The organism is Xanthomonas vasicola, assembly GCF_000772705.2.
GTDB lineage: Bacteria > Pseudomonadota > Gammaproteobacteria > Xanthomonadales > Xanthomonadaceae > Xanthomonas > Xanthomonas vasicola.
On the sequence record NZ_JSBW02000039.1, the window covers coordinates 172,749 to 217,280 of the forward strand.

36 protein-coding genes, 1 other RNA gene and 2 pseudogenes (1 of these 39 cut by a window edge) are annotated in these 44,532 nt (G+C 62.1%); 26 read left to right on the plus strand and 13 right to left on the minus strand.

Annotation, left to right across the window (positions count from 1 at the left end; genetic code table 11):
- On the plus strand, positions 1 to 540 hold the 3' portion of the coding sequence (locus tag NX05_RS10195; protein ID WP_017112239.1) for a glycine zipper 2TM domain-containing protein. Its footprint begins 57 nt before the window's first position; only the last 540 of its 597 coding nucleotides appear in the window; its start codon lies off the left edge, out of view; its stop codon occupies positions 538 to 540.
- A 301-nt stretch (positions 541 to 841) separates the two neighbouring features.
- On the opposite strand, the gene NX05_RS10200 is transcribed toward NX05_RS10195, so the two are convergent.
- Both NX05_RS10200 and NX05_RS10205 read right to left on the minus strand, forming a co-directional pair.
- Entirely contained in the window at positions 842 to 1,723 is an 882-nt protein-coding gene (locus NX05_RS10200; protein ID WP_039433298.1) for a PhzF family phenazine biosynthesis protein, read from the minus strand.
- Between the two features lie 31 nt (positions 1,724 to 1,754).
- Complete coding sequence (locus NX05_RS10205) at positions 1,755 to 2,633, minus strand: PhzF family phenazine biosynthesis protein (protein WP_039433299.1); 879 nt, start codon at positions 2,631 to 2,633, stop codon at positions 1,755 to 1,757.
- Between the two features lie 180 nt (positions 2,634 to 2,813).
- On the opposite strand from NX05_RS10205, the gene NX05_RS10210 reads away from it, so the two are divergent.
- The 5 genes from NX05_RS10210 (at position 2,814) to NX05_RS10230 (ending at position 9,715) form a co-directional block, all read left to right on the plus strand.
- Positions 2,814 to 5,423, plus strand: coding sequence for a bifunctional aspartate kinase/diaminopimelate decarboxylase (locus NX05_RS10210; RefSeq protein WP_039433300.1), 2,610 nt, complete (start codon positions 2,814 to 2,816; stop codon positions 5,421 to 5,423).
- The gene (locus tag NX05_RS10215; RefSeq protein ID WP_010369379.1) at positions 5,407 to 5,865 is read left to right on the plus strand and encodes a hypothetical protein; all 459 of its coding nucleotides are present in this window, start codon (positions 5,407 to 5,409) and stop codon (positions 5,863 to 5,865) included. The genes NX05_RS10210 and NX05_RS10215 overlap by 17 nt, the downstream gene beginning before the upstream one ends.
- Entirely contained in the window at positions 5,862 to 7,217 is a 1,356-nt protein-coding gene (gene murL, locus NX05_RS10220; RefSeq protein ID WP_039433301.1) for a UDP-N-acetyl-alpha-D-muramoyl-L-alanyl-L-glutamate epimerase, read from the plus strand. The genes NX05_RS10215 and murL overlap by 4 nt, the downstream gene beginning before the upstream one ends.
- Positions 7,198 to 8,604 (plus strand): UDP-N-acetylmuramoyl-L-alanine--D-glutamate ligase, encoded by a 1,407-nt coding sequence (gene murD, locus NX05_RS10225; RefSeq protein WP_039433302.1) that lies wholly within the window; start codon positions 7,198 to 7,200, stop codon positions 8,602 to 8,604. The genes murL and murD overlap by 20 nt, the downstream gene beginning before the upstream one ends.
- A 310-nt stretch (positions 8,605 to 8,914) precedes the next feature.
- Positions 8,915 to 9,715, plus strand: coding sequence for a dienelactone hydrolase family protein (locus NX05_RS10230; protein ID WP_039433303.1), 801 nt, complete (start codon positions 8,915 to 8,917; stop codon positions 9,713 to 9,715).
- Positions 9,716 to 10,012: 297 nt separating this feature from the next.
- Here the strand turns inward: NX05_RS10230 and NX05_RS10235 are convergent, their stop codons facing one another.
- Positions 10,013 to 11,011: a polyprenyl synthetase family protein gene (locus NX05_RS10235; RefSeq protein ID WP_039433305.1), complete on the minus strand. Its 999-nt coding sequence runs from the start codon at positions 11,009 to 11,011 to the stop codon at positions 10,013 to 10,015.
- A 273-nt stretch (positions 11,012 to 11,284) separates the two neighbouring features.
- Here NX05_RS10235 and NX05_RS10240 point away from each other — a divergent pair, with 273 nt between their 5' ends.
- The gene (locus NX05_RS10240) at positions 11,285 to 11,830 is read left to right on the plus strand and encodes a single-stranded DNA-binding protein (protein WP_039433306.1); all 546 of its coding nucleotides are present in this window, start codon (positions 11,285 to 11,287) and stop codon (positions 11,828 to 11,830) included.
- 274 nt (positions 11,831 to 12,104) lie between these two features.
- Here the strand turns inward: NX05_RS10240 and NX05_RS10245 are convergent, their stop codons facing one another.
- Positions 12,105 to 13,589, minus strand: a complete 1,485-nt coding sequence (locus NX05_RS10245; RefSeq protein WP_039433307.1) for a sensor domain-containing diguanylate cyclase — start codon at positions 13,587 to 13,589, stop codon at positions 12,105 to 12,107.
- Positions 13,590 to 13,877: 288 nt separating this feature from the next.
- Here NX05_RS10245 and NX05_RS10250 point away from each other — a divergent pair, with 288 nt between their 5' ends.
- From NX05_RS10250 to NX05_RS10280, 8 genes are all read left to right on the plus strand, one after another.
- Positions 13,878 to 14,885: a zinc-dependent alcohol dehydrogenase family protein gene (locus NX05_RS10250; RefSeq protein WP_039433308.1), complete on the plus strand. Its 1,008-nt coding sequence runs from the start codon at positions 13,878 to 13,880 to the stop codon at positions 14,883 to 14,885.
- A gap of 245 nt (positions 14,886 to 15,130) precedes the next feature.
- Positions 15,131 to 15,206, plus strand: a non-coding RNA gene (locus NX05_RS22320) — sX9 sRNA.
- Positions 15,207 to 15,458: 252 nt separating this feature from the next.
- Positions 15,459 to 16,109 carry an aldehyde dehydrogenase iron-sulfur subunit PaoA gene (gene paoA / locus NX05_RS10255; RefSeq protein ID WP_039433309.1) on the plus strand — a complete coding sequence of 217 codons (651 nt, stop codon included), beginning with the start codon at positions 15,459 to 15,461 and terminating at the stop codon, positions 16,107 to 16,109.
- The gene (locus tag NX05_RS10260; protein WP_039433310.1) at positions 16,106 to 17,056 is read left to right on the plus strand and encodes an FAD binding domain-containing protein; all 951 of its coding nucleotides are present in this window, start codon (positions 16,106 to 16,108) and stop codon (positions 17,054 to 17,056) included. The genes paoA and NX05_RS10260 overlap by 4 nt, the downstream gene beginning before the upstream one ends.
- 1 nt (position 17,057) lies before the next feature.
- Positions 17,058 to 19,265, plus strand: a complete 2,208-nt coding sequence (gene paoC, locus NX05_RS10265) for an aldehyde oxidoreductase molybdenum-binding subunit PaoC (RefSeq protein ID WP_039433311.1) — start codon at positions 17,058 to 17,060, stop codon at positions 19,263 to 19,265.
- The gene (locus NX05_RS10270; protein ID WP_039433312.1) at positions 19,262 to 20,275 is read left to right on the plus strand and encodes an XdhC family protein; all 1,014 of its coding nucleotides are present in this window, start codon (positions 19,262 to 19,264) and stop codon (positions 20,273 to 20,275) included. Before paoC ends, NX05_RS10270 begins: the two co-directional genes overlap by 4 nt.
- Positions 20,276 to 20,681: 406 nt before the next feature.
- Positions 20,682 to 21,290, plus strand: coding sequence for a nucleotidyltransferase family protein (locus tag NX05_RS10275; protein ID WP_039433313.1), 609 nt, complete (start codon positions 20,682 to 20,684; stop codon positions 21,288 to 21,290).
- Between the two features lie 952 nt (positions 21,291 to 22,242).
- A complete protein-coding gene (locus NX05_RS10280) occupies positions 22,243 to 23,493 on the plus strand; it encodes a DUF819 family protein (RefSeq protein WP_017112234.1) in 1,251 nt (416 codons plus the stop codon).
- Between the two features lie 368 nt (positions 23,494 to 23,861).
- Here the strand turns inward: NX05_RS10280 and NX05_RS10285 are convergent, their stop codons facing one another.
- Positions 23,862 to 25,049: a Tle-like phospholipase domain-containing protein gene (locus tag NX05_RS10285; protein WP_039433314.1), complete on the minus strand. Its 1,188-nt coding sequence runs from the start codon at positions 25,047 to 25,049 to the stop codon at positions 23,862 to 23,864.
- Between the two features lie 36 nt (positions 25,050 to 25,085).
- On the minus strand, positions 25,086 to 25,895 hold the full coding sequence (locus tag NX05_RS10290; RefSeq protein ID WP_010369436.1) for an ankyrin repeat domain-containing protein: 810 nt from the start codon (positions 25,893 to 25,895) through the stop codon (positions 25,086 to 25,088).
- A 189-nt stretch (positions 25,896 to 26,084) separates the two neighbouring features.
- Between NX05_RS10290 and NX05_RS10295 the strand changes: the two genes are divergently transcribed.
- Complete coding sequence (locus NX05_RS10295; protein ID WP_039433316.1) at positions 26,085 to 26,789, plus strand: HAD family hydrolase; 705 nt, start codon at positions 26,085 to 26,087, stop codon at positions 26,787 to 26,789.
- Between the two features lie 862 nt (positions 26,790 to 27,651).
- On the opposite strand, the gene NX05_RS10300 is transcribed toward NX05_RS10295, so the two are convergent.
- Both NX05_RS10300 and NX05_RS10305 read right to left on the minus strand, forming a co-directional pair.
- Positions 27,652 to 27,876 (minus strand): YbdD/YjiX family protein, encoded by a 225-nt coding sequence (locus NX05_RS10300; protein ID WP_010369449.1) that lies wholly within the window; start codon positions 27,874 to 27,876, stop codon positions 27,652 to 27,654.
- Entirely contained in the window at positions 27,876 to 29,948 is a 2,073-nt protein-coding gene (locus NX05_RS10305) for a carbon starvation CstA family protein (protein WP_039433318.1), read from the minus strand. Before NX05_RS10305 ends, NX05_RS10300 begins: the two co-directional genes overlap by 1 nt.
- A 231-nt stretch (positions 29,949 to 30,179) precedes the next feature.
- On the opposite strand from NX05_RS10305, the gene NX05_RS10310 reads away from it, so the two are divergent.
- Together NX05_RS10310 and NX05_RS10315 are read left to right on the plus strand one after the other, a co-directional pair.
- Complete coding sequence (locus NX05_RS10310) at positions 30,180 to 31,037, plus strand: pirin family protein (protein WP_039433320.1); 858 nt, start codon at positions 30,180 to 30,182, stop codon at positions 31,035 to 31,037.
- 31 nt (positions 31,038 to 31,068) lie between these two features.
- Positions 31,069 to 31,503 (plus strand): OsmC family protein, encoded by a 435-nt coding sequence (locus NX05_RS10315; RefSeq protein WP_039433322.1) that lies wholly within the window; start codon positions 31,069 to 31,071, stop codon positions 31,501 to 31,503.
- A gap of 409 nt (positions 31,504 to 31,912) precedes the next feature.
- Here NX05_RS10315 and NX05_RS10320 read toward each other — a convergent pair whose 3' ends face one another.
- The 4 genes and pseudogenes from NX05_RS10320 to nfi all read right to left on the minus strand — a co-directional run.
- Positions 31,913 to 32,374 carry a hypothetical protein gene (locus tag NX05_RS10320; RefSeq protein ID WP_039433324.1) on the minus strand — a complete coding sequence of 154 codons (462 nt, stop codon included), beginning with the start codon at positions 32,372 to 32,374 and terminating at the stop codon, positions 31,913 to 31,915.
- A 248-nt stretch (positions 32,375 to 32,622) separates the two neighbouring features.
- Complete coding sequence (locus NX05_RS10325; protein WP_039433326.1) at positions 32,623 to 33,513, minus strand: pirin family protein; 891 nt, start codon at positions 33,511 to 33,513, stop codon at positions 32,623 to 32,625.
- Between the two features lie 176 nt (positions 33,514 to 33,689).
- The gene (locus NX05_RS23735) at positions 33,690 to 34,244 is read right to left on the minus strand and encodes a hypothetical protein (RefSeq protein WP_146092215.1); all 555 of its coding nucleotides are present in this window, start codon (positions 34,242 to 34,244) and stop codon (positions 33,690 to 33,692) included.
- Positions 34,245 to 34,647: 403 nt separating this feature from the next.
- Positions 34,648 to 35,325: pseudogene (gene nfi, locus NX05_RS10330) on the minus strand (deoxyribonuclease V); the annotation flags it as partial.
- A 102-nt stretch (positions 35,326 to 35,427) separates the two neighbouring features.
- On the opposite strand from nfi, the gene gpmA reads away from it, so the two are divergent.
- The 8 genes and pseudogenes from gpmA to NX05_RS10365 form a co-directional block, all read left to right on the plus strand.
- Positions 35,428 to 36,177, plus strand: coding sequence for a 2,3-diphosphoglycerate-dependent phosphoglycerate mutase (gene gpmA / locus NX05_RS10335; protein WP_008572455.1), 750 nt, complete (start codon positions 35,428 to 35,430; stop codon positions 36,175 to 36,177).
- Positions 36,178 to 36,331: 154 nt separating this feature from the next.
- On the plus strand, positions 36,332 to 36,646 hold the full coding sequence (locus tag NX05_RS10340; RefSeq protein WP_039433336.1) for a hypothetical protein: 315 nt from the start codon (positions 36,332 to 36,334) through the stop codon (positions 36,644 to 36,646).
- A 285-nt stretch (positions 36,647 to 36,931) separates the two neighbouring features.
- Complete coding sequence (locus NX05_RS10345) at positions 36,932 to 39,034, plus strand: M13 family metallopeptidase (protein WP_039433328.1); 2,103 nt, start codon at positions 36,932 to 36,934, stop codon at positions 39,032 to 39,034.
- A 355-nt stretch (positions 39,035 to 39,389) separates the two neighbouring features.
- Entirely contained in the window at positions 39,390 to 39,902 is a 513-nt protein-coding gene (locus NX05_RS23740; RefSeq protein ID WP_126709080.1) for a hypothetical protein, read from the plus strand.
- 92 nt (positions 39,903 to 39,994) lie between these two features.
- A complete protein-coding gene (locus NX05_RS22335; protein WP_261380925.1) occupies positions 39,995 to 41,395 on the plus strand; it encodes an efflux RND transporter periplasmic adaptor subunit in 1,401 nt (466 codons plus the stop codon).
- A complete protein-coding gene (locus NX05_RS22340; RefSeq protein WP_010375500.1) occupies positions 41,392 to 42,072 on the plus strand; it encodes an ABC transporter ATP-binding protein in 681 nt (226 codons plus the stop codon). The genes NX05_RS22335 and NX05_RS22340 overlap by 4 nt, the downstream gene beginning before the upstream one ends.
- Positions 42,069 to 43,304 carry an ABC transporter permease gene (locus NX05_RS10360; RefSeq protein ID WP_227479790.1) on the plus strand — a complete coding sequence of 412 codons (1,236 nt, stop codon included), beginning with the start codon at positions 42,069 to 42,071 and terminating at the stop codon, positions 43,302 to 43,304. The genes NX05_RS22340 and NX05_RS10360 overlap by 4 nt, the downstream gene beginning before the upstream one ends.
- 130 nt (positions 43,305 to 43,434) lie before the next feature.
- Positions 43,435 to 43,959: pseudogene (locus NX05_RS10365) on the plus strand (IS1595 family transposase); the annotation flags it as partial.
- A gap of 39 nt (positions 43,960 to 43,998) precedes the next feature.
- Here NX05_RS10365 and NX05_RS10370 read toward each other — a convergent pair.
- The coding region (locus tag NX05_RS10370; RefSeq protein WP_053012851.1) for an IS3 family transposase at positions 43,999 to 44,532 on the minus strand (534 nt) is incomplete at its 5' end.

The following is a 44,532-nucleotide window of genomic DNA, read 5'->3' on the forward strand; positions in this document are numbered from 1 at the left end:
ACGGCACAGCGCTATGACAGCGGCTACAGCAATTACGGCCGCAGCGGCTACGAGGATGGTCGTTACGAATATGCGCGCGTCGTGCGCGTGGATCCGATCATCGTTGCCGATTCTTACAACGAACGCACCAGCGAACGTTGCTACGACCGTCCCGCTAACGGTTACTACACCAGCAACGACGGCTACTACCGCGATGGCTACGGCCAGTCCGGTGTGTCCAATCGCGGTGTCGCCAGTGTTATCGGCGGTATCGCGGGCGCAGTGCTCGGCAGCCAGGTCGGCGGCGGCAATGGGCGTCTGGTAGGTACCGCCGTGGGCACCATGGCCGGCGTCGCAGCGGGCCGCTCGATCTACGAGGCCAACAACCGCACTTACCAGGGCAACGTCAGGGTCTGTGAGCCGGTGTCCTACCGCCGCGAACGCGACCGCGTGGATGGCTACGATGTGACGTACGAATACGCTGGCCGTACGTATCACACGCATAGCGATTACAACCCGGGCGACCGTATCCGTGTGCGCGTGGACGTACGTCCTGACTGATCAGTGCGCGACCCATGTGGTGCCGCTGGCTGATTGCGACATCGGGTTGCACAAGAACGCTGCGGGCAACCGCAGCGTTTTTGTTTTTGCGGCGAGGGTCGCAGGCTGCAGTAGTGCGCTGTCAGTGGTGCTTGGGCGTTGATCGAAGCGATGCACCGGTCTGCATCGCAGGCGTCTGAACGCTGACCACCGGTTGGACGCGCCGCGCTCGTAACCAGCATTTAGCAGCACTGGCTGGCACGGCGCGGTTCTGCCTTGAATCCCGCGCATTGAGTCCGGCGCGGCAGTCTTGTTGCCCGCTCTACGCCCAATCCAACGTGCCGCGAATCACCGTCTGCACCTGACCACCCGACCACACATCGCCGTCGGTATCGATGCGCAGTTCCAGCAAGGCGTCGAAGCCGATTTCGCGGCCCTGGCTGACCACGTGGCGGCGATCGGTGCCGGGCAGTGTGCGTTTGCTGTCCAGCCACGCGGCAAGCACCGCATTGGCCGCGCCGGACGCTGCATCTTCGAAGCGCCGGCCATTGCCGACGAAGGCGCGCACCGCCAGATCGTAGGCGCCCGGAGCGGCGGCGCGGGCATAGGCAAAGACGCCCATGCTGCCGGTGGATTCGGCCAAAGCAGCGATGGCGTCCCAGTCCGGTTGCAGGCCGCGCAACGCGGTTTCGCTGGCCAGTTCCACCACCCACCAGGTGCGGCCGCCGTCCATCAACGCAGGCGGCAACGTGCCCAACGGCCAGCCGTGCAGCGCATCGCGCAGGCGCGGGTCGTCGGCGTGCACCTGCTCGGCTACGCGCGCGCGCGGTGTGCGGATTGCGATGCTGCGGTGGCCATTGCGCTGCTCCACACGCAGCGGCAACTGACCGGCGATACCGTCCTGCACCAGCACGCCCTCTACCGGTGCAGCCAAGCCAGCTTCAAGCACGGCATGGGCGGTGCCCACGCTGGGGTGGCCGGCAAACGGCACCTCTTTTTGCGGTGAAAACATGCGCAGCCGGTAGCTGGTGTGTGCATCTGCGGCGGGAAACACGAAGGTGGTTTCTGGCAACTTGGTCCAGCGTGCAATGGCCTGCATCGCTGCATCGTCCATGCCCTGCGCATCCAGGACTACTGCAAGCGGATTGCCGCTGCCGGGGCGGGCGGAAAACACATCCAGTTGCAGGAAACGGCGAGTGGTCATAGGCGTCGATCCGCAGTCAGGGCGCGGCAGCTTACCAATCGATGCGGCCGTCGATCACCTGAAGCGTCGTTCCGCCAATCCAAACTTCGTCCTGATCGTCCACCTCCACATGGACGCGGCCATCGCGGCCGACCTCGCGGCCCTGGCTGGCGACATAGCGCAATCCGGCCCCGGGCAAACGTCCTTCGCCATGCAGGCGTGCGGCGATGCAGGCATTGGCGCTACCGGTGACCGGATCTTCCGGAATGCCATCGCCGGGGCAGAAGGCGCGAACTACAAGGTCTGCTTCGCCATCGTGCAAGGGCGCATAGATGGCCAGCCCGCAGGCGGCGCTGGCCTGGCTGAGGCGGGCGATGGCGGCAAGGTCCGGGGTTGCCTGCCGCACCGCCTGTGCGTCGGCCAGCTCCAGTAACCACCAGTTCGGGCCGTTGTTCCAAAGCGCAGCTGGCTGCAGAGCCACGCGCAGCTCAGCGCAGGCCGCATGCAATGCGTCGGCGTATGTATCGCCCGTATCGATGGCGCGTGCGCGTGGCGCGCGCAGCCGCACCAACAGGGCGCCGTGCCGGTCGACCACCTCCACCGGCAGCACGCCGGCCGCGCATTGTTGGCGAAGCTGGCCGTCGGGTGTGTAAGCGGTTACGCCGTGGGTCACTGCTGCCCACGCCGCGCCGACGCTGGGGTGACCGGCGAACGGTAGCTCGGCGCGCGGGGTGAAGATGCGGATGTGGTAATCCGCATCGGGCACGCTGACCGGCAGGAAGAAGATCGTCTCGGACAGGTTCAGCCACGCGGCAATCTGCTGCATCTGCTCGGACGACAGTGTCTCTGCATTGAAGACCACGCCCAGCGGGTTGCCGCTGCCGGCCTGGCCAGCGAAAACATCCAGTTGCAGATAGCGGTGCTTGCTCATGGCGGGAAATCTCGTCGAAAGAGGGTGCGCCGATAGTTGCAGTGCAAACCGATGCGGCAGTGGAGGTGGCGCCGCGCGCCCTGTGATCGCACGCGGGGTCATGCGAGCGGCATTGGCAGTAGAATCGGAAGTTCCGCTCGGTGTACCGGGCATCTTCCCCCATCCTAAACACCTATCTCAATGTCAGCTCCCCACTCTACCGATCGTTGGATCGTCCTCAAGTTCGGCGGCACCTCGGTGTCGCGTCGTCATCGCTGGGACACGATTGGAAAACTGGCGAGCAAACGGGCCAGCGAAACCGGCGGCCGCGTGCTGGTGGTGGTGTCCGCATTGTCGGGCGTGACCAACGAACTTACCGCCATTGCCGATGGTGCCGCCGACAGCGCACAGCGCGTGGCCGCACTGGAACAACGCCATCGTGAGTTTCTGGCCGAGCTCGAACTGGACGCCGATGCGGTGCTGGGCGAGCGACTGGCCGCACTGTACGCATTGCTGAGCGACGCGCGCGCTGCAGCGCGCACGCTGGAGTGGCAGGCCGAGGTGTTGGGGCAGGGCGAGTTGCTGTCGTCCACCATCGGTGCGGCGTATCTGCATGCCAGCGGCCTGGACATGGGCTGGCTGGATGCGCGCCAGTGGCTGTCGGCGCTGCCGCCGCAGCCCAATCAGAGCGAATGGTCCAAGCGCTTGTCGGTGTCGTGCCAATGGCAGTCCGATGCTGATTGGCGCGCACGTTTCGCTGCGCAGCCCACGCGCTTGTTGATCACCCAGGGCTTCATTTCGCGGCACGCCGATGGTGGTACCGCGATTCTGGGCCGCGGTGGTTCGGACACCTCGGCGGCCTACTTCGGTGCGTTGCTTGGCGCCAGCCGGGTAGAAATCTGGACCGACGTGCCCGGCATGTTCAGCGCCAACCCGAAAGAGGTGCCGGACGCGCGCTTGCTGACGCGGCTGGACTATTACGAAGCGCAGGAAATCGCCACCACCGGCGCCAAGGTGCTGCATCCACGCTCGATCAAACCGTGCCGCGATTCCGGCGTACCGATGGCGATTCTGGACACCGAGCGCCCCGATCTGCCGGGCACCAGCATCGACGGCAATGCCGAGCCGGTGTTGGGCGTCAAGGCGATCAGCCGCCGCAACGGCATCGTGCTGGTGTCGATGGAAGGCATCGGCATGTGGCAGCAGGTCGGCTTCCTGGCCGATGTGTTTACGCTGTTCAAGAAGCATGGCCTGTCGGTGGATTTGATCGGTTCTGCCGAGACTAACGTCACCGTGTCGCTGGATCCTTCGGAAAACCTGGTCAACACCGATGTACTGGCGGCGTTGTCGGCCGATCTGTCGCAGATCTGCAAGGTCAAGATCATTGTTCCGTGCGCGGCCATCACCCTGGTCGGGCGCGGCATGCGCTCACTGCTACACAAGCTCTCCGACGTGTGGGCCACGTTCGGGCAGGAGCGCGTGCACATGATTTCGCAGTCGTCCAACGACTTGAATCTGACCTTCGTCATCGACGAATCCGATGCGGATGGCTTGCTGCCGATCCTGCATGCGGAACTCATCGATAGCGGTGCGATGCCGGTCAGCGAGGGCGACGTGTTCGGCCCACGCTGGCGCGAGATCATCGGCTCGGTACGCCCGCGCCCCACGCCGTGGTGGCATGCCGAGCGCACGCATCTGTTGTCGCTCTCCAAGGCCGGGACGCCGCGCTATGCGTACCACCTGCCCACAGTGCGCGAGCGTGCGCACGCATTGGCGCAGATCGCCGCAGTGGATCAACGCTATTACGCAATCAAGGCCAACGCGCATCCGGCCATTTTGATTGCGCTGGAACAGGCCGGCTTCGGGCTGGAATGCGTCTCGCATGGCGAATTGCGCCGCGTGTTTCAGGCGCTGCCCGAGCTGTCGCCGCGGCGCGTGCTCTTCACGCCGAGCTTTGCACCCAAGGCCGAATACGAAGCGGCATTTGCGCTGGGCGTGACCGTTACCGTAGATAACGTCGAAGCGCTACGCAACTGGCCCGAGCTCTTCCGTGGCCGCAATATCTGGCTGCGCATCGACCTGGGTCACGGCGACGGTCATCACGAGAAGGTCAACACCGGTGGCAAGGCCTCCAAGTTCGGGTTGTCGTCCACACGCGTGGATGAATTTGTCGAAGTGGCGCGCACGCTCGAAGTCACCATCACCGGCGTGCATGCGCACCTGGGCAGTGGCGTGGAGACCGGCGAACACTGGCGGATGATGTATGACGAACTGGCCGGCTTTGCACGCCGCATCGGCACGGTGGAGACCATCGACATTGGTGGCGGCTTGCCGATCCCGTACAGCGCCGAAGACGAGCCGTTTGATCTGGATGTGTGGGCCAAGGGCCTGGCCGAGGTCAAGGCCGTGCATCCGGGCTATCGCCTGGCAATCGAGCCGGGCCGCTATCTGGTGGCCGAAGCCGGTGTGCTGATCGCCAGCGTCACCCAGGTGATCGAAAAGGATGGCGTGGAGCGCGTGGGCCTGGATGCGGGCATGAACACCTTGATGCGCCCGGCGTTGTACGACGCCTGGCACGACATCGAAAACCTCAGCCGGCTGGATGCGCCGGCCGATGGCACGTTCGATATCGTCGGGCCGATCTGCGAATCGTCGGACGTGTTCGGCAAGCGCCGCCGCCTGCCCTCGGCCACCGCGCCCGGCGATGTGGTACTGGTGGCTGACACCGGCGCTTACGGCTACTCGATGGCCAGCACCTACAATCAGCGCGAATTGCCACGCGAAGAGGTGATCGATGCGCCCGCTGGCTGAGTTCGTTGTACTCAGCACGCTGGCCGGTGGCGTGGCGATGGTGTTTTCCACTGCCATCGACATCGCCGGGCAACCGATGCCGTGGACCGACAGTTTGAAGTGGGTGCTGCCCGCGTTGGTTGCTGCCGGCATCGGCGCGTGGAGCGCAGCGTTCTGGCAGCGTCGGCGCCGCGAGCGCGCACCAGCGCCACGTGCCGGCGGCATGGCATTACGCACGGTGGTGTTGAGTGCGCTTGGCTATCTGCCGGCGTTGCTGCTGTATCTGCTGGTCGCGTTGGCAATCACTGGCGATGGGCAGGTGATTCGCTCTGACGTGATGCTGCTGTTGTTCGTGATCGGTTGCCTGCCGCTGCTGTGGGCCGCGGTGCCGTTTTCCATGATTGAATATGTCCTGTGCCGACGTTATCTACGTCGTGTGCGTGTTCCTGCAGGTAGTCCATGAGCGCTTTCGACAAACACCAGATTTCCACCTTCCGTTTCGTGCGTTGTGCACTCGACGCACAGACCGGCCTGGCGACGCTGGTGTATGCCTTCGATCAAGGCCCGGAGCTGGTCGAGACCGTTGCCGTACCGGGCGCGCCATTTGCGCTGGACGCGGCGAACGCGACTGCCATGCAGCAGGCGTTGCAGCTGCTGCATCTCATTGCTGGGGTGAGTTATTTCAAGGCCGCGGTGCCGCCAAACATCGCCATCGATAGTTACAGCATCGATGCCGAGACTGCCGCGCTGGTAGAAAGCGTGTACCTGCACGGCCTGGGCGAATTTGCGTACCGCAATTGCTTGAATCTGCACGGCAAGATCCGCTTTCCGGTCGCTGCGCTGGCGGCTGCCGCTGCGCCGGCATTGGGGCTGCGCGAGCATGCGCTGGTGGCGATCGGTGGCGGTAAGGATTCGCTGGTTAGTATCGAAGCGCTGCGGCATGCCGGTATCGATCAGACCGTCAGCTGGATCGGCGGCTCGCAACTGATTCGTGCCTGCGCCGAGCGCACCGGTTTGCCGGTGCTCAACATCGGCCGCGTGCTGGCGCCGGAATTGTTCGAGCTCAATCGCCAGGGCGCCTGGAACGGGCATATCCCGGTGACTGCGGTGAACTCGGCCATTTTGGTGCTGGCAGCGCTGCTCAATGGCGTGGACCAGGTGGTGTTCTCCAACGAACGCTCGGCCAGCTATGGCAGCCAGATCCCCGGCACCGGCGAGGTCAATCACCAGTGGTCCAAGGGCTGGGCCTTCGAACAGGCCTTCGGCGATTACGTGCAGCGGCATGTGGCGGCCGATCTGCGCTACTACTCGTTGCTGCGGCCGCTCTCCGAATTGGCGGTGGCGCGGCAATTCGCCAGGACCGATCACTACGACGCGCATTTTTCCAGCTGCAATCGCAACTTCCACATCATGGGCGAACGCCCGGTGCATCGCTGGTGCGGCGTGTGCCCGAAGTGCCATTTTGTGTTTCTGGCGCTGGCACCGTTCATGCCCAAGACGCGGCTGGTCAACATCTTCGGGCGCAATCTGCTCGACGATGCGACGCAGGCCGGCGGTTACGATGCGTTGCTGGAATTTCAGGACCACAAGCCGTTCGAATGCGTGGGCGAAGGCCGCGAATCGCGCGCGGCGATGGCAGTGCTTGCTAGCCGCGCCGAGTGGAAGGAAGACGCATTGGTAAAGCGCTTTATCCGCGACATCCAGCCGCAGCTCGACCCCAGTGACCTGCAGGTCGAGCCACTGATGGCCATCGATGGCGAGCACCGGATTCCGTCGGCGCTGTGGGAGCGCGTGCGTGCGAATTTCGCAGCTTGAAGGCAAGGTGGTTGCATTGTGGGGCTGGGGGCGCGAAGGACGCGCGGCGTATCGCGCGGTGCGCGCGCAGCTGCCCACCCAACCGCTGACGGTGTTCTGCAACGCTGAAGAGGCGCGCGAACTCGAAACGCTCGCAGATGCAACCTTGCAAGTGGAAACCGATGCCAGCGCGCAGGCGTTAGGGCGTTTCGCAATCGTGGTGAAGTCGCCCGGTATCAGCCCGTATCGCGCCGAGGCACTGGCCGCCGCCGCGCAGGGCACGCAATTCATTGGCGGCACCGCGCTGTGGTTTGCCGAGCACGCGCAGCCGGACTGCAGCGTGCCCGGTGCCATCTGCATCACCGGTACCAAGGGCAAGAGCACCACCACTGCGTTACTGGGGCACTTGCTGCGCACGGCCGGGCATCGCACCGCGTTGGTCGGCAATATCGGCCAGCCCTTGCTGGAAGTGCTGGCACCGCAGCCGCCACCGGCGTATTGGGCAATCGAGTTGTCCAGCTATCAAACCGCTGATGTCGGACGCAGCGGCGCGCGCCCCGAGCTGGCGCTGGTGCTGAATCTCTTTCCCGAGCATCTGGACTGGCACGGCGATGAGGCGCGCTATGTGCGCGACAAGCTGTCGCTGGTAACAGAAGGCCGACCGCGGATCGCCTTGCTCAACGCTGCCGACCCGCTGCTCGCCAGTTTGCAGCTGCCCGACAGCCAGGTGCTGTGGTTCAACCATCCCGAGGGCTGGCACCTGCGTGGCGATGTGGTCTATCGCGGCGAACACACCATTTTCGATACTGCCAACGTGCCGCTGCCGGGCGAGCACAATCGCCGCAACCTGTGCGCGGTGCTCGCGGCGGTGGAAGCGCTGGGGTTGGATGCCGCTGCATTGGCGCCGGCCGCGCTGGGTTTTCGTCCGTTGCCCAACCGCTTGCAGTTACTCGGCAGCGTGGACGGCATCAGCTACGTCAACGACTCGATCAGCACCACGCCGCATGCCTCGCTGGCCGCGCTGGCGTGCTTTTCGGAGCGTCGCGTTGCGTTGCTGGTCGGCGGGCATGACCGTGGCCTGGACTGGCACAATTTCGCCCGGCATATGGCGCAGCAGGCGCCGCTGGAGATCGTCACCATGGGCGCCAATGGCCCGCGTATCCATGCGTTGCTGGCACCGCTCGCTGACGCCGGGCGCTTCGGCTTGCATGCTGCAACCGATCTGCAACACGCCATGCAGCTGGCGCGCGATGCGCTGGGCGAGCAGGGCGGCGTGGTGCTGCTCTCGCCAGGTGCGCCCAGCTTCGGCGTCTACAGCGACTACGTTGCACGCGGCCGGCACTTTGCGCAGCTGGCAGGATTCGATACGGCGGCAATCAGCGCGATTCCCGGATTGGGCGTGCACTAAGTCGCCTATCGGACCGACTTCGCTCATCGCCAGAAGTGCGGAGTCGGTGTTCGGGACCGGTAAGTACCACTCGCTGTAGTTGTGCAGCGCTTTCCACGTGTACCTAAACACTGCTGGCGACGTTGTGTGGCCTGCTTCACCTCCGACGCCGCTGCGTTGATGCGCTTGAAATCGGCACGCTCAGCGGCTGGGGAGGTGCCCGGTACGCTTCGACCAACTAACTGCGGCGCAGTTTCCAAAAGTGGCGATGATGACCCCTCCTGCGCGGCGGCAGCGCCTACACTCGCCCCACCATCCTGGGAGCAAGCGCATGCACAAGCAATGGACATGGCGTGGCGTTGGATTGATCGGTGTTCTGGCCTCGCTGGCCTTCCCCGCAGCGGCGACGATGCAGGCCAAACCGCTGGAATGGAAGATCGGCAAGGACACCTACAGTGGCGTGCTGGTGTACGACGATGCCGGCGACGCCAAACGCCCGGGCCTGGTGATGGTGCCCAACTGGCGTGGGGTCAACGACTCGGCGGTGACCAAGGCCAAGCAGCTGGCCGGCGACGATTACGTGGTGCTGGTGGCCGACGTGTACGGCAAGGGCAAGCGCCCCGCCAACGACAGCGAGGCTGGGCAGTTCGCCGGCGCGCTGAAGAAGGATCCACCGGAGTTACGCGCACGCGCGCTGAAGGCGATTGACGTGCTCAAGGCGCAGGCCGGCAAGGCACCGCTGGACACAACGCGCATCGGTGCGGTGGGCTTCTGCTTCGGTGGTACCACGGTGCTGGAAATGGTGCGTGCAGGCACGCAGTTGGCCGGTGTGGTCAGCCTGCATGGCGGCATCGCTACCCCAAGCCCGGCCGCTGCCGGCTCGGCCAAAACGCCGTTGCTGGTACTCAACGGTGCCGACGACAAGAGCGTGAGTAAAGCGGATATCGCCGCGTTCGAAACCGAGATGGATGCAGCCGGCGCGGACTGGCAATTCGTCAACTTCAGCGGCGCGGTGCATTGCTTTGCCGAGGCCGATGCCAACAGCCCGCCGGGCTGCCTGTACAACCCGCGTGCGGCCAAGCGTGCGTATCGCATGCTGGGCGATTTCTTCGATGAGCGGTTTGCTAAGTAGCCGGGATTGGGGATTTGGGATTTGGGATTGGCAAGAACGCGGTCCCGTCCTTCAGCGAATCAAACCCCTGAGTTTTTGCTCGGAGGTTTGCGCTGACTCATCATTAGTCGGGATTGGTGATTCGCAAAAGCGCGGTTCCGTCTTTCAACGCATCGACCCCGGCGTTTGTGCTTCGGGGTTGCGCTGACCAATCATTCGACTAACCGATGCCGGGATTCGTAAAACCGCGGCCAAGCCGCGTTTGCGAATCCCCAATCTCAAAGCCCCAATCCCGTCCGGCGCGCTCAGCGCGCCGGATCAGTGCGTGCGCTCGACCGCGTAGCGCGCCAAACCGCGTAGAGCCGCCACTGCAGGGCCATGTGGCAGAGTGTCTAGTGCCAGTTCCGCAGCCGCAGCATATTCGGCTGCGCGCTGACGGCTGTAGTCCAGCCCACCGGTGGCGTGGATGGCGGCCAGCACCTCCGGCATTGCCGCTGCATCACCTTGTTCGACGATCTGCCGCAGGCGCTCGCGGGTGGTCGCATCCGAATGCGCCATCGCGTGGATCAACGGCAGCGTCGCCTTGCCTTCGGCCAGGTCGTCGCCCAGGTTCTTGCCCAGGTCCGCTGCTTCGGCCGCGTAATCGAGTACGTCGTCGGCGATTTGGAAGGCGAAGCCCAACTGCATGCCGTAGTCGTACAGCTGCTGCTGCACCTCGACCGTGGCGCCCGATGCCAGCGCACCCAGACGCGTTCCCGCAGCGAACAGCACCGCGGTCTTGCGCTCGATGACGCGCAGGTAGGCGGCTTCGTCGGTGTCCGGATTATGCACGTGCAGCAGCTGCAGCACTTCGCCTTCGGCGATGCGGTTGGTGGTGTCGGCCAGGATCTGCATGACTTCCATGCGATCCAGTTCGACCATCAACTGGAAGCTGCGCGAGTACAAAAAATCGCCGACCAGCACGCTGGGCGCGTTGCCCCACAGCGCGTTGGCGGTGCTGCGTCCGCGGCGCAGGTCTGATTCGTCCACCACGTCGTCGTGCAGCAGCGTGGAGGTGTGGATGAATTCGATGATCGCCGCGAGCTGGTGGTGCTCCGGCCCGGAGCCGCCAGCGGCATGGCCGGCCAGCATCACCAGCATCGGGCGCAGACGTTTGCCACCGGCGGAGATGATGTGATCGGCGATCTGGTTGATCAGCACGACGTCCGATGCCAGGCGGCGGCGGATCAGCGCATCGACCGCGGCCATGTCGGGCGCGGCGAGGGACTGGATCTGGGGCAGGCCCAGGACGGTGGGGAGGTCTTCGGCGATGGTCATGCGCAGGCGTTCGTGATGTGCGTCGATTATAGGTGCCCGGGCCGGATCCGTCCCGCCGGACACAACCGGCGTCTTCACATTTGCCGCTTCACGCGGCCAGGCGAAGCCGTAAAGGCCAGCGCGGACTGGATTTCCGACCCCTGGCAGGGCGCTTGCCCGGCATCCCCGCGCGGTAACCTGCCAGGACCGCCGAGCGGCAGGTGCGGTAACATTGCCGCACAGACATTCCGCGTTGCGCGCCCTCGGCGCCAGCGCATCATCTCGGAAGCACCTATGGCCCGCGGCATCAATAAAGTCATCCTTGTCGGCAACCTCGGCAACGATCCCGACACCAAGTACACCCAGGCAGGCATGGCAATCACGCGCGTGAGCCTTGCCACCACCAGCATGCGTAAGGACCGCGAAGGCAATAACCAGGAACGCACCGAGTGGCACCGCGTGGTGTTTTTCGGAAAGCTGGGCGAAATCGCTGGTGAGTACCTGCGCAAGGGCTCGCAGGTCTATGTGGAAGGCGAGCTGCGCTACGACAAATACACCGGCCAGGACGGTGTGGAGAAGTACAGCACCGACATCGTCGCCAACGAAATGCAGATGCTCGGCGGCCGTGGTGAAGGCGGTGGCGGTAGTGGCGGCATGGGCGGCGATCGCCCGCAGCGCGCGCAGGCGCCGCGCCAGCAGGGCGGTGGTGGCGGGCAGGGTGGTGGTGGATACGGCGGCGGTGGCGGTGGCCAGGACTATGCGCCGCGTCGTCAGCAGCCGGCCCAGCAGCAGTCGGCTCCGCCGATGGACGATTTCGCCGACGACGATATCCCGTTCTGAGGATTGCTTGGTCGCTGCGTTACCAAGGGAAGCCCGCATTGCGCGGGCTTTCTGCGTTGTGGGAAGCGTGTAAAAACAGGTCCAGAGCTCGTAAGCGTGGCCAAAAGAGCGTCGCTGGCGCTGCAGTGACTGATGGGATGCGGGCACGCGCCGTGCTTATAGGTCATGCCGCCGCGTCCGCGCCGCGCGCGCAGTGCAGCCGTTCACCGAGCCAGCACTGTCCACCTGGCAGCAGTGTGATCTCTAAGCCAGGGGGGCTGCGTTGTCCACAGGCCTACGCCGACGTCCGATTCCGTCCCTTCTGCTTGGCGCGATACAGCGCCGAATCGGCGTCGTGCACGATGGCGTTGGGGCTTAGGGGCGCTTGGCCCGGTTCGAAGGTGGCTGCGCCGATGCTGACGGTGACATGTGCGCTGGTGGGGCTGGATAAGTGCATCAGGCCGAGCTCGGCCACCGCATTGCGTACTGCGTCGGCCAGGCGCAGCGCGCCGGCTGCATCGGTGTGCGGCAGGATCATGCCGAACTCTTCGCCGCCGTAGCGCGCGGCCACGTCTTCGCTGCGTCGCGAGCAGCTGGCAATGGCGCTTGCGATCAAACGCAGGCAGGCATCGCCGTTCACGTGGCCATAGGTGTCGTTGTAGAGTTTGAAGTGGTCGACATCGATCATCAGCACTGACAGCTGCGCCTCCAGGCGAACTGCATCCTGCAACGCACGCGAGAGCCGGTAGTCAAAGGCGCGCCGGTTGGCAATACCGGTCAATGCGTCTACCCAGGCTTCGGCGCTCAGTTTGGCTTCGTTCCGATGCATGCGGCGCAGTTGCAGATCCAGCCAGATCCCCACGCCGAGCAGCAGCACGCAGCCCAGCGCAGCCACCACGATGCGCTGGCGCGCGGTTTCCCGCCAGTTCGCCAGCGCATCGTCAACTGAAACGCCGGTCAGCACGGTCAGCGGATACGGCCGCGCCGGCGCGAAGCTGGAGATGCGCTCTACGCCGTCGATCGGCGAGCGATAGGTGGCGGTGCCATGCTTGCGTGCGCGCATGGTGACGTCGATCGACGTGCCCGCGATCGAGGTGCCGATCACGCCCTGTTTGTCGGGCCGGCGCACGATCACGATGCCATCGTCGTTGGTCATGCGGATGATGCCGTGTGGGCCGACTTCGAAGGTGCTGTAGTAGTTCTGGAAGTACTTCACCTGCAAGGTGACCAACACCACGCCGGCGAACTCGCCACTGGGGGTATTGAGGCGGCGGCTCAACGTGATCACCCAGGAGCCGTCCGAGCGGCTTTGCACGGGCGGGCCAACCAGTGACATGTCGTCGCGATGGTCGCGGTGATATTTGAAATAGGCGCGATCGGCGTTGTTGTGCGTCCTGGGCGTGCTGTTCAGCGACGAGCTGACCCAGCTGCCGTCCGCTGCGTAGATGAAGATGCCATGCAGCCGATCCGAGCGGCGTGCTTCATGCACCAGAAACTCATGCATTGCCGAGCGTGCAGCGCTGGAGCTCTGGTCGTGTTCGACCCGCGACACCAGCCCGGACAGCACCGCATCTGCAATGGATAGGGTGTCGCTGGCATGCTGCGCCAGCGAATTGGCCAGATTCAACGATTGCGCCTGCGCGCTGCGCAGCGCGGTCGCGCGTTCCTCGTCGATGGACCAGTACTCCGAACCGAGCAGTAGCATCCAAGACGCGGCCAGCACGAAATACAGCGCGATGCGCTGTCCACGTTGCCGCCGCCGCTTGGTTGTTGAAGTCACTGTGGGCTACCTGTCTGGACACCAAGGCGATGCAACCGCCGTGCCAGCCTACGCGGAGTGGCACGCGCTGCTAACTGCATCTGCACGTGTGCTGACGGATCTGTGATTGATGCCTCACGCGGCACGCAACAGTCCGCTTGCCCGCGCACCCGCAGACAATGGCCGTTGCGCCAGCGCTCGCTGTGCACGCGTTACGAGCGCTGCGACAGAGAACGAAGCCAGCTCGACTGCGTTTGCATAACGGAGTGCGTGGTATCCCAAGCGCTGAATCACGTCAGGAGTCACTCCATGCAAGCCATTCGTCTTCGCCATCCCGCCGCAATCGCGTCGCTGCATTCCGTTGCATTGCCCGATCCAGGGCAGCCCTCACGCGGTCAGATCCGTGTGCGCCTCCATGCCAGCTCGCTCAATTTTCATGATTTGGGCGTCGTGCTCGGGAAGATGCCGACCGCAGACGGGCGTATTCCGATGTCCGATGGTGCCGGCGTGGTGGAAGCAGTAGGGCCGGAGGTCGAGGAGTTCGCAGTGGGCGATCATGTGGTTTCCACCTTCTTTCCGCAGTGGTTGGATGGCGAGCCGTTGCATGCCGGTTTCGCGACCACGCCAGGCGATGGCGTCGACGGTTACGCGCGCTCTGCCCTGGTTGTCGATGCGCACGCATTTACCCACGCACCCCGCGGGTATAGCCATGCCGAGGCCGCGACGTTGACCACCGCCGGAGTGACTGCGTGGCGCGCGCTGGTGGTCAATGGCGGACTGAAGGCCGGCGACAGCGTGTTGGTGCTGGGCACCGGCGGCGTGTCGATTTTTGCGCTGCAATTGGCCAAAGCGATGGGCGCGCGTGTGATCGCGACGTCCTCGTCCGACGAGAAGCTGGAAAAGGTGCGCGCTCTTGGAGCCGACCACCTCATCAACTACCGGCAACATCCCGAGTGGTCGGCGCAGGTGCTGGACATCACCGACGGACGTGGCGTGGACCATGTGGTCGAGGTCGGCGGGCCGGGCACGCTGAAGCAATCGATCCGTGCGGCGCGCGTGGGTGGGCACATCGCCTTGATCGGCGTGCTGACCGGTGGGGCTGGAGAGGTGCCGACCGCCGAAATGATGGGGCGCCAGCAACGTCTGCAGGGATTGGTCGTTGGCAGCCGCCGGCATCAGCAGGAGTTGGTGCGCGCGCTCGACAGCTTACCGCTGCGGCCGGTGATTGATCGCAGCTACGCGCTGGGAGAGATCGGCGAGGCCTTCGAGCTGCAGAAATCTGGTGGCCACCTCGGCAAGATCGCGCTGGAGTTCTGACTCACCCTGCTGGGCTGGGCTGGGCGCCGGCGGTGCAGGGCGCTGCCGGCGCCAAAGTCCACTGTGCGGTCGCTTGCAGGCAGTACTGGATGGGCAGTGCGCTGGCGAGCCCACCGGCGCCTATTGCCAGCTTTCGGTCGCCGAGAGGGGCGTGATACGTGCTGCAGCGCGCAACGATCACTTAGAGCGGCTAACAAAACTACTGCGCAGCCGCCAGGCGGGCGCGGCCTGTGCTCGGAATCCTCATGTACCACTCGTACACTCCGGTTCCTGTGCGCCGTCCGCACCCACCTGACGACTGCTCGGTACGTTTTGTTAGCTGCTCTTAGGCTGCAAACGCGACCTAGCTCGTCCAATGCCATTGGTGTTTGCTCCAGCGTTCGTCTAGCGCGGTGATGAGCGTTTTTCATGGCGCATGCAGCGACCAGCCACTACAGGCGAAAACAGCCACTGGAATCAGGCAACAGCACTGCTTGCACCCGCAATCACTCACGCGCGCTCACACGCCTGTGACCGGCGGCGCTGCACATTGATTGAGAACTGTAAAAGCCAGCATTGTCGGAGATGCCAGCCATGAGAGACATCAAGATGACCCGCCGGGAGGTACTGATTGCGGGAACGGCATCCGCAGCCAGCGCTGCCGCAACCCAATCAATGGCCGCCACTGCCGCCACTGCCCTGTCGCAGAAGCAGGCGGTCGAGCCGGCCAATGCATCCAGCCAGGTGGCCTTCGAAGTCAACGGCAAGCCGGTCACGCTGACTTTGGATAATCGCACCACCTTGCTGGATGCGCTGCGCGAACACCTGCATCTCACCGGTACCAAGAAGGGTTGCGATCACGGCCAATGCGGCGCATGCACTGTGATCGTCGATGGGCAGCGCATGAACGCGTGTCTGTCGCTGGCAGTGATGCATGAAGGTGCCAAGGTCACCACCATCGAAGGGCTGGGCACGCCGGATAAGCTACATCCGATGCAGGCTGCGTTCGTCAAACACGATGGCTACCAATGCGGTTATTGCACGCCTGGCCAGATTTGCTCGGCAGTGGCTGTGCTGGATGAAGTGAAGCGCGGCATTCCCAGCCATGTCACCGAAGATCTCACCGGCAAGACCAAGCTCACCACGCCCGAACTGCAGGAGCGCATGAGCGGCAACATCTGCCGCTGCGGTGCGTATTCCAACATTGTCGAGGCAATCAACGACGTTGCGGGAGACCACGCATGAAGGCCTTTAGCTACGAGCGCGCGACCTCGCCAGCCGATGCCGCAGCCAAGGCCGCGCGCCAACCCGGTGCCAAGTTCATCGCGGGCGGTACGAACCTGCTCGATCTGATGAAGCTGCAGATCGAAACGCCGTCGCACCTGATCGACGTCAACGGCCTGCGTCTGGACACCATCGACGAAACGCCCAACGGCGGCTTGCGCATTGGCGCGCTGGTGCGCAACACCGATCTTGCGGCCGACAAACGCGTGTGCCGCGATTACGCCGTGTTGTCGCGCGCCTTGCTGGCTGGTGCGTCGGGGCAATTGCGCAACCGCGCTACGACTGCCGGCAACCTGCTGCAGCGCACGCGCTGCCCGTATTTCTACGACACCAATCAATCGTGCAATAAGCGACTGCCCGGCAGCGGCTGCGCAGCCATTGGCGGATTTAATCGCCAATTAGCGGTGATCGGTGCCAGCGAATCGTGTATTGCAACGCATCCCAGCGATATGGCCATTGCCATGCGCTTGCTCGATGCTGCGGTGGAAACGGTACGTCCGGATGGCCAGACGCGCACAGTGGCGCTGTCCGAGTTCTATCGCGCACCGGGCAATACGCCGCATCTGGAAACCGTGCTGGAACGCGGTGAGTTGATCACCGCAGTGACCTTGCCCAAGCCGATCGGAGGCACGCATGTGTACCGCAAGGTACGCGACCGCGCGTCGTATGCGTTCGCATTGGTGTCGGTTGCCGCGGTGGTGCAGCGTGATGGCAGTGCTCGCGTCGCAGTCGGCGGCGTGGCGCACAAGCCGTGGCGTAGCGAAGCGGCCGAAGCCAAATCGAAAGGGGGCGCGCGCGCTATTGCGTCTGTGCTGCTCGATGGCGCACAGCCCAGCGAACACAATGCATTCAAGGTGCCGCTGGTTGAGCGCACCTTGGATGCGATCCTGGCCGACACGAGGGCCTGATATGAAATTCGACACCCCCGCCGGTACCAATCCCATCGATCAGCTCAAGGTTGTCGGCAAGCCCGTCGACCGCATCGATGGGCCACTCAAGACCACAGGGCAAGCGCCGTATGCCTATGAACATCACGCCCTGCCGGGCCGCGCGGCCTATGGGCATGTGGTGGGCGCAGGCATCGCCAAAGGCACCATCCGCAGCATCGACCTGAGCGTCGCGCGTAACGCGCCGGGTGTGCTCGGGATCGTCACGGCGCAGAACGCTGGCAAGTTGCAGAAGGGCAACTTCAACACCGCCAAACTGCTGGGCGGCCCTGACATCGAGCATTACCACCAGGCGATTGCGGTGGTGGTTGCCGAGACGTTCGAACAAGCGCGTGCGGCGGGCCAGTTGATCAAGGTCGATTATGGCCGCCACGTCGGCGCCTACGATCTGGAAAAGGCGCGCACCGGCGCCAAGGTCACCAAAAAGGGCGACGCGCCCAATAGCAACGTTGGCAACTTCGATGCTGCGTTCGCTGCTGCGCCGGTGCAACTGGATGCCGAATACACCACGCCCGATCATTCGCACGCAATGATGGAGCCGCACGCCTCGATCGCCATGTGGGACGGCGACAAACTCAGCGTGTGGACCTCCAATCAGATGATCAACTGGGGCGCCGGCGATTTGGCCAGAACGCTCGGCATTCCGCGCGAAAACGTGCGGATCATGTCGCCGTACGTCGGCGGTGGTTTCGGCGGAAAGCTGTTCCTGCGTGCCGATGCGGTGCTGGCGTCGCTGGCGGCGCGTCGGGTCGGCCGTCCGGTCAAAGTGATGCTGCCGCGCCCGTTGATCGCTAACAACACCACCCATCGCCCGGCCACCGTGCAGCGTATTCGCCTTGGCGCCGAACATGATGGCAAGCTCACGGCGATTGCGCATGAAACCTGGTCGGGCGATCTGCCCGACGGCAGCCCGGAAATTGCCGCCGCGCAGACGCAACTGTTGTACGCAGGTGCCAATCGCCTGATTACGACGCGCTTAACAGTGCTGGACCTACCCGAAGGCAACGCAATGCGTGCGCCGGGCGAGGCGCCTGGCTTGATGGCGCTGGAAGTGGCCATGGACGAGATGGCCGAAAAGCTCGACATGGACCCGGTCAAGTTCCGCATCGTCAACGACACGCAGGTAGATCCAGAAAATCCGCAGCGCCCCTTCTCGCAGCGTCAGCTGGTCAAGTGCCTGGAAGATGGTGCAAAGCGATTTGAATGGTCCAAGCGCAAGGCCAAGCCGGCCAGCACCCGCGATGGTCGCTGGTTGGTCGGCATGGGCGTGGCGACGGCATTTCGCAACGCGCCGGTCATGACCTCGGGCGCGCGCATGCGCCTGGAGCAGGGCGGGCGCGTGGTGGTGGAAACCGACATGACCGATATCGGCACCGGCTCCTACACGATCATTGCGCAGACCGCCGCCGAAATGCTCGGCGTGCCGTTGAATTGGGTGGACGTGCGGCTGGGCGATTCCAGCTTCCCGGCCTCGGCAGGCTCGGGCGGGCAGTGGGGAGCGAACAGTTCCACCGCAGGCGTGTACGCAGCTGCCGTCAAGCTGCGTGAAGCTGTGGCCAAGCAATTGGGTGTGGATCCGGCCACCGCTGAATTTGTCGATGGCCATGTGCGTGGCGGCGGCAAGCGCATCGCGCTCGGCGATGCCGCAGCCAATGGTGGGCTGGTGGTGGAAGACAAGATCGAATTCGGTGACCTCACCAAGACCCACCAACTCTCCACGTTCGGCGCGCATTTCGTCGAAGTAGGCGTAGATATCGCCACGGCCGAAGTGCGCATCCGGCGCATGCTTGCGGTGTGTGCTGCAGGGCGCATTCTCAACCCGAAATCCGCACGCAGCCAGGTCATCGGCGGCATGACGATGGGCGCTGGTGCTGCGCTGATGGAAGAGCTGGCGGTGGATAAGCGCCTGGGCTTTTTCGTCAACCACGATCTGGCGGGCTACGAGGTACCGGTGCATGCGGACATCCCGCATCAGGATGTGGTGTTCCTGGAAGAAAGCGATCCGTTGGCGTCGCCGATGAAAGCCAAGGGCGTGGGTGAGTTGGGCATCTGCGGTGTCGCTGCCGCGATTGCCAATGCGGTTTACAACGCGACCGGCGTGCGTGTGCGCGATTACCCGGTAACTCTGGACAAACTGCTACCGCATCTGCCCGAGATGCTGCGCGCGTGAGTGCGGTCGTTGCCCCGGTCACGCATGCGTCGCCTGCCGAGCCGGCGTGGCCAGCATGGCCGGGTTATGCGCTGCACGATGACTTGCTGCCGATCTTGTCGGCTTGGCATCGCGCTGGCCAGCGCGTGGCGATGGCTACCTTGATTGATGTCCAGGGTTCCTCGCCGCGCCCGCTCGGCAGCGAGATGGCGATCAGTGCCGATGGCCGGGTGGTCGGTTATGTCTCCGGCGGTTGCGTGGAAGCAGCCGTAGCGCATGAGGCCATGGCCGCACTGCGCGATGGTCAGCCGCGTTGGCTGGATTACGGCGAAGGCAGCGAAGTGCTGGATATCCAGCTCAGCTGCGGCGGGCGCATTGGTGTGCTGGTGTGGCCAGTGCCGGATCTAGGCGAGCACCTCGCGCGCTGGCGCAATGCCCGCCAGCACCGACGCGCATTTCACGTGGCGTTGGATCGTGCGTCCGGCACGGTGCGTTATCTGGCAAGTGCACAGGATGTGCGTGCGGACGAATTCTTGCGCACGCATCGCCCGCTATTGCGGCTGGCGCTGGTCGGCGCCGACCCTGCGCTGCTGGTGCTTGTCTCGTTGGCCAACCAGATGGGGTTCGAGGTGCAGGTGCTGCGGCCGCATGGGCCGGTCGAACCGCCGCCCGGATTGGCATCCGAGCACTACGACCGACGCGGCTTGGGCGACGCGCTGCAAGATCTGCAGTTGGATGCCGACACCGCGTTGTATAGTCTGGTCCACGACGCCGAGATCGATCTGCAGGTGGCACGCCGCGGGCTGGCATCCAATGTGGCCTGCATTGGCATCCTCGGCAGCCGGCACAGACGCGAAGGCCGTTTACAGGCGCTACGTGCGCTTGGGTACGACGAGGCGGCGCTTGCGCGTCTGCGCTTGCCCGCAGGCTGGCGCATGGGGCGCTCGTCGCCGCATACCATCGCGCTCGGCATCATTGCCGAAGCTACGCAGGCGGTGGCAGATATCCAGGCTGTTGCAGCACGTCGATAAGTTTCCGTTGCTCCCGCCTGACGGTGGATACGTAATTTAGGCCGCATGGCGGCCTGACGTTGATAAAAGGCGACTTATTTGGAGCTCATTGTGCCTGGCTTTTGACAGCACGCCGCAATCTGCATCGCAACTGGCGAGACTTTGCTAACGCATCGACAGAGAACGCGATGTGCAGTCACCTTGCACGCACAGGCGGCGCTCTACGCTGCAGCTGTCTTACATCACGCAACGTCGCCATGACCCTTGTTCCTGATTGCCACGTCGACGTATCGTGTAATGCGGTTCGCATGAGTTTTCTTGCCACAATCCATTCCCCACGCAGTGCCTGCGCGCAGACGCGTGACGCCTTTGCCATCTCGCAACCGGCACAGCGCCCTGCTGTCGTTACGTCAGTAGCATGCATCGCATGAGCAGTGACCACGCCGCACTGGTGTTGGGTGCAGGGGCAGGGCGCCGGCTTGGCCGTTCGAAGCAATTGCTGATGCGCGATGGCGAACCGTTGCTGCACCGCGCCGCGCGCATGGCGTTACAGACTGCGCCACGCCGTTGCGTGGTGGTGCTGGGTGCCGATGCGGACGCATTGAACGAGGTGCTGCAGGATCTGAATGTCGAAATACTGCGACATGCCGACTGGTCCGAAGGCATGGGCTCCAGTTTGGCCGCGCTACGCCAACATGTGCAGGACGACACGACGTTGCGACGCAGCCTGATCCTGGGCTGCGATCAGCCTGCGCTGGATGCCCCACATTTGCGTACCTTGCTGGAAGAAGCCGATCGCGCCATCTCCGGATGTGCGACCAGCGGCTATAGCGGCGTGCGCGGCATCCCTGCGGTGGTCACACATGCGGCGTGGGCGGATGTTCCGTTGCAGGCGGATAGCGGCCTGCGCGGCCTATTTGCCAGCCTGGACATGCAGAGCCTGGGTTGCGTGAGCGCCCCGGCGTTGGCCTTGGATATCGACACGCCGGCCGATCTGGCTACCGCGCAGCAGCGTGGCTGGGTGGATGCAGATTGAGACGCAATGACGGGTGCGCAAGCAGATCTTTGGCAGCCTGGGTCATGCCGCGATTGGCGCTGCAACTGCACGGTCGCGCGTAGGCGTGATCGGTGCCGATCACTGGCACCGATCCGAGCGCGTCTTCCATTTCTTGCATACTGCTAACCGAAATGCTCGGTCGCCCTATTGAGCCGCGGAGTCGAGTTACGACCACAGCACGATCGCTTCCCTGATCACCAACACGTAGCCGACCACCATGGCGGTCTTGACCGGAAACTGAAATTTCCTGAGCAGATCCATAAAACCCCTCCCCAGAGGCGTCTTCAAGAGCGACCGATCACCCACTGCGCACCGCCCACGCTCGTCTGACGGTTGCTGACGACACGGCGTTCACCGGTCCTGACCGAATGTAGCGTTGGATGTGATATGTGTCACGTAAGAATTTTCCTACCGTCTTGCCAGTGTTCGCCCGACGGCACTGGCATGCGCAAAAGAACATCCTGGCTATGCCGGACGCGGGGCCCTTGGCCACTCTCCCGCGGCCCCTTGAGTAAGGGCATGCCGGCATTCCGGAGGTGAAAAGGCGTTCCCATTCCTGTGCACCGCAGCTTCCCGCGCGGCTCGCACCTCGCTCGACCGCTACACGCACTGGCCGGAGGCCAGATGGAAGAGTCACGTTACGTCGTACGCATACACCCGACCAGGGCGGCTGGTGGGTCACCCGCCCGCACTGGTCCACTGGCCAGCCTATCGGCGTGGTGGTCAACACCGGCGGCGATGGCCTAGGACCACGTTACGGTAAGCAAGTGCGGAACGCTGCCGCTTGCTGGCGGCATGTCATTGCTGACGCTGCGGCTGTCAGCAGCAGCACCGGGTTTGCGCAGACCTCCAGGTCGGCTAGATTCATGGCATCGGCCGCCATTGGTCCGGTCCGCACGTTGGCGGCTACTTTTCTGGATGTCCGCCTGTCGTGAATGCTGCCGGTACTGCGCTGATCCAAAACGATATCGTGGTGTTCGGCCTGATCGCCGCCACCCTGGGTGCGGTGTTCTGGACTTCCGCACGCGAGCACGGACTCTGGCGGCGTTTCTACGCGTTCGTGCCGGCCTTGTTGCTGTGCTATCTGCTGCCGGGCATCTACAACACGGTCGGTCTGATCGACGGTGCCAACACCCGGCTGTATAACCCGATCGCCCGCGACGTGCTGCTGCCTGCCGCATTGATCCTGCTGACCTTGAGCATCGATCTGCGCGCGATCCTGGGGCTCGGCCCCAAACTGGTGGCGATGTATCTGGGCGCATCGCTGAGTGTCATGCTGGGTGCAGTGGTGGCGTTCTGGGTGATGCGCTGGCTGCATCCGGCCACCGTCGCCGGTGACACCTGGGCCGGCATGGCGGCACTGGCCGGCAGCTGGATCGGTGGCGGCGCCAATATGCTGGCGATGCGCGAAGTCTTCGATGTGGACGCGACCACCTTCGGGCAGTTCGCGGTGGTCGATGTCGGCGTGGGCTACGTGTGGATGGCGGTGCTGATTTTCCTGGCCGGTCGCGCGCGCAACATCGACGCGCGCAGCGGTGCCGACACCCGAGCGCTGGATGCCTTGCAGGAGCGCATGGCGCGCTTCCAGGCTGAGCATGCGCGCATTCCCAGCCTGGCCGACCTGATGGTGATCGTGGCGGTGGCATTCGGCGGCGTCGGCCTGGCGCACGCGCTGGCCAACCCGCTCGCGGCGTGGTGCAAGGCGCAGCTGAGCTGGGCCAGCCAGTTCAGTCTGGACACACCGTTCGTGTGGGTAGTGGTGCTGGCGACCAGCCTGGGCCTGCTGCTGAGCTTCACCCGTGCACGCACGCTGGAAGGCGCGGGCGCTTCCAAAATCGGCACCTTGCTGCTGTATTTCCTGATCGCCTGCATTGGCATGCAGATGGACTTGCTGGCGCTGCTGGACCGGCCATGGTTGTTCTTGCTCGGCCTGATCTGGATCGCCGTGCATATCGGCTTGCTGTGGGGGCTTGGCCTGCTACTGCGGGTGCCGTTCTTCTATTTTGCGATTGGCTCGCAATCCAATATCGGCGGCCCCGCTTCTGCGCCCGTGGTCGCCGCCGCGTTTCATCCGGCACTGGCGCCGGTCGGCGTGTTGCTGGGCACGATGGGCTACGCCACCGGCACCTATCTGGCATATCTGGTCGGCATCACCTTGCGCGCGATAGCCGGTGCGGGATAAACCGATGCCGGACAACGCGAGCGCGCAGTCGGCAGCTCCGGTTGAGCGAGTGGCAGCGACGAGTGAGGTTTCGGCGTCATTGCCCGCCCGATAAATCCAGGTATCGCTGCATATACGATCCGCTCATGCCGCTTTCCGCACCATCGGCCGGGTCCGACGACTGCTCAGATTCTGTCGCCGCGCCGCGCCGCGACTCGAACATACGCGCGGATGCGCGTACGCACTCCGCTGCGCTGATCTGACACACATCACGCGCAGGACGAAGCCTCCTTCGTCCTGGCGATGTGATCCAACACGGCCCGCAAGATGCTGCCAGCAGCGCGTAGTGATTCAATGGGGCCCGCGATGTTCCGCGGGCCACTCTGCCATTATTGCTGAATCACGCGACGCCGCTCTTCCTGCTGTTGCGGCGGCTGCTGGATGTGCTGCTGATTGTGCTGCTGCAGCTGGCTGACATTGGTCTGCGCAGGCTCATTGGCTGCGGAGGCCGTTTGCACATGGCTGCGCAGATGGGCCGGGTCGTCCATGCGGCCCTGCACCGCAATCAGACTGTCGCAATCGCGATTGGGCACCAGGTGATCGATGCGCTGCAAGCCATCGTTGCCCGCGCGTGCAGCCACGCTGGCAGCGGTGTTGAGAAACGCCGTGTCGTCGCGCAGCCCCAGGCGCTCGCGCTGCCCGTCCAACTGCACCACTGCGTCGTTGAACAACTGGCTGCCGGGCCGCAATGCGGCGCCACGCGACTGGTCCTGCGACTGCATGTCCTGCGCCTTCATCACCGAATCGATGCCATGCAGATCCAGTCGATGCTTGAGCATCATGCCCGGCACCAGACGCTGGCCGAACGACAACGGGTCCGGCTCGGGCAATTCGATCTGATGGCCGGCCGCATCCGGCATGGCCCATTTGAGCGGGATGCTGTCTTCCTGCAGATGGGTGAGGATCTCGTTCTTGACGTGGTAGCCGCGGATCAATTCGCTGTTGGCGTAGTCCTTGGCAGCCGATGCATCCAGGCCTTGGCGCTCCAGCGTGCGGTCGTTGACGCCGGCGGCGTTATAGGTCACCGCCGGAATGTCGTTGACCATTGCCGATGCCGCGGCCAGACCGCCGCCCAGCGAATGCCCGCTGATCACCACCTGGTCGCCGAACGCCTGTTTGGCCTGGCTACCGAGCTGGATCGCCGAAGCGTACTGCGCATCGTCAAAGCCCAAGCCCTGGCCGATGTTGTGCTTCCAGTCCTTGCCTTCGTCGGTGCCGCAGAAGCCCAGCACCACCTGCCCATGATCATTGCGATAGAAGGCGGCATCGAAGCCGCTCTTGGCGTCGTGCAGCAGGGCAGGGTCGATGCCTGCCTGCTGCAGCGCGCGGTCGTCCATGCGCGACCAGCCATTGGGCAGGGCGGCGGCAAAGGTTTCGGCGCGGCCTTCGCGTCGCTGCGCGGCGGTGGCGTAAAGGTCTTGCAGCATCGCGGGGATCTGGCGGTCTTCCGGATGCGGTTGTTGCCCGCGCATCGATTCTGCGAACGGGGTGGAAGAAGAAGATTCTGACGGGCTCATGCGCGGCTCCTTGCGTTCGTCATGCGAAAAGCGCGCTTAGCGGCTGCTTTCCACGGGAATGTTGTGGGCGTTCAACCATGCGCGCACCTCCGACCTCACCTGCTGGCCGCTGGCATTGAGCAGGCGATCCGGCGTGGTGAAGAAATACGCCTGGAAGGTCTTCTGCTGTGCATTGCGCACGGTGGGATCGACGCCTGCCTTGAGCAAGGTGAGCACTGCAGGGCTAGCCGCGCCACTTTGCGCTGCAAGGTGCAGCAGGCTGTTGCCGGTGTGGTCGAGGCGCTGCACATCTGCACCGGCCTTGATCAATAACTCGATCTGCGCATCGCGCTTGCTCTGTACCGCGCGGAACAGCGGCGTCCAGCCGGCACGCGCACTGATGACATCAATCGGCGCCCTGTGCTGCAACAGAATCTGCAGATACTCCGGGTCCTGTGCCATGGCGGCCATGTGCACGACCGTTTCCTGGTCCATGCCGGGCAATGATGGGTCGGCACCTGCGTCGAGCAACGCGGCCAATGCGCGCGGTTGTTCGTTCCAGATCGCCCACTCGAGCAAGGTGACGTTTTGATCGCCGTGTGCGGCGAGATCGACAGTGGGGGCGAGTGCCTTGATCTGGGCAACATCACCCTGCGCAATGGCGTTGGCGATATCGGTCAAGGCGGGGTCGCGGAAGGCGACGGTGTGGTCCTGCAGCGTAGCTGACATGGTGGTTTGCTCCTTGGCACCGGGCGAGGCGGTGCATGAGACCGCGAAGAACGAGGTCGCAAGAACGAGCAGGGCGGGGAATCGCGGTTGCATCGAAATCTCCTTCTCCTGATCGCATTCCTGATGACGCTGCGGCAAGTCCCGCCGCAGCGGGGCAGATCCTATCAGCTGCAAAAATCGCTTGCGGTAAGATTTCGTGACATGGCGACATGGCGGGCCGCATGCTCGGGGCCGCCTGTCCCTGCAGCGCGCTTGTTGCGAGCGGCGACGGTCTCCATCGCGACAGCCTGCCGCCCCACAGCCGACGGTCACACCTCGGCCGGCATAATGGCGCTTTGCGAGCAGATGGGTGCAATGGCGTACGAGCTACTGATCAGTGACTGTGATGGCGTTCTTGTCGACAGCGAGATACTGGCCGACCGGGTAATGCGTGAGGCGCTGGCGTCTTTCGTGCCAAGCGAGCCGCTGGAACATCTGCTGGAAACCACCTTCGGGCAGACGACACGCGAGGTGTTGCGGCGGGTGGAAGAGCGCTTTGCGCTGCAGTTGCCGGAGACTTTACTGGCGCAGATCCAGGCGCGCAGTGAGGCATTGATCCAGGCCCAGGTGCAGCCGATCGCAGGCGTACGCGAGGCGCTGGAGCAGATTCCGCTGCCGTTGGCGGTGGCCTCCAATAGCCGGCGCCATAATGTGATTGCCTCTGTGGAACGGGCCGGGCTCACTGCACGTGCGGCGGGACGTATTTTCAGCGCCGACATGGTGGAACGGCCCAAGCCGGCACCTGACGTGTATCTGCTGGCGGCACGCACCGCTGGAGTCGCGGCGGAGCGTTGTCTGGTCATCGAAGACAGTCCCACCGGTGCGACTGCGGCCGTTGCGGCAGGCATGCAGGTGTTGGGCTTCACCGGTGCAAGCCACATTCCACCGGGGCATGGCGACACGTTGCGCCGCATCGGTGTGGTCGAGGTGTTCGACACTATGCGTGATTTACCTGCGTTGTTCGCGCGGCTGGCGCAAAAACGCGCTGGGTAAGTCGATCGCTTGGTGAGTGCAGTGTGCGGTGTCCACGTTTGCGGGATACGTTTTGAACCCATCCATGGATGCTCTTAGTGACATCCATGCGGCCAGGCGCATCGCCGCTTCGCAGATCCGCGGCGTTACGACTGGCGCGCCTGCGCGCTCCACTCGATGCAATAGAACTGAGGTTTGAGTCGGGGCTAGGTTTGGATGCCATCCAAGCGTTAGGTCTAAAACTTCAAGTCAAAGTTCAAAGGCTGGCCAGTTGAGCGCGCGGTGCCTTCACCGCTCGCGGGACACGCCGTAAACCCGGCCATGGGGGGCTCGATGGCGGCATCCATGCCGCCGTCGGTCCCGCAATCGGCGAGGCCACCGCGCCAGCGAGTTGGCTGACAGCCAACGAAAAGCAGTGCACTGCGACGAACAAATGCTGCATGGGTCGATTTGGCTGCTGAGGATCTATTGGCCACGACGTCCGATAGGCGCGGCGACAGACATCGACGGACTTAACGCACAGTCTCGTTGATTGATCGCGCGATGCGCTGCTTGCGCCAGCATACCGACCAACTCGAATGGTCCTTGTTCGCCCACCGGCGCGGGACCGTACGTGGCATGGATGCCGCGTAAGAGCCTGCATGGATGGATTCACGACGTGTCCCGCGCCGGCGGGCGGGCGAGGGCCCTGCAGCAAAACCTCAGGTCAGCTGCTCCGCACCCAATCTATCGCAGTGCCTAATCGCGCCAAGAGACGCTTTTATCAGCCGCTCCTCGCCCCCCAGTTGCCTTCGCGAAGAACAACGCAACAGGGCGCGATTCGCATCGCGCCCTGTTGCGTTTCTACTTCTTGACCAACCAATCACTAATCGCAATCATCCAGTCAACAACACCGAAACCCACTCTTGCCGCCATAGCGCGCGTCCTGGCGTTCGCGGAAGAAGGCGGGGTAGTCCATCACCGGTTTGTCGGGATGTTTTTCCACCATATGCCGGACGTAGTTGTCGTAATCGGGAATGCCGCAGCACAGCCGTGCGGTCTGGATCAGGCGCCGCCAGATGCGGCGGTGCACCTGATATTGACTGGCCAGGACGAGTTGCGTACCCATTACAGGTCTGCCATCTGGTGTGGCTGCAACGCCACGTACGGGGTTTCGCGGTCGGTCCGCTGCGGGTTGCGGCGTGCCACCATGATCGTCTTGATCGAATAGATCAGGATCGACGCCACCACGAACAGAAACAGCACCGTCAGCCCGGTGTTGACGTAGGCGTTGGTGACGATCTGCTGCATCTGCGGCACCGTCTTGGCAGGTGCAGTGATGGTGTTGCTGGCGATCGCCGCCTGGAACTTGTGCGCCTGCGCCAGGAAACCCTGCGCCGGATTGCTGTCGAAGATCTTGATCAGCCCCGCGTAGGTGGTGCACAGCAACAGCCACAGCGCCGGCACGATGGTCACCCAGGCGTAGCGGTCACGCTTCAACTTGAACAACACCACCGTGCCCAGCATTAGCGCGATGCCGGCCAGCATCTGGTTGGAGATGCCGAACAACGGCCACAAGGTCTGGATGCCGCCGAACGGATCGATCACGCCGGTGTAGAGCAGATAGCCCCACAGCGCCACGCAACCGGCGGTAGCGATGATATTGGCCGTCCACGATTCGGTCTTTTTCAATGCCGGGATGAAGTTGCCCAGCAGGTCCTGCAGCATGAAGCGGCCGGCGCGCGTGCCGGCGTCCACCGCGGTCAGGATGAACAGTGCTTCGAACAGGATGGCGAAGTGATACCAGAATGCCATGGTGTCTTCGCCCGGCAGCAACTGGTGCAGGATCTGCGCGATGCCTACAGCCAGCGTGGGTGCGCCGCCGGCACGTGCCAGGATGCTGTGTTCGCCGATATCGCGTGCAGTGGCTTCAAGAACCTGCGGTGTGATCGAAAAGCCCCACTCGCTGATCTTGGCAGCGACTGCGACAGTGTCGGTGCCGACCAGCGAGGCGGGGCTGTTCATCGCGAAGTAGATGCCCGGCTCAATGATCGACGCGGCCACCAGTGCCATCACCGCCACGAACGATTCCATCAACATGCCGCCGTAGCCGATGTAGCGCATGTGGCCTTCATTGGCGAGCAGCTTGGGCGTGGTGCCGGAAGCGATCAGCGCGTGGAAGCCGGAGACCGCGCCGCAGGCAATGGTGATGAACAGGAACGGGAAGATGCCGCCCTTCCACACCGGGCCATCGCCGGTGGAGGCGAATTGCGTGAGCGCCGGCATTTTCAGATCCGGCATCACGACCAGGATGCCGATCGCCAGCGCAAGGATGGTGCCGATCTTGAGGAAGGTAGACAGGTAATCGCGCGGTGCCAGCAACAGCCACACCGGCAGCACCGAGGCAACGAAGCCGTAGCCGATCAACATCCAGGTGATCTGCTTGGCGGTGAAGGTGAAGGCCGGGCCCCAGGTCGGGTCCGCCGCCACCTTGCCGCCCAGCCAGATCGCGGCCAGCAGCAGGATCAACCCCACCACCGAGATTTCGCCGATCTTGCCGACGCGGATGTAGCGCATGTAGACGCCCATCATCAGCGCGATCGGCATCGTGGCGATGACGGTGAACATGCCCCACGGGCTTTCCGCCAGCGCCTTGACCACCACCATCGCCAGCACCGCCAGGATGATGATCATGATCAGGAACGCGCCGAACAAGGCGATGGTGCCGGGCACCTGGCCCATTTCCTCGCGCACCAGATCGCCCAGCGAGCGGCCGTTGCGGCGGCTGGACAGGAACAGCACCACGAAGTCCTGCACCGCACCGGCGAACACCACGCCCACCACCAGCCACAACAGCCCGGGCAGGTAGCCCATTTGCGCGGCGAGCACAGGGCCGACCAAGGGCCCGGCACCGGCGATGGCAGCGAAGTGGTGGCCGAACAGCACGTGCTTGTTGGTGGGCACGTAATCCAGGCCGTCGTTGTTGGCGACCGCCGGGGTGGCACGGGTGATGTCCAGTTGCATCACCTTGTCGGCAATGAACAGGCTGTAGAACCGGTAGGCGATCAAATAGATCGACACCGCCGCCACCACGATCCACAACGCGTTGATGTGCTCACCACGCCGCAGCGCGACGGTGCCCAGGCAGAACGCGGCCAGTAGCGCCAGCGCGCCCCAGGCCAGCTTCGAGAACCCTTTCATGCATGCCCCTCAGGAACGATTCGCCCAAGGGTCCACCCACGCCCGGCTGCGGTCAATGCCAGCCGGGCGCGAGGGGGTAAAACTTTGGTCGTAGGGTGCTACGGTCACAGATAGGTTAGGAGCGCTGCCGCGCTGGCGGCGTTTGGAACGATCGGTTGCAATGGTTGCGGTTGGGCGGCGGCCCGCACGCACCCATCATTGGCGCTTCGCCACAGGGCACAGGGACAAGCGATGAGCACCACGACCACCACAGCAGCGCACGTACTGCGCACCATTCGCGGCATGCCGACCTCCGACGGGGCCGGGGTCAAACTGACCCGCGTCATCGGCACCCAGCAGCTGCCGGAGCTGGACCCGTTCCTGATGCTGGACGAATTCGGCACCGACAAGGCCGAAGACTATCTGGCCGGTTTCCCCAGCCACCCGCATCGCGGTTTCGAGACCGTGACCTACATGCTCGACGGGCGCATGCGCCACAAGGACAACCACGGCAACGAAGGCCTGCTGACGCCGGGCAGCGTGCAGTGGATGACCGCCGGGCGCGGGCTGATCCATTCGGAAATGCCGGAGCAGGAATCCGGGCGCATGCGCGGCTTTCAGTTGTGGGTGAACCTGCCGGCGCGCGACAAGATGACCGATCCCAAGTACCAGGAGTACGCACCCGACCACATTCCGGTGGCGCATCCGGCGCTCGGCGTGACGGTCAAGGTGATTGCCGGTGCGGTGGGCGAGGTGGTCGGGCCGATCGTGCAACCTGCAACGAGCCCGGTGTACCTGGATATCGCGTTGGAACCGAACGTGGAATGGGAGTATCGGCTGCCCAGCGGACATAACGCGTTCGCGTATGCCTTCGAGGGCGCGCTGACGGTGGGCGAGAGCGACACCGCGCGCGTGTTGCCGGCGCAGCAGCTGGCCGTGCTGGGTGGCGGACAGCGCCTGCGCCTGCAAGCCGGTGCCGACGGTGCGCAGCTGATCCTGGTCGCGGGCCGCCCGCTCAACGAGCCGGTGATGCGGCATGGCCCGTTCGTGATGAACACCAAGCAGGAGCTGATGCAGGCGTTCGTCGATTTCCAGGAAGGCCGGTTTTGAACCGGCCCGCGTACGACAACAGGAGCGGGCAATGAGTGACCGGCCCGTCAGCGTGCGCACCGGCACGGTGCCGTACACGGTCAGCATCCACGACGGGCTGCACACCTGGAGCGGCGATACGCAGCCGGCCAATGGTGGCAGCGACGCCGGGCCGGATCCCGAATCGCAGGTGTTGGGCGCACTGGGTGCGTGCACCGCCATCACGGTGTCGATGGTGGCTGCGCGCAAGCACTGGCCGCTGACGGCGGTGCACGTGCATCTGCATTACACGCAGCGCGGCGCTGCCGGCACGGCGATCGCCCGCGCGGTGGTGCTTGACGGTGCGCTCGACGACGAGCAACGCGCACGGTTGATGGAGGTGGCCGACAAATGCCCGATCCATCGCCTGTTGACCGGCGAGGTACGCATCCACAGCCAGTTGCAGGCGGCTGGCGGCAGTGGCGACACGGCGATTCAAGGCGACTGACAGACGTTTGCCAGTGGTCTTTGAGTTGGGCCGATGGCGAAACCGGAATCGGAACGGGCGATCTTTCCGTGCCGGTTCCGGGCGCGTGCCGACCTGAGCTACTGCTCAAACGTTCGCGCCTGTGCGTGGTCTCGCGGGCCTTGCCGGCGCACGCGGTGGCAACCGGAATCAAAACCGTTGCGCTGCTGGACGCAGCCGGCGAGTTTTGGTGCACGCGCAAGCAGTCTGGTGGTTGCCTCTCGCGTGTCGCATCACACCGGTGAGACGCAGGCATGCGAGCACGCAATGGTGATCCGCGGCGACAAGCTGGCCGCACATACCGTCAGATAGTTCTGCAGTGCGCCGGGCAAACCGGCGCGCTGCTAGGGTGCTACAAGCTAAAGTCAGCAGTGCTGTAACGCGTGCTGCGTTAGCGCTGCAGTGCCAGACTGGCTGGTTGCAGATCCATGTTCTGCACCATCGACTGCATCGAAGCGAGTTCTTCGGCGCTGGCGCCATCGATCCACAATTGCGCGTAGCGCTTCTTGCCCAGCTCGACAACGGTGACGCGGCGCGATTCCATGCCAGGCACCTTGCTGCCGCCGAGATCGAGCTTGTACCAGTAGAACTCTTCCTGCTGGATCTGGCCCTTTTCAGCGCGGCGGTCGCGTGCCAACGCGATGTCTGGGTCGCGGGTTGTGAGCATCACCCCGACCACCTGCCGGCCATCGGCAGTCATGGCCTTGCAGACCAGGTAATCGGCACCGGCGAGCTCGTTCCACTGCAAGCCGGAGGCCGGCGGCAACGGCGGGCAGACCGGCGAGCTCTGAGCGTGGGCGGTGGCAGCGGCCAGCAGCAAGCTAAGGCCGACAAGGCAGAATGCAGACTTCATACACGATTCCCCGGCATTGGATGACGATGCGGGCGCGCCAATCTCGTGCCGTTGCAGTGCCCCGAGCTCCCCGCTCAAGAGCATGCAGTCCACGTAACGCGCTCCGTCTACGCAGCCATCACTACCACAGTTTTGCGAATCGGTTCAAGTGATGTCGCAAACCTGCGTGGCATCGCATGTGCAGCGTGGCACTTCCATTGCGAGACCTGGTGACGGTGCATGTCAGCCAGTGCGCATCGCGCACGGTTTCAAGGGTAATCAACCGGTTTCGGGGCAGGCGTTTCGGGTAACGGAATGAATTCCTTGTCGTCACCGGGAATGCTGCCGAAGCGGCCTGCCTGCCAGTCGTCCTTGGCCTGCTCGATGCGTTCCTTGGAACTGGACACGAAGTTCCACCATAGATGACGCGGCCCATCCAGCGGCTCGCCGCCAAGCAGCATCGCCTTGAGCGGGGTCTTGGCGCGCAGGCGGCCGCGGGCGCCGGGCGAGGGCACGATCAGGTGGCGAGCTGGCACGTCGGCACCGTCCAGCTGCGCTTGGCCTTCCAGGATGTACAGGGCGCGCTCGGCGTGCCCGGTGTCCAGATCCAGTTCGGCGTCGGGCGCCAGATCCAGCGCCACATTCAGCGTGCCGCTGAACACCTGTACCGGCGATTCCTCGCCATATGCGCGGCCGGCGATCACGCGCAGCCACACGCCGTCGCGGCGCTGCTGCGGCAGGCTTGCCGCCGCGTGGTGATGGAACGCGGGCGCGGTTTCTTCGGCCGAGCGGGGCAAGGCGATCCAGGTCTGCATACCGTGCAAGGCGTGTTCGCGCGCGCGCTCCGGGCCAGGCGTGCGTTCGGAATGGGCGATGCCGCGGCCGGCGGTCATCCAGTTGACGTCGCCGGGGCGGATCACCTGATCCGAGCCCAGCGTGTCGCGGTGGCCGATTTCGCCGGCCCACAGGAACGTGACCGTGGCCAGGCCGATGTGCGGATGCGGGCGTACATCGATGCCGTGATCGGGCTCCAGCACGGCTGGGCCCATGTGGTCGACGAACACGAACGGGCCGACGCTGCGCGCCTGCAGGGTGGGCACTGCGCGACGCACTTCCAGCCCGCCGATGTCATGCACGCGTGGAGCGATCAGGGTGGTCATGTGCGGTCTGGTGGTTGCCGGCACGGAAGCTCAGCTTCGCATGCTTGGCGTCCGCGTTGCCGTCTAGCTTCACACCGCGGCAGAGTGGGCATACGGGTCGCCGACGCATCCTGGTCGCTGCAAAGGCCTGGCGCCGCCCAATTGCCGGTATGGGCGACGCCATCGCGAAGATCCGGTCAGCGCGCCTGGAGATGGAGCCGGCCCGAGCCATCGATTCCGAAAATGAGCCTGTGCTGATCAACGGTGGGCTGGAATGAAACAGAAGAGTCGGTGACCTTGATTGGTTGATTGCAAGGAACCGACGAGGCAATGGCCTGATAATGCAGCGCAGTGTTGAGGATCGGCCCCGCCACGCTTCTGCCGGGGTATACCGGATAACAGCTCGATTGGGCTCCGTCGGGGAGGAAACTCAAAGAACGTATCGGCGAAGCGACGCTCAGGATCTGGCTCGGGACGCCATGTTGTACGACGGCTTGCGCGCTCGCAAGAAAAGGGGCAGTTAACAGTGCCACGACGTACAGCGACCTGATTTTTTTTCCGGACATAGACTGCATGATGGTATCTCCTTCAATTGGGTGAGTGGAGGTGGAGCCGAATGCATCCAGCATAAAAACGCCACGCAGGGGAATCCTGTTGCCACCAGTGAAATGCGGCTGCCGAAAACGACGGCAACCGCAAGAATTCAATGACGAAAAGAATCCAATCTGCGTCACGGAGGCCGCCAGCCGCATGCGATGGCAGCACCATCCTGCTCGGCTTGGAGTATGGATGACATCGTTGGCATGTCTATCTTGTAAGGCGCAAGTTCGGCGCGACGTTTCGTTTTTTGCAACAACTTTGTGCTCGCACCCGAAGAACGACTGCGGCTCTTCGCGCTTTGCAAGACCAGCCAGCCACCGCGCGCATGTTGCTACGACGGACAGCCCCGTTTCGGGGGGAATCCACTTTTGTCGCCGCACCCGCGAACAATGTCGATGATCGCTGGTGCGTCCGCATGCCGGGACGTACCGGACAGACGACTTGCCCATGTGTTGTTGTCATGGACATCGCAGTCAGCTGCCTTGTCGATGCAACCGGGCCGCTGGCCGCAATGGCAGGTTCAGAACAGCAATCGGGTGTCCGCGGCCAGGGCCGCACCTCGCCGCGGCGCGAAGCCAGCCGGTCGGCCAGGCGCGTGGGCTCGGGCAGGCGATAAGCGCGCAACGTGCGCAGGGTCCAGTCGAGCGCGCCTTGCATCGACACGCGATGGCCGGGCGAGACAATCAAGGGATTGCAGCGCGGTTTGCTGCGCAGCGCCCAGCCGATCTGCGCGCCACCCAGCAGGATCGGCGTGTGGTCGCCACGTTCCGGGCCGGGCTCGGTGAAGCTACCGGCCAAGCGTTGCTTGGCGATGCCGATGCACGGCAGGCCGGTCACCACGCCGAAGTGCGCTGCGATGCCTAGCTTGCGCGGATGCGCAATGCCTTGGCCATCGATGAACACCAGATCCGGCGTACGCGACAGCAGCGCCAGGGCCTGCAGCAACGCGGGCAATTCGCGAAAACTGAGCAGGCCGGGGACATAGGGCATCGAGGTCGGCACGCGCGCGACGTGCGTTTCCAGCGGGAGCAGCGTCTGCGCATCCAGCAACACGGCAGCCGCGCGGGTGGTCTGGCCATCGTCTTCGAAACCGACATCGAACCCTGCAAGCAACTGCGGCGTTGCGCTCACCGCGTCATCGAGCACCACGCGCCGTGCCAGTTGCCGTTGCAACTGTCGCGCCTGAATCACGCTGCCGTCCCAACCGGCGAAGACGGGATCGTTGGTCTGCATTGCCAAAGCATCGCGCGCTGCCTGTGGCGATCTCGTGCACGCCTGCGATGGACGCGCTGCCGCTACAATCGCAGGCTGATCGGCCCCAATCGGAGAACCGTAGTGACCCGCAAACTCGTACTGCTGCGCCATGGCCAGAGCCAATGGAATCTGGACAACCGTTTCACCGGCTGGGTGGATGTGGAACTCACCGACCAGGGCCGCCAGGAAGCTGTGGCGGCCGGCAAGCTGATGAAGGACGAAGGGCTGCAGTTCGATGTCGCCCACACCTCGGTGCTCAAGCGCGCCATCCACACGCTGCAGGGCGCATTGAAGGAACTGGACCAGGACTGGTTGCCGGTGTCCAAGAGCTGGCGCCTCAACGAGCGCCACTACGGTGGCCTGCAAGGCCTGGACAAGGCCGAAACCGCGGCCAAGCACGGCGAGGAGCAGGTCAAGATCTGGCGCCGTTCGTACGACATCCCGCCGCCGGCGATGGACGTCAACGACCCGGGCCACCCGTGCCACGACCGTCGCTACGCCACCCTCGACCGCAACGCGCTGCCGGGGACCGAGTCGTTGGCAACCACGCTGGTGCGCGTGTTGCCGTATTGGCACGACGCGATTGCGCCGCAGTTGAAGGCCGGGCAGACCGTGCTGGTGACCGCGCACGGTAATTCGCTGCGCGCGCTGTACAAGTACCTCAACGATGTCTCCAACGAGCAGATCCTCGAGCTAAACATCCCCACCGGCATCCCGCTGTTGTTCGAACTGGACGACAACCTGCAGGTGCGCAGCTTCCGTTACCTGGGCGACCCGGAAGCGGCCAAGCGCGCGGCCGAAGCGGTGGCCAACCAGGGCAAGGCGAAGTAATCGCCGCTGGCGGTTAAGGCGCTGCGTGCATCACGCGCAGCGCGTGTCTGTTGCGTGGGCATGCGGCTGCAAGATGTTGCGTGCTGTATTGAATGGAACGCGGTGCGTAGGCCTGAAGCGCATAAGCACCGCGCTGATGTGCAGGCGAGACATGATGTCCGGCAAACGTAAAACGCGGCAAATGACGGCTGTTTACTGTCGCGCCTATCTGGTGACGTTGGGCATGCTGGTGGCAGCAGGCAGTGGCTTCGTCGCTCTGGCCGCTGGCGACATCTCAGGCGCCGGGCTGGCGCTGGCATTGCTGATCTGCGTGCTGGGCGTGCTGTTGCTGGGGTTCGGCTGTTTCGGGCCGGTGCGACAAATGGAAGCGTTGGCCGATGCGACATCCGGGCACGAGGCAGCCCTGGTGCTGATGGTGTTGGCCTATCCGATATACCTGTTGATGGCGCCGTTTTACGCACGGCGGTGACTGCATGCGATGGCGCGCGCTGCGCTGGGGTGCAGGTGTTGGTTGAAGCAGCGTGTTGCCGCGTCGGTGAGACGCGCACGCAGCGTGTGGTTGCAATGAGGTTCGCTAAGGCGCGGCAGCGGAGGTAGGGCGCTGCGGTGCCGCTGCAGCGATGTGGTTTAGCCGGTTGCACAGTGACTGATGAAGAGGCAAGCGCCGTTCGATGCGCTGTTCTTCGTCGGCGGTTCCTGACCGGCTGTGGACTTTTTTCGACCGTGCATGCGCGGTCATGCCTTGGAAAATTCAATGAAGTTGAGCAAGTTCGCCCCGCTGTCGCTCGCGGTGGCTATTGTGGCTGCGCTGTCTGCGTGCGGCGCCTCCGACGATATTGCCAAGGTGGCGCCCACCGCAGCGCAGGCGGTAGCGACCAAGGTCGATGTGTCCAAGCTTGATGCCCCGATCGTGGCGTTTGGCAGTGGCGATCTGGATCCGTCCATCGCGGCGTGCCAGGACCTCAATGGGTTCGTCAACGCCAAATGGCTCAAGGCTAATCCGGTGCCATCCGATCGCACCAGCTGGGGCAGCTTCGAGGTGCTGGCCGAGCGTTCGTTGACCATCCAGCACGCGTTGGTGGAACAACTGGCACGCGGTAGTCTGTCGGCCGGGTCGGTGGATGCCAAGATCGCCGACCTGTGGCGCACTGGCTCGGATGAAGCGGCGATCGACAAAGCCGGTATCACGCCGCTGCAGCCGCAGTTGACGACCATCGATGCGCTGACCGATGCGCCGGCCATCGCGGCCTGGTTGCGCAACAGCTATGCGCAAGGTCAGGGATTCGTGTTCTCGTTCGGCGCCAATGCCGATTACAAACATTCCGAGCAGATGATCGCCTATGCAGGGCAGGGTGGTCTGGGCTTGCCCGAAAAGGGCTATTACACCGACCCGGCGCAGGCAAAGATCCGCGCGCAGTACGTGGCCTATATCGCACGGATGCTGGAGCTGTCGGGCATCCCGGCCGCACAAGCGGCCACCCAGGCCAAGGCGGTGATGGCGTTCGAAACGCGTTTGGCCAATGCGTCGTTGTCGCGGATCGAACTGCGCGACCCGGCCAAGCGCTACAACCCGGTCGATGTGGCCGGCGCCAATGCAATCACGCCGCACTTCGACTGGAAGGCGTTCTTCGCCGCGCTCAAGGTGCCGGCCGGCACGTTCTCGTTGAGCCAGCCGGGCTATTTCGCCGAGCTCGATGCGATGTTGGCTGATACACCGGTCGACACCTGGAAGGCGTATCTGCGTTTCCATAGCATCGACGAAGCGGCGCCGTATCTGGCCAAGCCGTTCGAACAGGCCAACTTCGATTTCTACGCAAAGACGCTGCGCGGCCAGCAGGACATGCTGCCGCGCTGGAAGCGCACGTTGAATGCGGTCAACGAGGCGATGGGCGAGGCACTGGGCCAGCTCTATGTGCAATCTGCATTCCCGGCCGAATCGAAGGAGCAGATGCAGCAATTGGTGCAGAACCTGTCGGCAGCGCTCAAGGCGCGGCTGGAAAAACTCGACTGGATGAGCGCAGAAACCAAACAGCGCGCCCTGGAAAAGTGGGCCAGCTTCACGCCGAAGATCGGTTACCCGGACCAGTGGCGCGATTGGTCGGGCCTGGAAACGCGTGGCGACGGATTCTTGGCCAACATGCAGGCTGCGCAGGCATTCAACTACCGCTACATGCTGGACAAGATCGGCAAGCCGGTCGACAAGCGCGAATGGCACATGACGCCGCAGACGGTGAATGCGTACTACAACGCCACCCGCAACGAGATCGTGTTCCCGGCGGCGATCCTGCAGCCGCCGTTCTTCGACCCCAAGGCCGATCCGGCGTTGAATTACGGCGGCATCGGTGCGGTGATCGGGCATGAAATGATGCACGGCTATGACGATTCCGGCAGCCAGTTCGATGCCAAAGGCAACTTCGACACGTGGTGGACCGCTGCGGACCGCAAGCTGTTCACCGAGCGCACCGATCAGCTGGTGGCGCAGTTCGACGGCTATGAAGCGATCAAAGGCGTGCACGTCAAAGGCAAGCTGACCTTGGGCGAAAACATCGGCGACCTGGGCGGCCTGACCGTTGCTTACGATGCCTTGCAGATGGCATTGCAGAAGCAGCCTGCTGCCAACAAGGAGATCGACGGCTATTCGCAGGACCAGCGCTTCTTCATAAACTGGGCGACGGTGTGGCGCCGCAACTTTACCGATGGCGAATTGCGCGTGCGCTTGAATACCGACCCGCATGCGCCGGCGAATTTCCGGGCCAACGGTGCACCGTCGAACATGCCGGCGTTTGCGCAGGCATTCCAGTGCAAGCCCGGCGATGCGATGGTACGCGGCGACAAGGAGCGCGTGGCCATCTGGTAAGTCGATAGCATAACTGGTATGCCTATATTTAATTATTTGACGACTTTCTTCGTTAAGGACGACATGTTTGACTTGATTAAAATTTTTCTGTTAATTTAATAGGGCCTGAATCACAGGCATACAAGGATGGCCGTATAAAAAAGTTACTTGCTCTTGCCGTAGCTGGATTTGCAATGGTTGGCTCGTGGGGCGCTATCGCCCAGACTCTTCCCAACGGCCCTGTCGCAAGTCCGCCTGGATGGAGTTGCGCTGCTAAAGGAGGAACTGTTTACTGCGTGAGGAAAGGTCCCAACTGAGTAACAAGTGTGCAGGGTGTCCCTGCACACTTCTTCTTGCAGGCTAGGGTGATGGTTAAATGACACGCTTAAAAATAATTCTCTTGTTGATTTTCTTTAATTTATGTGGATGCGCAACATCTACAGTGCGGAAAATTGAGAAGGGTATGATTCTCCCTGATGGTGTTGAGCAGGTTAAGTTGAGCTCTAATCAGAAGTTTTTAATGGCTACCCCTGTCGTTAATTCGATGCCGCCATTTCCAGTTGAGGCAACTGGCTTGGTCGACATTCTTATATGCATTGAATTTGTGGTTATGGAAGATGGCTCCGTCAGTTCTGTACGACAAATTGATGCCTCGCCTGGATGCGAGCGAGTCAATAGCGAGAGTAGTAAAATATTCGCTCCAGAAGTATTAGGTGCTGTTACCCATTGGTCTTTTCTGGGTGCGGCAATCTGTAGCTACAAAGTAAATGAAGCGGAGTGTGATGGTCAAGGTGTGGAAATAACCCCGATACCAATCAAGCTTGCTTACAAATTTAATTTTCTACAGTCGAACGGTGTTCGGAATGTATCTGCAGGCAAAGTCGAATAATTCTTATTCGGCTAGAAGAGTTTATTATTTTGAAAATTTCCTCAAATTGGAAGAAGGTTCCGTTAGTATTTTTTTTGATACTCTTAATAGGAGTGTCGACTATATCTTTAAAAGATCTATTTTACCCTGATTCGGTAGTAGTCACCGAAACCACATCTCATCCGCATGTAGGGCGGATTCTCGTTTCGATCTCGGCGATGGGGCGTATCAGTGCTAAATCTACTGTGGCAGTCGGGACACAGGTTTCTGGTGAAATATCAGAGGTAAGTGCAGACTTCAATCAATCAGTTTCAAAGGGTGAGATCATAGCAAAGATTAATCCAGCGCGCTATCAGGCACAGCTGCAATCAGCCGTTGCTTCGCTTTCTGGCGCGCAGTCATCTTTGGAGCGAAGTAGTGAGCGTGCGTCGCAATCGCTACGAGATTTACAGAGAGCGCGTAAACTTGCAGATCAACAGTTAGTAGCTAAAGCCGACTTGGAGAAAGAGCAGGAAACACAGCGTATTGCCGAATTAGACATGCGTGCAGCCCAGTCATCGGTCCAGTCACTCCAAGCTGCAGTGCAAAGCGCGCGATATGATTTGGATCAGACTATTATTCGTTCTCCTGTTCATGGGGTCGTTCTGGAGCGCTTGGTCGAGTCTGGACAGACAGTAGCATCGTCTTTCGAAACTCCCACCCTATTTCGTATCGCCGAAGATCTTTCTAAACTAAAGATCGAGTTGGCAGTTGATGAGGCTGATATAGGAAAAATTATTGAGGGAAATCCCGTGTATTTTTCAGTTGACGCGTATCCGAATCGCAAGTTTGAAGGGGTAGTGGTGCAAAGGCGCATTGCGCCAAATATTCAGGGGAATAATGCAAATTTTCCAGTTGTTGTTGAAGTTACTAATCCGGAAGGTTTTTTAATTCCTGGAATGTTAGCAGACGCTACAATCAGCGTGGCGGAACGAATCAATGTCCTAAAGATACCGAGCGAATATCTGGTTCCAAGCGCCGGTGGCAATGAGATCCCCACATTTGGTGCGATCCAAGACGCGATCAAGGAGAACTTTAGTACGGTCGGGCTAACTAAGAGGCAGCAAAAGTCGCTTGAGACTGAGCTGGTAATGAAGTTGCCTGAGCAAGGAATAAAATCACGTGTTCCTAGTGAATTGGTGAATTTTTTTGGTGCAGCGGCTGCGTCGCGTATTGTTGTGATAGATGATGAAAGTGGTGATCCAGTAGCTGCAATAAGGAGAGACAGAAAGCAGCGGTTGGGTGAGAAATTTTTTGCTTTTCGATCAACTTTAAATTCTTCTCAGCAACTTGTATGGGATCAGCTCTTGAGTGATCTAGTCGAGAGTCGGTATGCCAGCGTCTTAGTGAAAAATGGTGATAAGGTCATCAAACGTTCAATACTTATTGGGATGAATGATGATGTGTCAACGCAAGTCTTTTCCGGTCTGGCCACGCAGGATCTTATTGTCCTGCAAATTAATAATTTTCAATGAACCTTGATACGCCAGCAATTAAGTTATCTGGTGTTAGTAAGGCTTATCGAGGGGCCATGAAGCCTATCGGCGCCTTAGATAACGTCGATTTAACTGTGTCGCAAGGGGAGCATATTGCAATAATGGGACCTTCAGGCTCCGGGAAGTCCACATTACTTTCTCTGATCGGTTGTTTGGATCGTCCAGATAGTGGTTCTTATCATTGTCTTGGTTTCAATGTCCTGGAATTATCTTCTGCTAACCTGGCTGCGTTCCGTAATTCCAATATTGGTTTTGTTTTTCAAAATCTGAGTCTTTTGCCAAGATTATCGGTTTTGGAGAATGTGGCGCTGCCCTTTGAGTATTCTGATTTGTCTTATAAAGACGCTATTTCACGTTCGTGCACAGCGCTGGAAAAGGTAGGGATGCTGAATCGCGCTCAATCTTTTCCTCGGCAATTATCAGGTGGGCAGCAGCAGCGTGTCGCGGTTGCACGCGCGATGGTGAACAAGCCAAGCCTTATCCTTGCCGATGAGCCGACGGGTGCATTGGACGAAGAGTCCGCAAGCGAGATAATCTTGCTTTTGAACGGATTGAAGGCATACGCTCGAACGATCGTTGTTGTAACTCACGATATAGGGGTTGCCAAACATGCCGACCGTATCATTTATCTCCGCAATGGGCGAATAAAGGTATGAGTCGATTACAAAGAACTTTAAAAAACGCGACAAGAAGTATTGCAGTCCATCCACTTCGATCACTTCTGACATCACTCGGGATCGTCGCTGGTGTCGCAGCTGTAGTGATTGTCACTTCCATAGCTGAAGGGACGCGAAGAGAGATTCAAGCTAGTATCGAATCTCTAGGGGCAGATCGCATTGACGTAATTTCAGGAACCATGAATGGCGTGAAGAATGCAGCTTTGCCTTTCGGAGGGCTTTATATGCTTAAGGACAAAGACGTAGAAGATATTAATCGAATCGCCGGTGTTCGGATGGCTAGCGGAATGCTTCGCGGGAGCGCAGACGCGAGTTTTGGAATCTCTAAGTCGACGCTGGCTTGGATTGGCGGCGGCCCCGGTATAGTGGACATATTGGGATACGAGATTCAGCAAGGTAGGAACTTCACTGAGGCGGAAAGTAGTAGCGCAAGACGGATCGTACTTCTCGGTGAGGCAACGAGTGCAAAGCTCTTTGGTAAGACTAAGCCGATTGGATTACGTGTCCGGATCAATGGATCTGCTTTCATTGTGATTGGCACCATGAAGCGACGAGGGATTTCGGTGGCAGGGCAAGATTTAGATGAAATTGCAATTGTGCCGATCAGATCTGCGAGAAGAAATTTGATGGGAGATTTTCCGCTGCCGCCAAATGCTTTGCAGCAAATCAGTCTTCGCTTCAATAATGGAGTTCAAGAAAATATCTTGAGCGAGCGAATCGCGCAACGTTTGCGTAAGACTCACAAGTTAGCAGTGAGTGAAATTCTAGATTTCCGTATCACGGGTGTCGCTGAGTCGGTAAAGGTAAGTGGAATGGCTAATCGAGCAATGTCGCTGCTCCTAATTTCTGTAGCGGCAATTTGTCTTTTCGTAGGGGGCATTGGTGTCATGAACATCATGCTAGTTTCGATCTCTGAGCGCATCGGGGAAATTGGTTTGCGAATGTCTTTGGGTGCGTCTCCAAATAATATTTGCCAACATTTCCTTGCGGAGTCAGTACTGTTGTCCTCTATCGGTGGTGGCTTAGGAGCTTTATTCGGTATTATTGGCTCGCATCTCATAACGAGGCAGCAGGGATTGGCGACGCAAATCAATTTGCTTGTACTTATTATAGCGATCGTCGTGACAATTGCGACCGGAGTTGTATTTGGGATGTGGCCAGCACTTCAGGCTGCTCGGATGCTACCAGCCGAAGCCCTTCGACGTCTTTGACATTCAGTTAACAACGAATTCTAGAAGGTTGATACTTGTACCTGATTAGCCCATCGCTCAGCCGGCAGTTGCAGGATTTGCGACGAGTCGGTTGGACAACGGTCCCACGTGAAGGCAACGGAGGTGGGGCATGGGCATCAACAGTGTGCAGTTTCGCTAGGCTTTTCGCTGAGCGCGAGTTAGTTGATCGCTATGGAACCGAAGCCAAGTGTTACCGGGCGTTGTATCGGTGGCGATGGCCGAAGGGATTTCGCTGCCCGCAGTGCGACGGCCGCGCGCGTTCGCGCTTTCGACGCGATGATCAGGTGTACTACCAGTGCCGGGCGTGCCGGCATCAGACCATCTTGCGTGCTGGCACGCTTTTCCAGTCCAGCAAGTTGCACTTGCGCCTGTGGATGCAGGCGATCTACCTGCTGAACTCCAGCAAGACCAACCTGGCGGCGCTGGAGTTGAAGCGGCATCTTGGAGTGAACTACAAGGCGGCCTGGCGGATGAAGCACAAGATCATGCAGGCGATGGTCGAGCGCGAAGAACCGCGAAAACTCAAGGTTTTGTGCAAATCGACGACGCTTACCTGGGCGGCGAACGGACGGGGGGTAAGCGCGGGCGAGGCTCGGAGAACAAGCAGCCATTCGTGATCGCAGTGCAAGTGGACCGGTAATCCCCCCGCTTTTAGCGGTCGCCAAAAGTGGAGCTATGCGGTCATCGCCAATTTCATCGCTGGGGTGATGCCGCCCAGCGCCATGTTGGGGCGCTCGTGGTTGTACGTCCATAGCCAGCGTGTGGCCTCGTCCTGAACCTGCTCGATGGTGTCGAACAACGTTGTGGCCAGCCAGGCATAGCGGACGGTACGGTTGTAGCGCTCGACGTAAGCATTCTGCTGTGGTTTGCCCGGCTGGATGTGGTCGATCCGAATGCCGCGCTGCTGTGCCCAGGCTAGCAGCGCGCCACTGATGTACTCCGGGCCGTTGTCACAGCGAATCACGCGCGGCTTGCCGCGCCACTCGATGATCTGATCCAACGAGCGGATCACCCGGGCCGATGGCAACGACAGGTCGACCTCGATCCCCAGACCCTCGCGATTGAAGTCGTCGAGCACGTTAAACAACCGGAAGCTGCGACCATCGGCCAACTGGTCGTGCATGAAGTCCATCGACCAGAACTGGTTGATCGTCTCCGGCACCGCCAACGGCTCTGGCCGCTCGCGCACCAGCCGCCTGCAGGACGG

What these genes read in the sequence shown, in the direction of transcription:
- NX05_RS10200 (WP_039433298.1), bottom strand. Translation starts at nt 1,723, where the DNA reads ATGACCACTCGCCGTTTCCTGCAACTGGATGTGTTTTCCGCCCGCCCC.
- NX05_RS10205 (WP_039433299.1), bottom strand. Translation starts at nt 2,633, where the DNA reads ATGAGCAAGCACCGCTATCTGCAACTGGATGTTTTCGCTGGCCAGGCC.
- NX05_RS10210 (WP_039433300.1), top strand. Translation starts at nt 2,814, where the DNA reads ATGTCAGCTCCCCACTCTACCGATCGTTGGATCGTCCTCAAGTTCGGC.
- NX05_RS10215 (WP_010369379.1), top strand. Translation starts at nt 5,407, where the DNA reads ATGCGCCCGCTGGCTGAGTTCGTTGTACTCAGCACGCTGGCCGGTGGC.
- murL (WP_039433301.1), top strand. Translation starts at nt 5,862, where the DNA reads ATGAGCGCTTTCGACAAACACCAGATTTCCACCTTCCGTTTCGTGCGT.
- NX05_RS10230 (WP_039433303.1), top strand. Translation starts at nt 8,915, where the DNA reads ATGCACAAGCAATGGACATGGCGTGGCGTTGGATTGATCGGTGTTCTG.
- NX05_RS10235 (WP_039433305.1), bottom strand. Translation starts at nt 11,011, where the DNA reads ATGACCATCGCCGAAGACCTCCCCACCGTCCTGGGCCTGCCCCAGATC.
- NX05_RS10240 (WP_039433306.1), top strand. Translation starts at nt 11,285, where the DNA reads ATGGCCCGCGGCATCAATAAAGTCATCCTTGTCGGCAACCTCGGCAAC.
- NX05_RS10250 (WP_039433308.1), top strand. Translation starts at nt 13,878, where the DNA reads ATGCAAGCCATTCGTCTTCGCCATCCCGCCGCAATCGCGTCGCTGCAT.
- paoA (WP_039433309.1), top strand. Translation starts at nt 15,459, where the DNA reads ATGAGAGACATCAAGATGACCCGCCGGGAGGTACTGATTGCGGGAACG.
- NX05_RS10260 (WP_039433310.1), top strand. Translation starts at nt 16,106, where the DNA reads ATGAAGGCCTTTAGCTACGAGCGCGCGACCTCGCCAGCCGATGCCGCA.
- paoC (WP_039433311.1), top strand. Translation starts at nt 17,058, where the DNA reads ATGAAATTCGACACCCCCGCCGGTACCAATCCCATCGATCAGCTCAAG.
- NX05_RS10275 (WP_039433313.1), top strand. Translation starts at nt 20,682, where the DNA reads ATGAGCAGTGACCACGCCGCACTGGTGTTGGGTGCAGGGGCAGGGCGC.
- NX05_RS10285 (WP_039433314.1), bottom strand. Translation starts at nt 25,049, where the DNA reads ATGAGCCCGTCAGAATCTTCTTCTTCCACCCCGTTCGCAGAATCGATG.
- NX05_RS10295 (WP_039433316.1), top strand. Translation starts at nt 26,085, where the DNA reads ATGGCGCTTTGCGAGCAGATGGGTGCAATGGCGTACGAGCTACTGATC.
- NX05_RS10300 (WP_010369449.1), bottom strand. Translation starts at nt 27,876, where the DNA reads ATGGGTACGCAACTCGTCCTGGCCAGTCAATATCAGGTGCACCGCCGC.
- NX05_RS10305 (WP_039433318.1), bottom strand. Translation starts at nt 29,948, where the DNA reads ATGAAAGGGTTCTCGAAGCTGGCCTGGGGCGCGCTGGCGCTACTGGCC.
- NX05_RS10310 (WP_039433320.1), top strand. Translation starts at nt 30,180, where the DNA reads ATGAGCACCACGACCACCACAGCAGCGCACGTACTGCGCACCATTCGC.
- NX05_RS10315 (WP_039433322.1), top strand. Translation starts at nt 31,069, where the DNA reads ATGAGTGACCGGCCCGTCAGCGTGCGCACCGGCACGGTGCCGTACACG.
- NX05_RS10320 (WP_039433324.1), bottom strand. Translation starts at nt 32,374, where the DNA reads ATGAAGTCTGCATTCTGCCTTGTCGGCCTTAGCTTGCTGCTGGCCGCT.
- NX05_RS10325 (WP_039433326.1), bottom strand. Translation starts at nt 33,513, where the DNA reads ATGACCACCCTGATCGCTCCACGCGTGCATGACATCGGCGGGCTGGAA.
- NX05_RS23735 (WP_146092215.1), bottom strand. Translation starts at nt 34,244, where the DNA reads ATGCGGCTGGCGGCCTCCGTGACGCAGATTGGATTCTTTTCGTCATTG.
- NX05_RS10340 (WP_039433336.1), top strand. Translation starts at nt 36,332, where the DNA reads ATGTCCGGCAAACGTAAAACGCGGCAAATGACGGCTGTTTACTGTCGC.
- NX05_RS10345 (WP_039433328.1), top strand. Translation starts at nt 36,932, where the DNA reads ATGAAGTTGAGCAAGTTCGCCCCGCTGTCGCTCGCGGTGGCTATTGTG.
- NX05_RS23740 (WP_126709080.1), top strand. Translation starts at nt 39,390, where the DNA reads ATGACACGCTTAAAAATAATTCTCTTGTTGATTTTCTTTAATTTATGT.
- NX05_RS22340 (WP_010375500.1), top strand. Translation starts at nt 41,392, where the DNA reads ATGAACCTTGATACGCCAGCAATTAAGTTATCTGGTGTTAGTAAGGCT.
- NX05_RS10360 (WP_227479790.1), top strand. Translation starts at nt 42,069, where the DNA reads ATGAGTCGATTACAAAGAACTTTAAAAAACGCGACAAGAAGTATTGCA.